The 55,140-nt window shown below is 62.6% G+C and carries 56 protein-coding genes (2 of these 56 cut by a window edge); 30 read left to right on the top strand and 26 right to left on the bottom strand.

From position 1 onward, the window contains the following. On the bottom strand, positions 1-101 hold the 5' portion of the coding sequence (locus AAEU42_RS09470) for a hypothetical protein (protein WP_342233294.1). The gene continues 229 nt to the left of window position 1, outside the view; 101 of the gene's 330 nt are visible here — the first part of the coding sequence; its start codon is at positions 99-101; its stop codon lies off the left edge, out of view. A 200-nt stretch (positions 102-301) separates the two neighbouring features. On the opposite strand from AAEU42_RS09470, the gene AAEU42_RS09465 reads away from it, so the two are divergent. After that, positions 302-751: a helix-turn-helix domain-containing protein gene (locus tag AAEU42_RS09465; protein ID WP_483145453.1), complete on the top strand. Its 450-nt coding sequence runs from the start codon at positions 302-304 to the stop codon at positions 749-751. A gap of 69 nt (positions 752-820) precedes the next feature. After that, positions 821-1,441, top strand: coding sequence for a YesL family protein (locus AAEU42_RS09460; RefSeq protein ID WP_342233292.1), 621 nt, complete (start codon positions 821-823; stop codon positions 1,439-1,441). A gap of 131 nt (positions 1,442-1,572) precedes the next feature. On the opposite strand, the gene AAEU42_RS09455 is transcribed toward AAEU42_RS09460, so the two are convergent. Beyond that, positions 1,573-2,244, bottom strand: coding sequence for a GDSL-type esterase/lipase family protein (locus tag AAEU42_RS09455; protein WP_342233291.1), 672 nt, complete (start codon positions 2,242-2,244; stop codon positions 1,573-1,575). Between the two features lie 10 nt (positions 2,245-2,254). Next, on the bottom strand, positions 2,255-3,637 hold the full coding sequence (locus AAEU42_RS09450; RefSeq protein WP_342233290.1) for an ROK family protein: 1,383 nt from the start codon (positions 3,635-3,637) through the stop codon (positions 2,255-2,257). Positions 3,638-3,879: 242 nt separating this feature from the next. Here AAEU42_RS09450 and AAEU42_RS09445 point away from each other — a divergent pair, with 242 nt between their 5' ends. The 13 genes from AAEU42_RS09445 to AAEU42_RS09385 all read left to right on the top strand — a co-directional run bounded on the left by AAEU42_RS09445 (position 3,880) and on the right by AAEU42_RS09385 (position 17,354). Continuing rightward, a complete protein-coding gene (locus AAEU42_RS09445; RefSeq protein WP_342233289.1) occupies positions 3,880-5,094 on the top strand; it encodes an AGE family epimerase/isomerase in 1,215 nt (404 codons plus the stop codon). Between the two features lie 4 nt (positions 5,095-5,098). Continuing rightward, the gene (locus AAEU42_RS09440) at positions 5,099-5,953 is read left to right on the top strand and encodes a MurR/RpiR family transcriptional regulator (RefSeq protein ID WP_342233288.1); all 855 of its coding nucleotides are present in this window, start codon (positions 5,099-5,101) and stop codon (positions 5,951-5,953) included. Positions 5,954-6,113: 160 nt separating this feature from the next. Next, positions 6,114-7,469 (top strand): ABC transporter substrate-binding protein, encoded by a 1,356-nt coding sequence (locus AAEU42_RS09435; RefSeq protein ID WP_342233287.1) that lies wholly within the window; start codon positions 6,114-6,116, stop codon positions 7,467-7,469. A 131-nt stretch (positions 7,470-7,600) separates the two neighbouring features. Beyond that, a complete protein-coding gene (locus tag AAEU42_RS09430; RefSeq protein ID WP_342233349.1) occupies positions 7,601-8,488 on the top strand; it encodes a carbohydrate ABC transporter permease in 888 nt (295 codons plus the stop codon). Positions 8,489-8,515: 27 nt separating this feature from the next. Beyond that, the gene (locus AAEU42_RS09425; RefSeq protein WP_425288209.1) at positions 8,516-9,430 is read left to right on the top strand and encodes a carbohydrate ABC transporter permease; all 915 of its coding nucleotides are present in this window, start codon (positions 8,516-8,518) and stop codon (positions 9,428-9,430) included. A 31-nt stretch (positions 9,431-9,461) separates the two neighbouring features. Beyond that, positions 9,462-10,373, top strand: coding sequence for a dihydrodipicolinate synthase family protein (locus tag AAEU42_RS09420; RefSeq protein WP_342233285.1), 912 nt, complete (start codon positions 9,462-9,464; stop codon positions 10,371-10,373). A 27-nt stretch (positions 10,374-10,400) separates the two neighbouring features. Beyond that, entirely contained in the window at positions 10,401-11,153 is a 753-nt protein-coding gene (gene nagB, locus AAEU42_RS09415) for a glucosamine-6-phosphate deaminase (protein ID WP_342233284.1), read from the top strand. Further along, positions 11,144-12,265, top strand: a complete 1,122-nt coding sequence (nagA, locus tag AAEU42_RS09410; RefSeq protein WP_342233283.1) for an N-acetylglucosamine-6-phosphate deacetylase — start codon at positions 11,144-11,146, stop codon at positions 12,263-12,265. The genes nagB and nagA overlap by 10 nt, the downstream gene beginning before the upstream one ends. Before the next feature lie 185 nt (positions 12,266-12,450). Then, complete coding sequence (locus AAEU42_RS09405; RefSeq protein WP_342233282.1) at positions 12,451-13,575, top strand: ABC transporter ATP-binding protein; 1,125 nt, start codon at positions 12,451-12,453, stop codon at positions 13,573-13,575. 138 nt (positions 13,576-13,713) lie between these two features. After that, positions 13,714-14,367 carry a response regulator transcription factor gene (locus AAEU42_RS09400; protein WP_342233281.1) on the top strand — a complete coding sequence of 218 codons (654 nt, stop codon included), beginning with the start codon at positions 13,714-13,716 and terminating at the stop codon, positions 14,365-14,367. 1 nt (position 14,368) lies between these two features. Continuing rightward, positions 14,369-15,769 (top strand): sensor histidine kinase, encoded by a 1,401-nt coding sequence (locus AAEU42_RS09395; RefSeq protein ID WP_342233280.1) that lies wholly within the window; start codon positions 14,369-14,371, stop codon positions 15,767-15,769. Next, a complete protein-coding gene (locus AAEU42_RS09390) occupies positions 15,766-16,467 on the top strand; it encodes a hypothetical protein (protein ID WP_342233279.1) in 702 nt (233 codons plus the stop codon). Before AAEU42_RS09395 ends, AAEU42_RS09390 begins: the two co-directional genes overlap by 4 nt. Positions 16,468-16,643: 176 nt before the next feature. Next, on the top strand, positions 16,644-17,354 hold the full coding sequence (locus tag AAEU42_RS09385) for a M15 family metallopeptidase (protein WP_342233278.1): 711 nt from the start codon (positions 16,644-16,646) through the stop codon (positions 17,352-17,354). An 8-nt stretch (positions 17,355-17,362) separates the two neighbouring features. Here AAEU42_RS09385 and pepT read toward each other — a convergent pair whose 3' ends face one another. Further along, a complete protein-coding gene (pepT, locus tag AAEU42_RS09380; protein ID WP_342233277.1) occupies positions 17,363-18,583 on the bottom strand; it encodes a peptidase T in 1,221 nt (406 codons plus the stop codon). A 116-nt stretch (positions 18,584-18,699) separates the two neighbouring features. Here pepT and AAEU42_RS09375 point away from each other — a divergent pair, with 116 nt between their 5' ends. After that, positions 18,700-19,635 carry an alpha/beta hydrolase gene (locus AAEU42_RS09375; RefSeq protein ID WP_342233276.1) on the top strand — a complete coding sequence of 312 codons (936 nt, stop codon included), beginning with the start codon at positions 18,700-18,702 and terminating at the stop codon, positions 19,633-19,635. Between the two features lie 54 nt (positions 19,636-19,689). Here AAEU42_RS09375 and AAEU42_RS09370 read toward each other — a convergent pair whose 3' ends face one another. From AAEU42_RS09370 to pheS, 5 genes are all read right to left on the bottom strand, one after another. Continuing rightward, complete coding sequence (locus AAEU42_RS09370) at positions 19,690-19,842, bottom strand: hypothetical protein (protein ID WP_342233275.1); 153 nt, start codon at positions 19,840-19,842, stop codon at positions 19,690-19,692. Between the two features lie 56 nt (positions 19,843-19,898). Continuing rightward, a complete protein-coding gene (locus AAEU42_RS09365) occupies positions 19,899-20,654 on the bottom strand; it encodes a TraX family protein (protein WP_342233274.1) in 756 nt (251 codons plus the stop codon). Between the two features lie 64 nt (positions 20,655-20,718). After that, on the bottom strand, positions 20,719-20,970 hold the full coding sequence (locus AAEU42_RS09360) for an IreB family regulatory phosphoprotein (protein ID WP_342233273.1): 252 nt from the start codon (positions 20,968-20,970) through the stop codon (positions 20,719-20,721). Positions 20,971-21,077: 107 nt separating this feature from the next. After that, positions 21,078-23,480 (bottom strand): phenylalanine--tRNA ligase subunit beta, encoded by a 2,403-nt coding sequence (gene pheT / locus AAEU42_RS09355; RefSeq protein ID WP_342233272.1) that lies wholly within the window; start codon positions 23,478-23,480, stop codon positions 21,078-21,080. Between the two features lie 18 nt (positions 23,481-23,498). Beyond that, complete coding sequence (gene pheS, locus AAEU42_RS09350) at positions 23,499-24,524, bottom strand: phenylalanine--tRNA ligase subunit alpha (RefSeq protein ID WP_342233271.1); 1,026 nt, start codon at positions 24,522-24,524, stop codon at positions 23,499-23,501. Between the two features lie 503 nt (positions 24,525-25,027). Here pheS and AAEU42_RS09345 point away from each other — a divergent pair. From AAEU42_RS09345 to AAEU42_RS09320, 6 genes are all read left to right on the top strand, one after another. Further along, positions 25,028-25,225, top strand: a complete 198-nt coding sequence (locus AAEU42_RS09345) for a hypothetical protein (RefSeq protein ID WP_342233270.1) — start codon at positions 25,028-25,030, stop codon at positions 25,223-25,225. A gap of 106 nt (positions 25,226-25,331) precedes the next feature. Further along, positions 25,332-26,858: an NAD(P)H-hydrate dehydratase gene (locus AAEU42_RS09340; protein ID WP_342233269.1), complete on the top strand. Its 1,527-nt coding sequence runs from the start codon at positions 25,332-25,334 to the stop codon at positions 26,856-26,858. 12 nt (positions 26,859-26,870) lie between these two features. Then, positions 26,871-27,479: a hypothetical protein gene (locus AAEU42_RS09335; RefSeq protein ID WP_342233268.1), complete on the top strand. Its 609-nt coding sequence runs from the start codon at positions 26,871-26,873 to the stop codon at positions 27,477-27,479. 26 nt (positions 27,480-27,505) lie between these two features. Then, entirely contained in the window at positions 27,506-28,654 is a 1,149-nt protein-coding gene (gene alr, locus AAEU42_RS09330; protein WP_342233267.1) for an alanine racemase, read from the top strand. Positions 28,655-28,849: 195 nt separating this feature from the next. Then, a complete protein-coding gene (locus tag AAEU42_RS09325) occupies positions 28,850-29,215 on the top strand; it encodes a type II toxin-antitoxin system PemK/MazF family toxin (RefSeq protein WP_342233266.1) in 366 nt (121 codons plus the stop codon). Positions 29,216-29,295: 80 nt separating this feature from the next. Further along, entirely contained in the window at positions 29,296-29,778 is a 483-nt protein-coding gene (locus AAEU42_RS09320; protein WP_342233265.1) for a hypothetical protein, read from the top strand. Between the two features lie 57 nt (positions 29,779-29,835). Here AAEU42_RS09320 and trhA read toward each other — a convergent pair whose 3' ends face one another. Beyond that, positions 29,836-30,564 carry a PAQR family membrane homeostasis protein TrhA gene (gene trhA / locus AAEU42_RS09315; protein ID WP_342233264.1) on the bottom strand — a complete coding sequence of 243 codons (729 nt, stop codon included), beginning with the start codon at positions 30,562-30,564 and terminating at the stop codon, positions 29,836-29,838. A 167-nt stretch (positions 30,565-30,731) separates the two neighbouring features. Between trhA and AAEU42_RS09310 the strand changes: the two genes are divergently transcribed. Further along, positions 30,732-31,280 carry a ferritin-like domain-containing protein gene (locus tag AAEU42_RS09310; protein WP_342233263.1) on the top strand — a complete coding sequence of 183 codons (549 nt, stop codon included), beginning with the start codon at positions 30,732-30,734 and terminating at the stop codon, positions 31,278-31,280. Here the strand turns inward: AAEU42_RS09310 and spoVAE are convergent. Together spoVAE and spoVAD are read right to left on the bottom strand one after the other, a co-directional pair. Further along, complete coding sequence (gene spoVAE / locus AAEU42_RS09305) at positions 31,277-31,645, bottom strand: stage V sporulation protein AE (RefSeq protein WP_342233262.1); 369 nt, start codon at positions 31,643-31,645, stop codon at positions 31,277-31,279. The genes AAEU42_RS09310 and spoVAE overlap by 4 nt on opposite strands. A gap of 15 nt (positions 31,646-31,660) precedes the next feature. Next, a complete protein-coding gene (gene spoVAD, locus AAEU42_RS09300) occupies positions 31,661-32,674 on the bottom strand; it encodes a stage V sporulation protein AD (protein WP_342233261.1) in 1,014 nt (337 codons plus the stop codon). 173 nt (positions 32,675-32,847) lie between these two features. On the opposite strand from spoVAD, the gene AAEU42_RS09295 reads away from it, so the two are divergent. From AAEU42_RS09295 to AAEU42_RS09270, 6 genes are all read left to right on the top strand, one after another. Next, a complete protein-coding gene (locus tag AAEU42_RS09295; RefSeq protein ID WP_342233260.1) occupies positions 32,848-33,339 on the top strand; it encodes a GNAT family N-acetyltransferase in 492 nt (163 codons plus the stop codon). Continuing rightward, entirely contained in the window at positions 33,336-33,953 is a 618-nt protein-coding gene (locus AAEU42_RS09290) for a hypothetical protein (protein WP_342233259.1), read from the top strand. Before AAEU42_RS09295 ends, AAEU42_RS09290 begins: the two co-directional genes overlap by 4 nt. After that, entirely contained in the window at positions 33,953-34,702 is a 750-nt protein-coding gene (locus AAEU42_RS09285) for an acyl-[acyl-carrier-protein] thioesterase (RefSeq protein WP_342233258.1), read from the top strand. The genes AAEU42_RS09290 and AAEU42_RS09285 overlap by 1 nt, the downstream gene beginning before the upstream one ends. A gap of 39 nt (positions 34,703-34,741) precedes the next feature. Next, positions 34,742-36,217 (top strand): IMP dehydrogenase, encoded by a 1,476-nt coding sequence (gene guaB, locus AAEU42_RS09280; RefSeq protein ID WP_342233257.1) that lies wholly within the window; start codon positions 34,742-34,744, stop codon positions 36,215-36,217. Positions 36,218-36,579: 362 nt separating this feature from the next. Then, a complete protein-coding gene (locus AAEU42_RS09275) occupies positions 36,580-37,374 on the top strand; it encodes a cell wall hydrolase (RefSeq protein ID WP_342233256.1) in 795 nt (264 codons plus the stop codon). A gap of 154 nt (positions 37,375-37,528) precedes the next feature. After that, positions 37,529-38,347 (top strand): methyltransferase domain-containing protein, encoded by an 819-nt coding sequence (locus AAEU42_RS09270; RefSeq protein ID WP_342233255.1) that lies wholly within the window; start codon positions 37,529-37,531, stop codon positions 38,345-38,347. A gap of 48 nt (positions 38,348-38,395) precedes the next feature. Here AAEU42_RS09270 and AAEU42_RS09265 read toward each other — a convergent pair whose 3' ends face one another. From AAEU42_RS09265 to aspS, 14 genes are all read right to left on the bottom strand, one after another. Then, entirely contained in the window at positions 38,396-39,850 is a 1,455-nt protein-coding gene (locus AAEU42_RS09265) for a stalk domain-containing protein (RefSeq protein ID WP_342233254.1), read from the bottom strand. 77 nt (positions 39,851-39,927) lie between these two features. Next, positions 39,928-41,397, bottom strand: a complete 1,470-nt coding sequence (locus AAEU42_RS09260; protein WP_342233253.1) for a stalk domain-containing protein — start codon at positions 41,395-41,397, stop codon at positions 39,928-39,930. Between the two features lie 70 nt (positions 41,398-41,467). Then, complete coding sequence (locus AAEU42_RS09255) at positions 41,468-42,436, bottom strand: ABC transporter permease (protein WP_342233252.1); 969 nt, start codon at positions 42,434-42,436, stop codon at positions 41,468-41,470. Then, a complete protein-coding gene (locus AAEU42_RS09250; RefSeq protein WP_342233251.1) occupies positions 42,433-43,581 on the bottom strand; it encodes an ABC transporter permease in 1,149 nt (382 codons plus the stop codon). The genes AAEU42_RS09255 and AAEU42_RS09250 overlap by 4 nt, the downstream gene beginning before the upstream one ends. Continuing rightward, complete coding sequence (locus tag AAEU42_RS09245; RefSeq protein ID WP_342233250.1) at positions 43,578-45,113, bottom strand: ABC transporter ATP-binding protein; 1,536 nt, start codon at positions 45,111-45,113, stop codon at positions 43,578-43,580. Before AAEU42_RS09245 ends, AAEU42_RS09250 begins: the two co-directional genes overlap by 4 nt. Positions 45,114-45,276: 163 nt before the next feature. Continuing rightward, the gene (locus tag AAEU42_RS09240; RefSeq protein WP_342233249.1) at positions 45,277-46,458 is read right to left on the bottom strand and encodes a BMP family lipoprotein; all 1,182 of its coding nucleotides are present in this window, start codon (positions 46,456-46,458) and stop codon (positions 45,277-45,279) included. Between the two features lie 136 nt (positions 46,459-46,594). Beyond that, the gene (gene mtnA, locus AAEU42_RS09235; RefSeq protein WP_342233248.1) at positions 46,595-47,677 is read right to left on the bottom strand and encodes an S-methyl-5-thioribose-1-phosphate isomerase; all 1,083 of its coding nucleotides are present in this window, start codon (positions 47,675-47,677) and stop codon (positions 46,595-46,597) included. A gap of 29 nt (positions 47,678-47,706) precedes the next feature. Next, on the bottom strand, positions 47,707-48,456 hold the full coding sequence (locus AAEU42_RS09230) for an SDR family oxidoreductase (protein ID WP_342233247.1): 750 nt from the start codon (positions 48,454-48,456) through the stop codon (positions 47,707-47,709). A 17-nt stretch (positions 48,457-48,473) separates the two neighbouring features. Then, positions 48,474-48,908: a cupin domain-containing protein gene (locus AAEU42_RS09225; protein WP_342233246.1), complete on the bottom strand. Its 435-nt coding sequence runs from the start codon at positions 48,906-48,908 to the stop codon at positions 48,474-48,476. 1 nt (position 48,909) lies between these two features. Beyond that, positions 48,910-49,566 (bottom strand): class II aldolase/adducin family protein, encoded by a 657-nt coding sequence (locus AAEU42_RS09220; protein WP_342233245.1) that lies wholly within the window; start codon positions 49,564-49,566, stop codon positions 48,910-48,912. A gap of 151 nt (positions 49,567-49,717) precedes the next feature. Beyond that, the gene (gatB, locus tag AAEU42_RS09215; protein WP_342233244.1) at positions 49,718-51,154 is read right to left on the bottom strand and encodes an Asp-tRNA(Asn)/Glu-tRNA(Gln) amidotransferase subunit GatB; all 1,437 of its coding nucleotides are present in this window, start codon (positions 51,152-51,154) and stop codon (positions 49,718-49,720) included. Beyond that, on the bottom strand, positions 51,155-52,648 hold the full coding sequence (gene gatA, locus AAEU42_RS09210) for an Asp-tRNA(Asn)/Glu-tRNA(Gln) amidotransferase subunit GatA (RefSeq protein WP_342233243.1): 1,494 nt from the start codon (positions 52,646-52,648) through the stop codon (positions 51,155-51,157). It abuts the gene before it with no gap. 1 nt (position 52,649) lies between these two features. Further along, positions 52,650-52,937: an Asp-tRNA(Asn)/Glu-tRNA(Gln) amidotransferase subunit GatC gene (gatC, locus tag AAEU42_RS09205; RefSeq protein ID WP_342233242.1), complete on the bottom strand. Its 288-nt coding sequence runs from the start codon at positions 52,935-52,937 to the stop codon at positions 52,650-52,652. 12 nt (positions 52,938-52,949) lie between these two features. Next, entirely contained in the window at positions 52,950-54,266 is a 1,317-nt protein-coding gene (gene aspS / locus AAEU42_RS09200) for an aspartate--tRNA(Asn) ligase (protein WP_425288205.1), read from the bottom strand. Between the two features lie 448 nt (positions 54,267-54,714). Between aspS and AAEU42_RS09195 the strand changes: the two genes are divergently transcribed. After that, positions 54,715-55,140 carry the 5' portion of a uracil-DNA glycosylase gene (locus tag AAEU42_RS09195; protein ID WP_342233241.1) on the top strand. The gene runs 144 nt beyond the window's last position, so the window shows 426 of its 570 coding nt (coding positions 1-426); the start codon lies at positions 54,715-54,717; its stop codon lies beyond the right edge, outside the window.

Raw genomic sequence — 55,140 nt, 5'->3', positions numbered from 1 at the left:
AACACTCTGCCGGCAGCCAGATCCATACAGCCTGCTCCACTCGAACGGTCCCTCCATGTCGGAAAGATTTCCTGGAGATCAGATCTCTGCTCTTTCAACATAAAATTTCCTCCTGTGGTAACATTGTGCCAAATTTGACTTCCTAATTCCTAAAAAATGTGATATAGTATTTTGTCAGTGGGACTAACACATTTTTTGGAACTTCTTCATTTTATCCATAAGTTGACATTTGTTCAATACCCAAATATGGCGGTATTGAAGCATGAATGATAACATATGTTGTGTTTTGGAGGCATAGAGGATGATTGCATTGAGGCTGAAACAAGTGAAACAAGAGCGGAGTCTAACCAACGCGGATATTTCTGATTTGACTCAAATCCCTATGTCGACCATCATTCGCTTAGTCTGCGGACAGACAAAGAACCCGACCTGGGATGTGATGCTGGCCATATCCAGGGGATTGGATATCCCGTTGGATGAATTTTCCGGCCAGCAGAACCTTCGAATCATCCGGGAGCCGGAGATGAACCACATGCAGAAGTACCGCGCGCTGAACAGCATGGGGAAGGAAGCGGTGGACGAATATTTGGAAACGGAGTATCAGGAATGGCTGGAGACGCTGGCCCGGAAAGAGCTATTTTCCCATAAAAAGACCGTCGACCAGATCTATTCCATGAGCATGGAGGACATCGAAAAGATGGAGGCCTACATGAAAACACTGGAAAAGGGGAGAGACAGGCCGGGGGTTTGACCTTTTGTTCGGAATGGGCTACAATAAGGCCAATCGGCGCAAAGCCCATGCTGCAAAGGAGCCAAACATATGGCGGGAAGAATCTTCGATCCGGACAATATCGTGTTCCATCCCCTGGGGAAACTGGCGGACGTATTGATGCTCAGCCTCATGTGGCTGGCCACCAGCCTGCCCCTTTTCACGCTGGGCCCTGCCACCGCGGCCCTTTATGACGTCTCGGTGAAATGCCTGCGCCAGGAGGAGACCAGCCCGTACAGCCGGTATCTGTCCTCCTTTCGGCTGAACTTCAAGGTGGGAGCGCTGGCCACTCTGACCGTGTTGGCGGAGGGGGCGCTGCTGTGGTTTCTCCGGGGCAGGCTCCTGGCCTTTGCCTTGGCGGAGCCGGCCGGGGTTGCGGTGTACGGAGCCTTCTGTGTGGCGGCGGTTTTCCTGGTGGGCTCCATGAGCTATTATTTTCCCGTCCTGTCCCGGTTCACTTTTGGCGTGGGTGGGCTGATCTCCGTCTCCCTGCGGCTGGCCGCGGCCCATCTGCCCACCACCATGCTGCTGGGGGTCCTGAGCCTGGGCGCCATCCTGCTGTGCGTGAACTTCGTGTTCCCGGTGCTGGTGGTGCCCGCCGTCGGAGCGCTGTTGTCCTCTTTTCTTTTGGAACGGATCTTCAGGCCCCTCATGGAGGGGCAGGGGGAGTGAGTTGGCAGAGGGGGCTCCCGGCGCTGTTTTCCGCCTTGCCATGGAGAGTCTCTTTTACCGGTGTTGCCATACGAGCCCAGATGATAAAAACCGTGCCTGCGGGATATCCCGCAGGCACGGTTTCTTTTCGATCAGGTAAGCGTCGGGATAAGCCCGGCGAGGCCCTTGGCCAGCGTGGCGTGGCCCCGGCGGGTCAGGTGCATGAAATCGATCTGGTTGAACTCACAGCCCAGCTCGTTGGCGTCCAGGAAATGACAGCCGATCTCGGCGGCCACCCGGCGGAACTCCCCGGGTACCCGGCGGGATTTTTCCACGCAGGTGGTGCCCATGGTCCCCATCTCGTCGGCCACAGGGGAGGTGAGGACCCCCTCGCCGATGATGGGCGGGGCCACGATCAGGATGTTGGGGGTCCCAGCCGGGCCCCAGCAGTCCACCCCCTGGGCTTTCTGGACCAAGCGGCGCATCCCCAGCCCGATGGCGAAGGGGTTGACGTTGAAGCGCTCCTTGGTGTCGTTGGTGCCCAGCATGATGACCAGGAGGGACACCGGCTCATGGCTTTTCAGACAGGGGTAAATATAGTCTAGGGCGGAGAGGTGCTCATAGAGGGGGTCGTCAAAGACGGTGGTGCGGCCGGAGAGGCCCTCCTCCACCACCAGGTAATCCTCACCCAGGGCCTTTTGCAGCAGGCAGGTCCAGCGCTCCTCCTCGTTGAAGCGCAGCAGGGCCCCGTCGGCGCAGTCATTGGGGTCGGCGCAGTAGCCGTGGGTGTTGGAGTCCCCCAGGCAGACGATGTGCTTCCTCATGACGGATTCCTCACTTTTTCAGCTCGGGCAGGGAGGCGGCGGCCACGGACTGGCCCACCCGGCGGGACTTTTCGTCGGGGAGGGTGGGAGAGATGAGCCCGGCCACCTCGGGGTACTCGTCGGCCAGCACTGCCTTGGCGGTGTCCAGAATGATGTCACCGCCCCGGCCGGACATGACCCGGCCCAGCAGCAGCACGTGCTTGAAGCCGTAGTAATGGTGGTAGAGGGCCAGGGAGTGGCCCAGGTAGACGCCGATGGAGCGGTAGATGGCCTCGGCGGGGGAGCCGGGGATGTCCATCAGCTTTTGGACCTCCTTCAGCTTCTCGGCGGGGGAGAGGTCGGGGGAGAGGTTGATGCCGGCGGCGGGGGCCAGCTTGATGACGGAATCCTGGGAGAAGTACTTCACCCCGCAGCCGATGTCCCCCGACCACTCGTCCCGCATGGCGGCGGGGGAGGCGTCCACGGGGACGAAGGCCAGCTCATTGAGCCAGCCGGTGATGCAGCCGTTGGGGTCCACGAAGCCCACGGCCTCGCTGGTGCCCATGGCGATGCCCAGCACGTTGTTCTCCCCCAGGTTCATGGCCCCCGCCAGGGCGGAGACGTCGCCGTCGTTGCACACGGCGTAGGGCACGTCGCCGAAGGTATCCCGGATGGCCCGGATGTAGATGTCCTTTACCTTGGCGTCGAACTGGTCCTTGGGCACCTTGAGGAAGAGGGAGGCGTTCATGGTGCGGTTGTCGATGTATACCCCGGCGGAGGAGACGCCCACCGCGTCCACCCGGGGCATGTGCTCGGCGGCGGACTTGAGGGCGGCCACGATGCCCTCATAGTGGTAGTCGGGGTCGGAGTTGGTCTTGGGGAACCAGACCACCTCCTCAGAGAACACCGGCTCGCCGTCGATGACGGCGGACACCTTCCGGTCCGACCCGCCGGCATCGAAGCCGATGCGGCAGCCCTCCAGGTGGCGGCCGATGGCCTTGGGGTCCCCCTTCTCCTGGGGGACCTGGTCGCAGAACACCACCTGGAAAGGCTGCTCGTAGACGTTGGCCATATAGTCGAAGTCAAAGGCCTGCTGGCCTTTGGCGGAATAGATCTCCTGCATCTTCCGGCAGACGGCCTCGTCACCGCTGATGTAGACCTTGAAGCCGCCGTAAAGCCACAGCATGGTCTTGATGACCCGCTCCACGTAATAGGCGTCGGCCTGGGCCATCTCGGGGGTACCGTGGATCCTCGTGTGATAGACGGCCACCTGCCCGCCGGAACGCTCCACGGCCAGGTCCAGGGGCTTGTTCGCGTCCTTCAGAAAGGCCTGGTTGAACTTGCCCAGGGGGATAAATCCCTTGTCCAGCTCGGGGACGTTCTTTACAGGGACTTCGATGCCAAGATGCTTCATGATAAGCCCTCCCAATCCAAAATGATGACAAGGCTGGAGGCGGACCGCCCCGGCCTTTTTGTGGGTACTTCACAAAGAAAAGGTTTCTTCGCTTATAGGCTATCAGTTTTTTGAAATCTGTCAAGCAGTTTTTCATAATTTTGAAAATAATTTTCTTTCTTTGCTTGACGTGGAACTCCCGTGTGATTATGATGGAGACAGTAGGGGCATATTTCCCCGGAATATGGAAAGGTGGAATCGATATGGATACAGCCCGGCTGCAAAGCCATCAGACGTGGATCCGGGAAGAGCTGGACCGCTGTGTGAACTTCTGGCTGAAAAACGGGATGGACCCGGTGAACGGCGGGGTGTATACCTGCCTGGACCGGGAGGGGAAGATCTTCTCCACGGACAAGAGCGTGTGGATGCAGGGCCGGTGCGCCTGGACCTTCGCCTATCTGTGCCATCTCTACGGCGTGCGGGAGGAGTGGCTCGCCGCCAGCAAAAGCTGCCTGGACTTCATGGAGGCCCACTGCATCAACCGGGAGGCCGGCAACCGGATGTACTTTACGGTTACCGGGGAGGGCAACCCCCTGCGCCAGCGCCGCTACTGCTTCTCCGAGGGCTTCTACGCCATCGCCAACGCCGAGTATTACGGTGTCACCGGGGAAACCGTCTGCCTGGGGCGGGCCCGGGCCGCTTATGATCTCATCTGGGAGCTGAACAACGGCCTCATCAAGGACCCCACCGGCCTGGGGCCCAAGACCATCCCGGAGACCCGGTCGGGCCGGGCGCTGGCCAACCCCATGATCTATCTGAACATCACCTCCGTCCTGCGCCGGGTGGACCCGGAACAGGAAGCCCTTTACACCCAACGGGCCGCCCAGTGTGTGGATGAGATCTTCCGCTACCACTTCAAGCCCGAGATGAAGTGCACCCTGGAGAGCGTAGGCCCCAACGGCGAGTTCCGGGGCGACGTGACCGAGGGCCGGGTGGTGAATCCGGGCCACGACATCGAGTGCAGCTGGTTCCTCATGGAGGACGCCAACCGCCGGGGGGACCGGGAGCTCCACAAAAAGGCCCAACAGGTCTTTGACCAGGCCATCGAGGCGGGTTGGGACCACGAATACGGCGGGCTTTTGTACTTCATCGACTGCCTGGGCCGCCCCCCCGAAGCTTACGAGCACGACATGAAGCTGTGGTGGCCCCACGACGAGATTTTGATTGCCAGCCTGATGCTCTACCGGGACACGGGGGAGGAAAAGTATCTGGACTGGTTTGAAAAGACCCTGGACTACTGCAAGAGCCATTTCTCCGACCCTGAGTTTGGGGAGTGGTATGGCTACCTGCGCCGGGACGGCAAGCCCACGGAGCCTCCCTGCAAGGGCAGCACGTTCAAGGGCCCCTTCCATCTGCCACGCATGCTGAGCATGTGCGACCAGATGTTGGGGGAGCTCCTGGAGAAAGGGAAAGGGTAAGCTTATGCCGATGGGCAACGTATTCACCAAGATCGACTCGGAATACTACCAGCTGACCAGCGCGGAAAAAAAGGTGGCGGACTATGCCTCCCGCCACCAGCAGAAGACCCAGTATATGTCCATCTCGGAGCTGGCTGAGGAGGCGGGGGTGGCGGAGGCCACCATCTCCCGCTTCTGCAAGCGGCTGGGCTTCAAGGGCTATAACGCCTTCAAGCTGGCGGTGGCCAACTCCACCGCGGGACGGGCCACGTCCAACCCCCTGGCGGGGGAGGTGCTACCCGAGGACAGCATCGGGGACGTGTGCCGGAAGGTGTACAGCGCCGACCTGGACGCCATGACCCAGACCTTGGAGCTGATCCGGCCGGAGGCCATCACGGCCGCCGCCGACCTGCTGGCCGCGGCGGGGCGGGTGCTGTGCTTCGGCCAGGGGGGGTCCATGATCCTGGCCCAGTCCTGCGCCCATCTCTTCTCCACCGCCCGGCCCAATTTTACCGCGGTGTGGGATTCCCACCTCCAGGCCATCGCCGCTTCCCAACTGGTGGAGGGAGACGTGGTGATTTATTTCTCCTACTCCGGCTCCACCCAGGAGCTGGTGGACAACCTGAAGATCGTCCGGGACCGGGGGGCCAGCAGCATCCTGATCACCCGGTTCCCCAAATCACCCGGCGCCGCCGCCGCCGACGTGGTGCTTCAGTGCGGCTCCCGGGAGGGCCCCCTTCAGCTGGGGTCCATCGCGGCCCGCATCGCCCAGCTCTTTCTGGTGGACGTGCTCTTCAGCGAGGTCTGCCGCCGGGATATCGAGGGCTGTACGGCCCGCAGGGAGATGGTGGCGGAGGTCCTCTCCGAGCGGCACATCTGATCCTGGATGCGGCTACGGATGAAGGAAATTTGCAGAATTCCAAAAAGAATAAAATTTATTTCAAAATCATATTGACAAATGAAACGCCCGACTGTACAATTTATACAACAGGGCCGGGGAGCCCGGTTCCCGAATTGTCGAATTTGAGGAGGATATTACAATGAACATGCGGAAGACATCTGCGCTCTTGCTCGCCCTCAGCATGACCTTCGGCCTGGCCGCCTGCGGCGGCGGGACCACCACCAGCGAGCCCCCTGCCGAGAGCAAGGCCGCGGAGACCGACAACGGCGGCGCGGCCGCCGGCGCCACCGAAATCACCCTGTGGACCTATCCCATCGGCAACTGGGGCAAGGAGGAGGCCGTCAAGACCCTCACCGACGCCTTCAAAGAGGACACCGGCATCACCGTCAAGGTGGAGTACCTGGCCTACGCCGACGGCGACGACAAGGTGAACTCCGCCATCACCGCCAAGAGCGCCCCCGACCTGGTGATGGAGGGCCCCGAGCGCCTGGTGGCCAACTGGGGTGCCAGCGGCTACATGGTGGACCTCAGCGACATGCTGACCGACACCGACCGCAGCGAGATCCAGGCCTCCGTTCTGGACGCCTGCACCGCCGCCGACGGCTCCGTCTATGAGTATCCTCTGGTCATGACCGCCCACTGCATGGCCGTCAACCTGAACGCCTTTAAGGAGGCCGGTGCCGACCAGTACTTGGATCTGGAGACCCACACCTGGACCACCGAGAACTTCATCAAGGCCGTCCAGGCCTTGTATGACCACTACGGTGAGACCGTCGGCGCCGTATACTGCGCCGGGCAGGGCGGTGACCAGGGCACCCGCGCCCTGGTCAATAACCTCTACGGCGGCACCTTCACCGACGCTGAGCACACCAAGTACACCTGGGACGATCCTCTGAACGTGAAGGCCCTGGAGCAGCTCAAGAGCATGGACGGCATCGCCTTTGACGCCTCCCTGGCCGGCGGCGACGAGATCACCAAGTTCTATCAGGGCGTGCTGAAGATGGCCTTCTGCTGGAACATTGCCCAGCAGCTCAACCCCAACTCCGCCGACACCGGCGCCGAGAAGACCGTCACCGGCGACGACATCGTCTTTATGTCCTTCCCCTCCGAGACCGGCGAGTCCAAGCTGCAGGGCGGCATCTGGGGCTTCGGCATCTTCGATAACGGCGATCCCGCCAAGATCGACGCCGCCAAGACCTTCATCGAGTACATGGCCAACTCCGAGCACACCGTGGACGCGGTCAAGACCGCCAACTACTTCCCCGTCCGCTCCACCGCCGGCGGCGTCGACCTGACCACCATGTGGGCCGACGAGCCCATCATGGACCAGTATCAGGTCTTGATGCCCCAGCTGGGCGACTACTATCAGGTCACCAAGGGCTGGGCCCAGGCCCGTACCTCCTGGTGGAACATGCTCCAGAAGGTAGGCGAGGGCGCCGACATCGCCACGACCGTGGCCAGCTATGCCGAAGAGGCCAACGCTGCCGCGAAATAATTACCCCACAAACATCTGACGTTTCGAGGGGGATCGCGCGCCCCTTCCCCGCGCATGCGCGGGGAAGGGGCTTCCCTTTATCCTAAGAAAAGAGAGGGGTGTTCATTTTGGCAAAACAATCCCAGCCCGCCATGAGCCGGGCACTGCAGCGCCGGGAAAATATCAACGGCTATCTGTTTATGCTGCCCAGTCTCATTTTCTTTGTGGGTTTTGTCATTATCCCCATGTTCATCTGTATCTTCAACAGCCTTACTGACGCCAACATGCGCGAGAGCGCGGTTCACTTTACAGGCCTGACCAATTACATCCGGCTGTGGGGCGACGAGACCTTCCGGGAGGCGCTGCTCAATACCTTCCTCATTGTGGTGGTCAGCGTGCCCACCGTATGCGCCTTTTCCCTGTGGGTCTCCTCGGCCATTTATAAGCTCAAGGGCCCGGTGCTCTCGGCCTTCCGCTGTATCTTCTATCTCCCCGTGGTCACCGGCTCGGTGGCGGTCACGGTGGTCTGGAAATGGATGTACGATAACTATACCGGCATCTTTAACGCCGTCCTCAAGGGGGCGGGGATCATCGACAAGAACATCAACTTCCTGGGTGATTCCCGCTGGGCCATCTGGTGCATCATCCTCATCCTGTTCACCACCTCCGTGGGACAGCCCATCGTCCTCTACGTCTCCGCTCTGGGCAACGTGGACCAATCCCTGGTGGAGGCGGCCAAGGTGGACGGCGCCACCGACTTCCAGGTATTCTGGAAGATCAAGTGGCCCCAGATGATGCCCACCACCCTGTACATTCTGGTCATCACCACCATCAACTCCTTCCAGTGCTTCGCCCTGATCCAGCTGTTGACCCAGGGCGGCTCGGGCACCAATACGGTGATGTACTACATCTACTACACCGCATTCAAGCTCACCGAGACCAACGGCCACTTTGGCTACGCCAACGCCATGGGCGTGGTATTGGCCATCTTTATCGCCATCCTGTCTGCCGTGCAGTTCCGTCTGGCGAAAGAAAAGTAAGGGGGTGGAGAAATGAGAAGCAGTAATATGTCGGGCAAGGTCTACAAGGTGGCCTCCGTGATCCTCTTGATCCTCTTGGCGTTCTTGTTCCTCTTTCCCCTCTATTGGATCATCACCGGCGCCTTCAAGCCGGGGGCCGATATCTATAACCCCAAGCCGGTGATGTTCCCCACGGAGTGGGTGACCACCAACTTCCAAAACCTGTTTAAAAAGCGCACGGCGCCCCTGTGGGAGCTGGCCATTCCCTTCAGCCAGTATTTTTCCAAGGATGGGCTCCCCGTCATTTTCTCCACCGGCCCCGTGGTGCCCGCGGCGTTCCGGTGGCTGCTCAACACCGTGTTCATGGCCGTGGTGGCCATGATCCTCACCTGCGTCACCGCCGCCATGGCGGGTTACGCCCTGGCCAAAAAGCGGTTCCGCGGCCGGGCCATCCTCTTCGGTCTCATCGTCTGTGCCATGGCCCTGCCCAAGCAGGTCATCCTCATCCCCCTGCTGCGGGAGATGGCCGACCTGCGCCTGTACAACACCCTTTGGGCGGTCATTTTCCCCACGGTGGGCTGGCCCTTCGGCGTGTTCCTGATGAAGCAGTTCGCCGAGAGCATCCCCGGCGAGATCCTGGAAGCGGCCCGGGTGGACGGCTCCAGCGAGATCAGGACCTTCACCACCATCGTCCTGCCTATCATCAAACCGGGCATCGGCGCCCTGGCCATCTTTACCTTTATCAATTCCTGGAACGACTACTTCATGCAGTTGATCATGCTCAGTACCAACAACAACGCCACCATCTCCCTGGGCATCGCCACCCTCCAGGCCGAAACCACCATCGATACCGGCCTTCTCATGGCGGGCGCCACCCTGGCCGCTGTGCCGATTATCATCGTGTTCCTCGTTTTCCAGAAATATTTCACACAAGGGATCACTATGGGAGCCGTGAAGGGCTGATCTCGGTGACCTGGATAGGAGTTTGAGAGAAATGGATATCAAAAAGTTTCAGGGCGTGATCCCCGCGTTTTACGCCTGCTACGACGAGAAAGGGGAGATCTCCCCGGAGCGGGTGCGCAAGCTGGCCCGCTATCTGCTGGAGAAAGGCGTCCAGGGCCTCTATGTGGGGGGCTCCTCCGGCGAGTGCATCTATCAGAGCGTGGCTGAGCGCAAGGTGGTGCTGGAGAACGTCATGGCCGAGGTGGGCGGAAAAATGACCATCATCGCCCACGTGGCCTGCAACAACACCGCCGACTCCCAGGACTTGGCCCGCCACGCGGAATCCCTGGGGGTGGACGCCATCGCCGCCATCCCGCCCATCTACTTCCACCTGCCGCCCTACGGCATCGCGGAGTACTGGAACGACATCTCCGCCGCCGCCCCCAACACCGGCTTCATCATCTACAACATCCCCCAGTTGGCGGGGGTGGCTCTCACCCCGGCGCTGCTGGACGAGATGCGGAAGAATCCCCGGGTCATCGGCGTGAAGAACTCCTCCATGCCCACCCAGGACATCCAGATGTGGAAAGACCAGGGCGGGGCGGATTTCGTGGTGATGAACGGCCCCGACGAGCAGTTCGTCTCCGGCCTGGCCATGGGGGCCACCGGCGGCATCGGCGGCACCTACGCCGTCATGCCCGAGCTGTTCCTCAAGGCCAAGGACCTCCTGTATGCAGGCCAGGTGGCCCAGGCCGCCGCCGTGCAGAACGAGATCTGCCGCATCATTTACAAGATGTGCGATGGCCACGGCAACCTGTACGCCATTATGAAGGCCATCCTGAAAAAGCGGGGTGTGGAGTGCGGTACGGTCCGCAAGCCCCTGCCCGGCCTCATCGACAGCGACAATGCTGTGGTCGAGGAGAGCGCGGCCATGATCGACGCCGCCATTGCCAAATACTGCTGACCGACTCGAAGGCGAGGATTGAGAAAAATGCAGATCTATCTGACGGAAAACTATGACCACATGAGCCGCCGGGCGGCGGACATCCTGGCCGCCCAGGTCTTTCTGAAGCCGGAGTGCGTGCTGGGTCTGGCCACCGGCTCCACCCCCGTGGGGCTCTATCAGGAGCTCATCGCCAAGTACCAGCGGGGGGAGCTGAGCTTTGCCCGGGTCCATACCGTGAACCTGGACGAGTATAAGGGCCTGGCTCCCACCCACGATCAAAGCTACCGCTGGTTCATGCGCCACAACCTCTTCGACCACATCGACGTCCTGCCGGAGAACACCAATGTGCCCGACGGCCTGGCCGCCGATCCCAAGGCCGAGTGCGTCCGCTACGACGCTCTCCGGGACACGGTGGGCAGGACCGACATCCAGCTTCTCGGCTTGGGCCGCAACGGCCACATTGGCTTCAACGAGCCCGGCCCCTCCTTCGTGAAGGAGACCCACGTAGTGGACCTGACCCAGAGCACCATCGAGGCCAACGCCCGGTTCTTCGCCTCCATTGACGAGGTGCCCCGCCAGGCCATCACCATGGGCATCGGCTACATCATGGACGCCCGGCGCATTCTGGTGGTGGCCAGCGGGGAGGACAAGGCCGAAGCCGTCTACAACACGGTTTGCGGTCCCATCACGCCCGAGGTGCCCGCCTCCATCCTCCAGCTTCACCGCAGCGTGACCCTGGTGGCGGACCGGGCGGCCCTGGGCAAAGTGATCGCCGCGGGGGTGGAAGTATGCGGCTGACCGGTGCCCGGGTCTTTGACCCGCTGAAAGGTTTTAACAACCGTGAGCTGTCCATTTGGGAGGGGAAGATCGTTTCCCGCTGCGACGGGGAAGGGGTGGACCTGTCCGGCTGCTGGGTCATTCCCGGTCTTACCGACCTCCACTTCCACGGCTGCCGGGGCGCCGACTTTTCCGACGCCGACGCCGCCGGACTCCAGACCATGGCGGACTATGAGCTCAGCCGGGGCGTCACCCAGATCTGCCCCGCGGGCATGACGCTGGACGAGCCCCAGCTGGTGGCCATCTGCCGCACCGCGGCCGCCCACAAGAAGAACGCCGGGGGCGGCGCCGACCTGGTGGGCGTGAATCTGGAGGGCCCCTTCCTCTCCGAGAAGAAGAAGGGGGCCCAGAACGGGGCCTGGCTTCGAAACCCGGACGCGGAGCTGCTGCTGCGCTTGAAAAAGGAGTCCGGCGATCTTGTGAAGCTGGTCTCGGTGGCCCCCGAACTGCCCGGCGCCCTCGAGTTCATCCAAAGGGTGAAGGACGAGGTGGTGGTCAGCGTGGCCCACACAGCCTGCGATTACGACCAAGCCCTGGCGGCCTTTGACGCGGGGGCCAGAGAGGCCACCCATCTCTTTAACGCCATGAACCCCTTCGCCCACCGGGACCCCGGCCCCGTGGGGGCGGCCGCCGACTCTGACTGCATGGTGGAGCTGATCTGCGACGGGGTCCACATCCATCCCTCCATGGTGCGCGCCGTCTTTAAACTCTTTGGGGCGGACCGGGTCATCCTCATCAGCGACACCATGCGGGCCGCCGGGATGTCCGACGGGGCCTATACCCTGGGAGGTCAGGACGTGACGGTCCGGGGGAGCCTGGCCACCCTGGCCGACGGCACCATCGCCGGCTCCGTCACCGATCTGATGAAATGCATGACCACCGCCGTCTCCTTCGGCATCCCCCTGAAGGACGCCGTGACCGCGGCGGCGGTGAACCCGGCCAAGGCCTTGGGCATCTATGACCGGGTGGGCAGCCTGGACGTGGGCAAGGAGGCCAACGCCGCCGTCCTGAACCCCGATTTGACCCTGCGGGCCGTCCTTTTCCACGGTGAGGTGGCCTTCGGACAGCTCTGAGCGACAATTAGGCCCCGGCGGGCTACTCCTACCACATAGTCCGCCGGGCGCCGTAAAAAAGGAGGAGACCAAACCCGCCGGGCCGGCGGCGCGGCAGTGTGGAGACCTGCCGTGACGTCCGTGAAGGTTCGCTCTTCACGGGCAAGGGGGTATTTGCGGAGGCATTGCCCCTACGGCTCAAGTACATGGCAACTGTGACTTTGAAAAACGTGAAGAAGATCTACGACAACAAGGTGACTGCCGTCCACGACTTCAATCTGGAGATTGCCGACAAGGAGTTCATCGTCCTGGTGGGTCCCTCCGGCTGCGGAAAGTCCACCACCCTGCGGATGGTGGCCGGGCTGGAGGAGATCAGCGAGGGCGAGCTGCTCATCGACGGCAAGCGGATGAACGACGTGGAGCCCAAGGACCGGGACATCGCCATGGTCTTCCAGAGCTACGCTTTGTATCCCCACATGACCGTGTATGAGAACATGGCCTTCGCCCTGAAGCTGCGTAAAATGCCCAAGGAGGAGATCGATCAGAAGGTGCGGGAGGCCGCCGAGATCCTGGACATCACCCAGTATTTGGACCGCAAGCCCAAGGCCCTGTCCGGCGGCCAGCGTCAGCGGGTTGCCATTGGCCGGGCCATCGTCCGCAACCCCAAGGTATTCCTGATGGACGAACCCCTCTCCAACCTGGACGCCAAGCTGCGCAACCAGATGCGGGCCGAGATCATCAAGCTTAGGCAGCGCATCGACACCACCTTCGTCTATGTCACCCACGACCAGACCGAGGCCATGACCCTGGGCGACCGCATCGTCATTATGAAGGACGGCTTTATCATGCAGATCGGCACGCCCCAGGAGGTCTTTGACCGGCCCGTGAACATCTTCGTGGCGGGCTTCATCGGCACCCCGCAGATGAACTTCTTTGACGGGAAGCTGACCAAGCGGGGGGACGTATATGAGATCGCCGTGGCCGACGCCGTGATGCCCCTTTCCGCTGAGATCAGCAAGGCGCTGGCGGGGAAGGGCGTGGGCGAGAAGGCCGTGAAGGTGGGCATCCGCCCGGAACATATCTCCTTCGCCAAAGAGTCCTCCCCTAACACGGTGTCCGGCACGGTGGACGTGTCCGAGATGATGGGCAGCGAGGTCTACCTCCACGTGACGGCGGGGGAGAAGGACGTGGTTCTCCGGGTCCCCACCACCGACCTGCCCGCCGAGCACCGGGGCGGTATCCCCTACGGGGTGAAGGTGAATTTCACCTTCCGGCCCGAGCTCATCCACCTCTTCGACCCCGAGACCGAGATGAACCTGCTGGCGGACTGATCTGCTGAAAAAGCGGCCCCATCCATACGGATGGGGCCGCTTGCTATTTCCCGCCGATTCCTCTAAAATAAACCTGTTCCTTTGCCGTTTTGATGCCAAAGGGATGTAATCTGACGGAGAGAAAGGGAGGGCACCGCTTTGATTCGGATTTTGATCGTGGAGGATGAGAGGCCAATCTCCAATTTGCTCCGTCTCAGTCTGACCAAGGAGGGCTATGCCTGTACCTGTGCCTATGACGGCGAGGCGGCCGCCGACGAGCTGGAGAGAGGCCGGTATAACCTGATTTTGCTGGACGTGATGCTGCCGGAGATCGACGGCTTTGAGCTGATGGAATACATCCGCCCCATGGAGATACCTGTCATCTTCATCACGGCGAAAAACGCGGTGGCGGACCGGGTGAAGGGCCTTCGGGCAGGGGCGGAGGATTACATCGTCAAGCCCTTTGAAATCGTGGAGCTCCTGGCCCGGGTGGACGTGGTGCTGCGCCGCTATCACAAAAACGAGGCCATTTTGCGGGTGGGAGAACTGGAAATCGACACCTACGCCATGCGGGTGAGCCGGGGCGGGGAGCCCGTGGAGCTGACTCCCAAGGAATATGACCTCCTGCTCCTCTTTGCCCAAAACCCCCGGCGGGCCCTCTACCGGGAGACCATCTATGAGCGGGTCTGGGGGGAGGAGTACCAGTACGGCAGCAAGACGGTGGACCTCCATGTCCAGCGTTTGAGAAAGAAAGTGGGCTGGGAGGACCGGCTGCGGGCGGTGAACAAGGTGGGATACCGCCTGGAGGTATGAGATGAAATTTCGATGGAAAATCACGCTGTGCATGGTGGGCCTGCTCTCCGTCCTCTTTGGGGCGGGGGGCAGCCTTTTGATTGGCCTATCGTTTCAGGATTCCCTGGAGCGGGAGCGCTCCGCGGCCTATAACGCATACCGGATGGTGCTGGGGACCCTGCAAATCGTGGACCGGGTGAACGGCCGGTCGGAGGACGCGGACCTCGCCCGCACCCTGGAACAGCTCTCCGGGCAGAACGCCGGGGCCTGGACGGCGCTGCGGCTTTACACGGCGTCCCAGCCCATCTATGAATACAATGCCTCCGGCCTTACCGGGACCGGCCAGCCCCCGGCCCCCGGCGGCTGTACCATTCGATACGAGCCCGCGTTCCGGGGCGGGCAGGCCTTGATCTTGTCCGGGGCGCTGGAGGCCGGCAGCGAGACGCTCTATCTGGACATGGCCCGGGATATTTCCTCCCTCTTTGAGGCGCGGAGGGTCCAGCAGAGAACCTATCAGTGGGTTTTCCTGCTGATGGCGGTATCCTGCGCCCTGCTCTCATACAGCGTGGCCCGGGTGCTCACCGCACCGCTGGTTCGGCTGTCGGAGGCGTCCCGCGCCATCGCCGGGGGGGAGCTGTCCAGCCGGGCCCGCATCCTTACCAAGGATGAGGTCGGGCTGGTGGCCCAGGATTTTAACGCGATGGCCCAGGCGTTGGAGGAAAAGATTGGTGAGCTGAAGGATGCGGCGGACCGCCAGGAGCGGTTCATGGGCAGCTTCGCCCACGAGGTCAAGACACCCATGACCTCCATCATCGGCTACGCCGACCTGCTCCGGGGGCAGACCTTGACAGCGGACGAGCAGACCGAGGCCGCCAACTACATCGTGGCCGAGGGGAAACGGCTGGAGACACTTTCAGGAAAGCTGCTGGACCTGCTCGTTGTGAAAAAAGGGAGCGCCGCCCTGGCGCCCATGGAGCCCGCAGCCCTTATCCAAGGGCTGGCGGCCCACCTGGGCCCGATTTATGCCAAGCAGGGGGTCGCCTTGACCTGCGCGTGTGAGGCTGGGGCCTGCCTCCTGGAGCCCGACCTTGTCAAGTCGCTGCTGGTCAACCTCTGGGACAACGCCCGCAAGGCAATGGAGGGGCAGGGGGGCAGGATCCATACCCAGGCGGTGATGCTCCCGGATGGCTGCCGAATCACGATAAGGGACAGCGGCCGGGGCATCCCGCCCCCAGCGCTGGAACACCTGACGGAGGCGTTTTACCGGGTGGATAAAGCCCGGGCCCGGGCGCAGGGGGGCGCCGGGCTGGGCTTGGCGCTGTGCGAGGAGATCGCCGCGGTCCACGGCGGAAGTTTGCGCTTTGAGAGCGTTCTGGGAGAGGGGACCACGGTCATTGTGGAGCTGAGAGGAGGCGCGGTATGAGGCGGTTTGTGAAATGGCTTCCCGTCCTCTGCACGGCCGTCCTTTTGGGAACCGGCTTTTTTATGCCCCGCCTGGCCGCTCTGGCCCTGGACAGGAGGCTGGAGCAGGAGGTCGTCCAACGGGAAAATTCCGCCGTGTCCCTGACGCTGAACCGGGAGGGGGATTTTTTTGAGACCTTAGAGCTGTTCGCCGTCAGTAATACCCAGGTGGAGCTGTCCGAGGGGGAGTACAGGAAGCGGGCGGAGGTGGAGGACACCGCCGTTTGGATCATGTGGGAGCTGACGGCGGGCAGAAAGGTCTATGAAGTCCCGGAAGTGACGCCGGTATTGATGACAAACAAGGACGTCGGCGGGTCCGGCGTTTTTTGGCGCTGTGTGTGGAGCGATTCCAAGGGCATGGACGAGGTGCTGTGGCTGGATGACCAGAGTGGAAAGCTGGTGGCCCTTCAGGGGCGGCTGGGCCCCTCCGTGACGGAGAAAAAAACCTATATGGCCACGGTAGAGCCCGTCTTTCAGGAGGCGGCCGTAAATTTGGCGGACTTTCTTCGTCTGCACTACCCGGCGGAAAACGTAAGGCTGTCGCTGGGGGCGGAGGACGGCGACTACACCGTGGCTTTGCTTCGGGAGACGGACGGCGGGGAGGTGGTCCACAGCCTCCCCCTGCGTCTGCGGGGTGAGTGGCTCTATTTCAACCTTTGAGGGCGTTTTGATGCCGCCCGGTTGCCGGAAAGAGGGAACACCCTCCTATTCTGTTGATAACGACAGAATAGGAGGGTGTTTGCATGTGCAAAAGCGATGGACGAGCCAGGGGGCGAACCCGCCGAAGAAGGCGCGCCCGGCGGCGGAATGGACTTTTTCTGGCGGGAGCGCTGGCGATGGGGCTTCTGCTCATGGGCGCGGGGCGGGCCCTTGAGACGCTTGCCATAGTACCCGATGAGACAATGGCCCAGCCGTCGGCAGTCACGCAGGCCCCATCAGCCGAGTTTCCGCCGCCGGTCGAAAAAAAGGATACTGCCGCCGGGGACTGGCGGCTGACGCTGGTCAATCCCTGGAACCCGCTCCCCGACGGCTATGAAGTGCCGCTGACACAGCTCAAAAACGGGTCCTATGTGGATGAACGCTGCTACCCAGACCTCCAGGCCATGATGGACGCCTGCCGGGCGGAGGGCCTGTCGCCCGTCATCTGCTCCGCTTACCGCTCCCGGGAGAAGCAGGAGGCGCTGTACGCCAACCAGCTGGACAAGCAGCTGGCTCTGGGGCTGTCGGAGGCCGACGCCAGAGCGGAGGCCGGAAAGGTGGTGGCCGTGCCCGGCACCAGCGAGCATCAGCTGGGGCTGGCGGTGGACCTGGTGGACCTGGACAACCAAAACTTGAACGAGAGCCAGGAGAAAACCGCCGTTCAAAAATGGCTCCTGGAGAACAGTTGGAAATACGGCTTCATCCTCCGCTACCCCAACGACAAGCGGAAACTCACCGGCATCATCTACGAGCCGTGGCACTACCGCTACGTGGGAAAGGACGCGGCCCGGGAAATCTATGAGACGGGGGTCTGCCTGGAGGAGTATTTGAAGGGGAGGGATGGCTGACGCTTTTGTTACCGCTCCTCGGCCTGGACCAGGTGGAGGAGCACCTCCACCATCTTCTCCAGGGATTCCACGGGGATATACTCCTGCCGGCCGTGGAAGTTGAGCCCGCCGGTGGACAGGTTGGGGCAGGGGAGCCCCTCATAGGACAGCCGCGCGCCGTCGGTGCCCCCCCGGATGGCCACCTCCCGGGGTTCCACCCCCGCCTTGCGGAAGGCGGCCTTGGCCCGGTGGATGAGGTACATATGGGGCTCGATCTGGGCCTTCATGTTGTAGTACTGGTCCCGGAGGGCCAGCTCCACCGTGCCCGCGCCGTATTTGTCGTTGAGATAGGCGGCGATGCGCTCCACGGCGGCCTTCCGGGCCTCAAATTTCTCCCTGCTGTGGTCCCGGATGATGTACTCCAGCACGGCGGTGGTCTCGTCCCCCGCCATATGCTCCAGGTGGTAGAAGCCCTCGTAGCCCTCGGTGTGGGCGGGGATCTCCGCCGGGGGGAGCATGGCGTTGAACTCCATGGCTATGAGAAGGGCGTTTTTCATCCGGTTTTTGGCGGAGCCGGGGTGGATGTTGAGGCCGTGGACGGTGACGGTGGCCGCCGCGGCGTTGAAGTTCTCGTACTCGATTTCCCCCAGCTCGCCGCCGTCCACCGTGTAGGCCACGGCGGCGCCGAAGCCGGCGATGTCGAACTTGTCGGCTCCCCGGCCCACCTCCTCGTCGGGGGTGATGCCCACGGCGATGCGTCCGTGCTTGAGCTCGGGGTGGGCGGCCAGATATTCCATGGCGGAGAAGATCTCGGCCACCCCCGCCTTGTCGTCGGCCCCCAAGAGGGTGGAGCCGTCGGTGACGATAAGCTGCTTGCCCACATAGTGGGACAAGGCCTCGTCCTCCTCGGGGCGGATGCGGATGTCCTTTTCGGCATCCAGCACCACGTCGCCGCCCTGGTAGTCCACGATCCGGGGCTTCACGTTGGTGCCGGAGAAGGCAGGGGCGGTGTCCATGTGGGCGATAAGGCCCAGGCAGGGGACCCCCTCACAGCCCGGCGTGGCGGGGAGCCAGCCGTAGACATAGCCGTCCGGGTCCATGTGGGCGTTCTGAAGGCCCATTTGGGCCAGCTCGGAGGCCAGCTCGGCCCCCAGGATCATCTGCTTGGCGGTGGAGGGGCAGGTGTCGGAGGTCTCGCTGGATTGGGTGTCGAAGGAGACATACTTCAAAAAGCGCTCGACGACGTTCATAGGATCCATCCCTTCTCAGGGCCGGGGCGACACCCGGCCCGCTTTGTCTATTGACGGCAAAGCCCTTTGCCGCTAAACTGATGGTAAGATTATAGCATAGATGGAGGAAGAATTCCATGGGAAAACAAAGGGACTTCACCTTCCCCTCCGCCGACGGGGTCCACGCTGTCCATGCCGTGGTCTGGCCCGCCGACGGGGAGGCCCGGGCGGTGGTGCAGATCGTCCACGGCATCTCCGAGTACGTGGAGCGCTACGCCCCCTTTGCCGCCTATCTGAACGCCCACGGCTATACCGTGGTGGGCCACGACCACCTGGGCCATGGCCGGACCGCCGCCGGGGCCGGGGAATACGGCCGGTTCCCGGACAAGGACGGCTGGCGCACCGTGAACCGGGACGTCCGGGCCCTGCGGGTGTGGGCGGGGGAGGAGTGGCCCGGCCTGCCCTACTTCCTCCTGGGCCACTCCATGGGCTCTTTCCAGGCCCGGACCTACCTCATCGACTACCCCGGCACGGTGGACGGCTGCATCCTCTCGGGCACCGGGCAGGAGACTCCCGGCCTGGTGGCCTTTGGGAAGGGCATCTCCGGCCTTCTCTGCTCCCTTCAGGGGCCGGGCCACGTGAGCAAATTGATCACCGCCCTCTCCCTGGGGGCCTATAATGGGAAATTCAAGCCCAACCGCACCTCGGCGGACTGGATCAGCCGGGACACCGCCGTGGTGGACGCCTATGTGGCCGACCCGCTGTGCCGCTTTGTCCCCACCGCGGGGATGTTCCACGCCATGATGGAGGGGCTTCAATACATCGGGGACCCGAAAAACCTGGCCCGGATGGACAAGACCACCCCTGTGGCCCTCTTCTCCGGAGACGACGATCCGGTGGGCGGACAGGGGAAGGGCGTGGAGAAGGTATACCGCCTCTTCCAGGCGGCGGGCTGTACCGATGTGTCCATGAAGCTCTACCCCGGCGCCCGGCATGAGATCTTGAACGAGGTGAACCGGCAGGAGGTCTACGCCGACATGCTCACCTGGCTGGAAGCCCGGCTGGTGGGATGAACCAAAAGAGAGGCGGCACAGCCCTGGGCTGTGCCGCCTCTCTTCAAATGGCGCTTACTGCTTCTCGCCCTCGGCGATGATCCGTTCCAGGCAGGACATCAGATCGTTCATCGTCTCCAGTTGAACATCCATGCTGAGGACGGCCTGCTGGAGTTCCGGGGGCATGGAGTCAAATTTCGCGCGGATGGAAGGAGCTACGGATGACATATCGACTTCACCTCACAGCGGAGTATACCCGCCGGAAGGTGGAAATATACGCCAGGTCACCGCAGGGGAAGGGACAGCAGATAGAGGGCCAGGATGTGGAGGGGATAGAACCAATAGAAAAACCACTTGTGACCGCTGCCCCGGGTCCCGTTGTACCGCCGTAGCAGCAACATGGAGAGACAGGCGGCTAGGGCGTAGAGGGCCATAATGGGAAGGTCCGCCCGCAGAGACCGGGACACCACATCCCAGAAGTGGGGGGTATAGACCCCGGCGGGGAGCCGGGCCAGCAGGCTGGGAAGCGGAGTCCAAATCAGATAATTGACGGCGCTCCAAAGCCCCAGGAGGATGAATTTATGCTTCCGGTCCTCATCCAGAAGGTAGAGCCCGGCCACCAGCAGGACCCCTAAAAAGCCGTAGTCGGCCCCCAAAAGCTCCCCCAGGATCATGGCGCCCAGCAGGGGGAGCAGGGCGGTGGGGAGGGGCAGGCTCTCCCGGAGCTTCTCAAAAAGAGCCATGGCCCCCAGAGCCAGGAAAAAGGTGAACAGGACCGGGCAGATCACTCCGCCGTTCCAGAAGGCCAGCAGATAAGGCCCCTCGCTGATGAGGGCGAAGAGCCCCAGGCGGGCGAGATATTTTTTCCGGTCCCTGGTCTTGCGGAACCCCTCGGCGGCCAGCCAGGCGAAGATGGGAAAGGCCAGCCGCCCCGCCAGACGAAAGAGGACATAGAGCGTACCGTATGGGAGGAGCAGAACAGCGGCATGGTCCAGCAGCATGAAAAAAGCCGCCCAGTATTTCAGCTTTGTCCCATCCATTTTCACACCTGCCTTCAAAAAAGGCGCGCTCCCATGGAGCGCGCCTTTTTCACCAGAATCACTCTCACTCGGAGAGATATTGCTTCACCAGCTCTTGGAGCAGCTCGTCCCGGTCCAGCTTGCGGATCAGGGCGCGGGCGTTGTTGTAGTTGGTGATATAGGTCGGATCCTCCGAGAGGATGTATCCCACGATCTGGTTGATGGGGTCATAGCCCTTTTGCTTGAGGGAGTCGTAGACAGAGGTCAGAATGGCCTTGATCTCCTGATCCTTCTCATAGCAAATATTAAATTTCCTGGTAAAGTCCAAATCGTCCATATGGGTCACACCTCCCGTTGATTACTGTTCAAATTGTACTCGAAAAACACGCCGCTGTAAAGGGAAAACGGGGAAAATTTATGAAAGCTTCATTTTATCGAAACATCTTACCGAAGGGTGGCGCCCAGTTCCGTTTCCAAAGCGGTCAAAATGCTCTTTACATCCTCGTCCGCCTCTTCCGCCGTCAGGCTGCGTTCGTCGGAGCGGAGGATGAGATTGAAGGCGACGCTCTTCTTGCCCTCGGGCACGCCCTTGCCCCGGTAGATGTCGAAGAAGGCGGCCTCCTTGAGAAGGCCCTTGGCCCCCCTGCGGATGCAGGCTTCCAGATCGCCCACAGTCACCGCCTCGCCGCACACCACGGCGATGTCCCGGGTAACGGCAGGGAACTTGGGCAGGGGGGTGTAGGTGGGATCGGGGCCCTGGACAGCCTCCAAAGCCTCCATGGACAGCTCAGCGCAGTAGAGCTCGGTGTCCACGCCGTAGTTTTGGGCCACCAGGGGATGGATCTGGCCGAATACACCCACGGCGGTGTCCCCCGCCATGACCCTGGCGCAGCGGCCGGGGTGGTAGGAGGGGGTGTCGTTGACAGCTTCAAAGCGCACGCCCGAAGCCCGGACGCTGGAGAGCAGGGTTTCCACCATGCCCTTGAGGGCGAAAAAGTCCATGTCTCCGCCCAGGGCGCCCAGAGCCAGCATCTTTTTCTCCCGGGCCAGGCCCTCCTCGCCGCCGGGCAGATAGATCCGGCCCAGTTCGTAGAGCTTCACATCCTTGTTGCGGAAGTTGTAGTTCCGGGCCAGGATCTCCAGCATGGAGGGGAGGATGGTGGTGCGCATGATGGAGGTGTCCTCCCCCAGGGGATTCATGATCTTCATGGAGTCCCGGCGGGGGTCGTCGGCCTTCCAGTTGATCTTGTCATAGTAAGCGGGGGAGATGAAGGAGTAGGTGATGATCTCGTCGTATCCGGCGCCCCGGCACACCTGGCCCAGCTTCCGCTCCAGCTTTTGCTCGGGGGAGTAGCCGCCCTTGGTGGTGGTGCCCCGCATGAGGGTGACGGGGATCTTGTTGTACCCGTGGAACCGGGCCACCTCCTCGGCCAGGTCGGCCATGGCCTCCACGTCGCCCCGCCAGGAGGGGACGGTGACCTGATCTCCCTCCACCTGGAAGTCCAGCTTGGTTAGGATGGCTTTCATCTCGTCTTCGGATACATCGGTGCCCAGCAGGGCGTTGATCTTTTCAGGCTCCAGCTTCAAAACGGTGGGCTGGGGCACGTGGTTGAGGATGTCGATGACTCCGTCCACCACCTCGCCGGCGCCCAGCAGCTCCACTAGCTCGCAGGCCCGGCCCACGGCGGGGAGGGTGTTCATGGGGTCCAGACCCTTTTCAAATTTGGCGCTGGCCTCGGTCCGCATGCCCAGGGCCAGGGCGCCTTTGCGGATGCAGGTGCCGTCAAAGTTGGCCGACTCGAACACCACGTCCACCGTGTCGTCCACGATCTCGCTGTTCTCTCCGCCCATGATGCCCGCCAGGCCAACGGCCCTGTGCTCGTCGGCGATGACCAGCATGTTGGAGTTGAGCTTGCGGAGGCTGCCGTCCAGGGTGGTCAGCTCCTCGCCGTCCCTGGCCCGGCGGACGATGATCCTGCCGCCCTTCACATAGCGGTAATCAAAGGCGTGCATGGGCTGGCCGTACTCCAGCATGACGTAGTTGGTGATGTCAACGATATTGTTGATGGGCCGGACCCCCATGGCCCGCAGCCGTCTGCGCATCCAGAGGGGGGAGGGGGCGATCTTCACGTTGCGGACCATCCGGGCGGTGTAGCGGGGGCACAGCTCGGGATCGGGGGTCTCCACGTCCAGCAGCTCGGCCAGCTCACCGGGGCCGCCGCCCTTCACTACGGGGGCGTGGAGCTTCAGCTCCCCGCCGAAGGTGGCCGCGGCCTCCCGGGCCAGGCCGATGGCGGACAGGCAGTCGGGACGGTTGGGGGTGATCTCGAACTCCACCACGTGGTCGTCCAGGCCCAGGGGGGCGTGGATGTCGTCCCCCGGCTTCAGGCCCATGGCTTTCAGGTCGGGGTCGCTGTCCAGGATGAAAATGCCGTCCACCACGGACCAGGGCCAGTCGTGGTCGGTCATGTTCAGCTCCTTGTAGGAGCAGAGCATGCCGTTGGAGGGCTCCCCCCGGAGTTTGCCCTTGGTGATGTGGACGCCGCCGGGCAGGTAGGAGTTGTGCTTGGCCACGGGGACCAGGTCCCCCTCGTGGAGGTTTTGGGCGCCGGTGACGATCTGGATGGGCTCGGCCTCCCCCACGTCGATCTGGCAGATCCACATGTGGTCGGAATCGGGGTGGCGCACCAGGGACAGGACCCTGCCCACCACCACGTTCCGGATCTCCTCACCGGGGACCTGGGTGAGCTCCACCTTGGAGCCGGACAGGGTCATCGCCTCGGCAAATTCCTTGTCGGAGGCGTCCACTTTTACAAATTCGTTGAGCCATTCACGGGAAAGATTCATTTCGTGTGGCCTCCTTTCTTAAAACTGTTCCAGGAACCGGACGTCATTTTCAAAAATGAGCCGCAGGTCGTCGATCTTGAACCGGCGCATGGCGGTGCGCTCCAGGCCGATGCCAAAGGCCCAGCCGGAGTATACCTCGGGGTCGATGCCGGCCATCTTCAGCACCTTGGGATGGACCATGCCCGCACCCAGCAGCTCGATCCAGCCCTCGCCCTTGCAGGTGGGGCAGCCCACGCCGCCGCACTTGTGGCACTGCACGTCCATCTCGCAGGAGGGCTCGGTGAAGGGGAAGTGGTGGGGGCGGAACCGGGTGACAGTCTGCTCGCCGTAGAGTTGCTTGACCACGGTATTCAAGGTGCCCTTCAAATCGGCCATGGTGACCCCCTTGTCGATGACCATGCCCTCCACCTGGTGGAACATGGGGGAGTGGGTGGCATCCACCTCGTCCTTGCGGTACACCCGGCCGGGGGCGATGATGCGGATGGGAAGGGGCATGGTCTCCATGGCCCGCACCTGCATGGGAGAGGTCTGGGAGCGGAGCATCACCCGGCTGTCGGCGTCGAAATAGAAGGTGTCCGACCAGTCCCGGGAGGGGTGGCCCTCCTCGGCATTGAGCTTGTCGAAGTTGTAGACCGCCAGCTCCACCTCGGGCCCGTCCAGCACGGTAAAGCCCATGCCCACGAAGATGTCCTTGATCTCGTCCAGAGCCACGTTCATGGGATGCTGATGTCCCTGGGGCACGGCCTTGCCGGGGATGGTGACGTCTACCGCCTCCAGCTTCAGCCGGGCCTCCAGCGCGGCCCCCTCCAGCTTCCGGGCCTGGGTCTCCAAAGCCTGCTCCAGGGCGGCGCGGACGTCGTTTGCCAGCTGGCCGATGACGGGCCGCTCCTCCGCGGACAACCCGCCCATCTGCTTGAGGACGGCGGTGAGCTCTCCCTTTTTGCCCAGGTACTTGATCCGCAGGGCGTCAAGCTCCTGGGCGGCGCCGGTCTGTTCCAGCGCTTCCAGGGCCTCCCGGCGGATGCGTTCCAGTGTTTCCTTCATGGCTATGATTCTCCTTTGCGGCATTTTTGATAAAAAGCAAGTGGGGCGGGGCGGAGGCTGCTTTTTGGCTGCGGGGATCCCGTTTCTATCGCGGAGCAATAAAAAAGCCCTTCCTCCCGAAAGATCGGGACGAAAGGCAAACCTTCCGCGGTACCACCCGCGTTCGCACGGCCAGCGTGCGCGCTTATACAGGACTAACGGCCTGCCGCCGTCCGCGTCTCCGCGGCCGCTCCCGGGCGAACCAAGCGCTTCCTTGCCATAGGCCCCTCTCAGCCGGTGGGCGGCCCTCTCTGACTGGCGGTACGGCGCTATTTTCCCGTTCACAGCGTTTACACAAGGACTTTTATATCACAAACAGAAGAAAAAAGCAAGTGTTGATTCCCGCTCCCTTTTTTCGGTGACGTCTGTGGTCAGGCTCCCGGCATTCCCAACTGGATCTGTTGCGGAGCGGCCTCCCACCGTGATACAATTACCCCGGCAAAACAGAGCCGGGGGAGGAAAAGATGGAACTATCGAAGGAAGAGCTGATGGAAGCCAAAAGACAGATCGATTCCACGCTGCACAAATTGAGGGAGACCGTCAAAACCCTGGAATCGAAGGGGGACCCGGCGCGGTACAGGTCCCAGATCACGTTGGCCCAAAGAAGGATCAAAGCCTTTGAGATCGCCAATCATCTGATTGAAAAAGAACTGGCGCGCTGAGGGGGCTGGACCGGCAACTTCAAATTGACGCGGGAGGGCAAAGGGCCTATAATGTAGGCCGTGAGCGTTCGTGAACGCTGTCGAATGGAAAGGGGACGTCTGGATCATGCGTATCGCCACTGCCGAGCGGATGAGAGAACTGGACCGTGAGGCCATAGAGGGGGAGGGCATCGCGTCCCTGACTCTGATGGAGAATGCCGCCGCCGCCCTGGCTGACCGGGCCATGGTGTATTTACATAAGCAGAACGTCCCCCGGGCCGTGGTATTCTGCGGCACGGGGAACAACGGCGGGGACGGCGCGGCCGCAGCCCGGCTTCTGAAAGAGGCGGGTGTGGAGGTCCGGGCCGTACTGGTGGGGGACCGGGACAATATGACCGGGGACTGCCGGGCCATGGAGGCCAGGCTGGCCCAGGCCGGAGTCCGGCTGGAGCCCTTTTCCGACGCCGACCCCGACTTCGCCGCCTGGGCCCTCCGGGCGGGGGTCTTTCTCGACGCCCTCTTCGGCATCGGTCTGAGACGGGCGGTGGAGGGGGACTGCGCCACCGCCGTCCACATGATGAATTCCTCCGGCATCCCGGTGATCTCCGCCGATATCCCCAGCGGGGTGGAAGCTGACACCGGCCGGATCCTTGGAGTGGCCGTGGAGGCCGCCGAGACCGTCACCTTTACCTATCCCAAAGTGGGCCACTTCGTGGGCCAGGGGCAGATCTGCACCGGGGAACTCACCGTGGCCGACATCGGCATCCCGGAAAAGCTGACCCAGGTCTTGGAGTGGGATCTCTGGTCGGTATCGCCGGAGGAGCTGGAGCTGCCCCACCGGGCCAGAGACGCCCACAAGGGGAGCTTCGGCCGGGTCTGCATCCTGGGGGGCAGCGTGGGCTACACCGGGGCCCCTGTCCTCTCCGCCATGGCGGCGGTCCGCTCCGGGGCGGGCCTGGTCTCTTTGGAGGTGCCGGCCCCCATCTGGCCGGTGGTGGCGGGAAAGCTGGAGGTGGCCATGCCCCGGCCCCTCCCGGCGGGAAAGGACGGGGCCCTCTCCTTGGACTCCTGTGAGGCGGCCCTCAACCGTGTCAATTCCAGTGACGTGGCTCTCATCGGCCCCGGCCTGGGCCGGAACAACTCCACCGCCGCCGTGGTCCGGCACATCCTGGCCCACACCGAGCGGCCCCTGGTGCTGGACGCCGACGGCATAAACGCCCTGGAGGGGCATATAGATGTGTTGGACGCCCGCCGGGGATTCGCCACCGTGCTCACCCCCCACGATGGGGAGTTTGCCCGGCTGGGCGGGGACCTGTCCTCCGGGGACCGGCTGGGGGTGGCCCGGGCCTTTGCCGCGGAGCACGGCTGTGTTCTGGTCCTCAAGGGCCACCGGACCATCACCGCCTTCCCCGACGGCAACGCCTATGTCAACACCACGGGCAACCCGGGCATGGCCAAGGGGGGGAGCGGGGACATCCTGGCCGGGATGATCGTCTCCCTCATGGCCCAGGGCCTCACCATCCGCCAGGCGGTGCCCGCGGCGGTGTGCCTTCACGGCCAGGCGGGGGACCTGGCGGCGGAGGAGTTCGGCGAGTACAGTATGAGCCCCACCGACCTGATCCATAAGATCCCCCTGACGACAAAACATTTTTAAGGAGTGGTCAGCGTGCGCAAACGCCTTTGCGCACTGATGATGACCCTCGTCCTCCCCCTATCCGCCTGCGGCGGAGCCACCGGGGAGAGCGGGGCGGAGACAATGGCCCTGGACGTGCGGGCCAAATATTTGGAGATGACGGCCTGCGCCGGGCATATGGAGCTCACCGCGGACTACGGCCAGCGGGTCTACACCTACGGGGTGGACGTGACCTGGGCCCGGGAGGGGGAGACGTTGCTCACCCTTACGTCGCCGGAGAGCGTGGCGGGCCTCACCGCCCATATTTCCCAGGGGGAGACCGCCCTGGAATATGACGGGGTGATGGTGGAGACCGGGGAGCTGAACGCCGACGGCCTCACCCCCGTGGACGCGGTGCCCGCTCTGCTGGCCTATGCCCAGGAGGGTTTTATGGCCGAGTGCGTGCTGGAGGACTGGGACGGGGAGGAGCGGCTCCACGTCACCTGCCGAGACCCGGAGAAGGACCCCGGCCAGGGCACGGAGGCCCAGCTCTGGTTCCAGCCGGACACCGCCGCCCTGGTCCGGGGGGAGATCAGCTCGGACGGCTTCACCGTCATCGCCTGCGAGGTGTCCGGCTTCACCATGTCGGGACCGGCGGCGTAAGGCCGTTTCCCGGCGGGAGAAATCAAATGGAAAGCGTGATGGGGATGAATACGGAAGAGCGCCGCGTCTGGGCGGAGATCGACCTGAAAAATCTGGAGCACAACTATTTCACCCTGCGGGCCATGCTGCCCGCGGGGTGCAGGTTCGTGGGCGTGGTGAAGGCCGACGCCTACGGGCATGGTGCCGCCCCCGTGGCACTGCGCCTGGAGAAGCTGGGGGCGGAGTACCTGGCGGTGGCCAGCCTGGATGAGGCCATCGAACTGCGTGAGGCCGGGGTCAAGGCCCCCATCCTCATCCTGGGCTATACCGACCCGGCCTGGGCGGGAGAGCTGATGGGCTACCATCTGACCCAGACCGTGTTCGATGTGGAGACGGCCCAAGCCCTCTCCCACGCGGCGGGGAAGCTGGGCAAGACCATCACTGTCCACATGAAGGCGGACACCGGCATGTCCCGGCTGGGCTTCCTCTGCGATGAGGGACACATGGAAGAGACCTTCGATACCATGGCGGCCCTTCACGCCCTGCCCGGCCTTGTTTGGGAGGGGATTTTCACCCACTTTGCCGACGCCGACCGGAACGAGGAGTACACCATGCTCCAGTTTACACGGTTTCTGGACCTGCTGGACAAGCTGAAGGCCCGGGGCGTGGAATTTCCCATCCGCCATTGCGCCGCCAGCGCCGCCGTGTTAAACTATCCCTGTACCTATCTGGACATGGTCCGGCCCGGCGTGGCCCTGTACGGGCATTACCCCGACCCCGCCTGCGAGGGCCTGGACGGTCCGGGCCTGCTGCCGGTGATGACCTTGAAGGCCCGGGTGGTCTCCGTAAAGACGGTGCCCGCCGGGACGCCGGTGAGCTACGGATGCACCCATGTGCTGGAGCGGGAGACCCGCCTGGCCGCCCTGGCTATCGGCTACGGCGACGGCCTGCCCCGCCGCTGTTCCGACGCGCTGGAGGTCTTTCTCCAGGGGGAGAAGGCACCGGTGGTGGGCCGGATCTGCATGGACATGTGCATGGTGGACGCCACCCATCTGCCCCAGGTCCGCCCAGGGGACGAGGCCGAGATCTATGGCCCCCACGTCCCTGTGGAGGATGCCGCCCGGCTGGCCGGGACCATCCAGTACGAACTGCTGTGCGACGTGAACAAACGGGTCCCCAGGATCTATCTGTATTGACACCAAAGGAAGGCTCTCTGCGTAAAATGGGCCGGGGAGGATAGCGCCGGACAGACGGCGGGCTTTTCCGTCTTTGTGAGAATCATCCAGACGGAAGTATAAATCCCGCCGTCCCGTGGGAAAATCATAGTGACCGCCGGATCGGGCACCTCGCCCCGTTCCCCGGAAACTTTGAACCGCGGAGAGTGAGCCTTTGTGGACAGCATCGTCAGACGTGGAGACATTTATTACGCCGATCTGAGCCCGGTGGTGGGCAGTGAACAGGGGGGCGTGAGGCCGGTCCTCATTATCCAGAACGACACCGGCAACCGCCACAGCCCCACCGTCATCGCCGCCGCCATCACCTCCCAGACCGGGAAAGCCCGTCTGCCGACCCACATCGAACTCTCGGCCAACACCTATGGCCTGCCCAAAGATTCCGTGGTGCTGCTAGAGCAGATCAGGACCTTGGACAAAAAGCGGCTGAGAGAGTATATGGGCCGGCTGGATGAGGAGCAGATGCAAAAGGTAGACGGGGCCATCGCAGTCAGCTTCGGCCTGCGTCCCAGACAGTTGGTTTGAACGTGGCTTGGGGAAGGGCCGTGGGAGCCCGCGCGCCCCGACCCCAGCCGCCTGAAACAGTGATACATAGGAGGAAAACAATGAAGCGGAACAAATGGACGAGCCGTCTGGCCTGTGTCCTTCTGGTGACCGGCACCATCGCCGGGGTGGCCCTGGCCGCCGGGACCCAGGGCAGCCAATCCGATCCCCTGGTGACCCTGAGCTATCTCAACGACACCGCCGTGCCCGAAATTATGAAGCAGGTGGACAAAAAACTGGACACCCGGGAGGCGGAGCTGACCAAAAAGCTCCAGGAGGCCGCAGGGGGCGGGCAGACCTCCTTTGCCGCGGTGGATGTCTCCGAGGGGAAGACGCTGACCCTCTCCGCCGGGACCCAGTTTCTGCTCCGCTCCGGCACCGCCTCCAGTACCGCCGCTCTGGTGGATCTGACCGGGGGGGAGACTTTGGCCGGAACCGGCGCCCTCACCGTTAATCATCTCTACATGGCCACCGCCGACGCGCAGGCCGTCACGGTATCCTCCTCCGCCACCTTCCTCATCCAGGGCAGCTATACCCAGGGCTGAGGGTGATCCAAAGCAAAAAAGGGACAGCCTTTTCGGCTGTCCCTTTCTGTTTGCCCGTTACACGAAGGCGATCACTTGGTACATCAGGAGGAAGTGGCAGATGCTCCCCGCCAGGATGAACAGATGGAAGATCTCGTGGCAGCCGAACCTGGGATTGTCCCGGCCGGGCCATTTGACGGCGTAAAGGACGCCTCCCACGGTGTACACCACGCCGCCCAGCACCAGCCAGAACATCCCCGCCGCCGGCATGGTGCGGGACAGGGGATAGAGGGCAAAGACGGCCAGCCAGCCCATGATAAGATAGACCCCGGAGGTGAGCCAGCGGGGGGAGTTGATCCACAGCAGGGACAGAGAGCAGGCCGCCACGGCCATGGCCCAGATGACGCCGAAGATGGCCCAGCCCCAGGCCCCCTCGGTCCGCAGCACGGTGAGGCAGATGGGGGTGTAGCTCCCGGCGATGAGAAGGCTGATGGAGCAGTGGTCGTATTTTCGAAGGGCGATGCGCCCGGCCACTTTGGTATTTAAGCAGTGGTAGAGGGTGCTGGCGGTATAGAGGCCGATCATGGAAAGTCCATAGATGGCGAAGGAGACCACGTGCCACATGTCCAGCTCCAGGCGCACCGCCCGTACCAGCAGCAGAACGGTGCCGATGACCGCCAGCACGGCGCCCACGCCGTGGGTGATGGCCGACCAGGGCCGCAGGCCGTCATAGGGGTTGCGGCCCTGCTCTCCCTTAGGCTTAGCCTTCCGGCCGGGCCGGTCAAATCCTTCGTAACTGTACGCCATTGATTCCATATACCGCTCACCTGATCTTTCCTTTGATGGGCTTAGTATAACTGAAATGGAAAAAATAATCAATAGAAACTCGTAATATAATTTTTAAAATTATATTAACATGGGACAAAGGGCACCGGGCATAGCTTAGAAAAGAATCGGAAGCGAGGAGGGTGAACATGGAAGAGGTGCCCTGTGAAGTCCGTTATACAGCCCAGGCCCCTTACCCCGAGGTACGCGCGGAGGGAAGGAACCGGCGCTATGGCCTGGCGATCTTGTCCAACGTGGGGGGCGGTGTGTCGGAAATGAGCGCGGTGGGGCTCTATCTCTACGGTCAGTTTACCACAGCGGGACGGCAGGAGGTGGCCGAGTGCTTTCATCACATCTCCGTTGTGGAGATGCGCCACCTGGCCATCTTTTCCGAACTGGCCCGTCAGCTGGGGGAGGACCCCCGGCTGTGGAGCCCCTTTCAGGGACGGCTGCGGTACTGGACGCCGGAATATCTGCGCTACCCCAGGCGTCTGGACCAGTCCCTCCAGTACGCCATCGAGGAGGAGCGGACCAGCATTCGAAAATATGAGCAGCAGGCCCGCTGGATTTCGGACGGGAACGTGGCGGCCAACCTGCTTCGGATCGCGGAGGACGAGCGGGTCCACCTCCAGCTCCTCACCAGCCTCTACGAAAGCTATTGCGGCGGACAGGAGGCGTCAGGCGGTCCCCGGCGTTAAGACTTGGACTTGGGCTTGAAGATGAGGGCCACCAGATAGCCGAAGAAGATGGCCGCCGTGATGCCGGCTGCCGCCGCCGTGACCCCGCCGGAGAGGGCGCCCAGAAGCCCGTGCTCCGCCACGGCCTTCCGCACCCCCTTGGCCAGCAGGTAGCCGAAGCCGGTGAGGGGCACGGTGGCCCCGGCGCCGCCGAATTCCACCACGTATTTGTAGAGGCCCAGCCCGCCCAGCACCACGCCGGAGACAACGTAGGTCACCAGGATGCGGGCGGGGGTGAGGGTGGTCTTGTCGATGAGGATCTGTCCGACCAGGCACAGCACCCCGCCGCACAGAAACGCTCTGGCGTATTCCCAAAAGATGTCCATATCCGACCGTCCTTTCTATTTGCTGGTAGAGATGGCCACGGCGTGGCAGATGGAGGGGATGCTCTCGCCCTGCTGGGTGGAGGTGGGGGAGAGGAGGGCTCCGGTGGGGCAGAAGAGGATGTTCTTCCACCGCCCGGCCCGCATGCCGTTGAGCAGGTAGCCCGTCAGCACACTGGCGGAACAGCCGCAGCCGGAGCCGCCGCAGTGGACGTCCTGCTTTTTGAGGTCGAAGATCATGGTGCCGCAGTCGTCATAGTTGGCCAGTTCCATGCCGTCCTTGTGGAAGAAATCGCGGATGATATCCTTTCCCAGCGCGCCCAGGTCGCCTGTGACGATGAGGTCGTAGAAGGAGGGCTTGCGGCCCGTGTCCTGGAGGTGGGCGGTGAGGGTGGCATAGGCCGCGGGAGCCATGGCCGCCCCCATGTTGTTGGCGTCCTTGATGCCCTTGTCCACCACTTTTCCCGTGGTCACGTGGGTGATATAGGGCCCGGGGCCGTCTTTGGCCAGGATAACGGCGCCAGCGCCGGTCACCGTCCATTGGGCGGTGGGTGTCCGCTGTCCGCCGTACTCCAGGGGGGTGCGGTACTGCCGTTCGGCGGTACAGAAATGGGAGGAGGTCACCACCCCGGTGAACTGGGCGAAGCCTCCGTCGATGAGCATGGCGGCCAGGGACAACCCCTCCCCCATGGTAGAGCAGGCCCCGTAGAGGCCGAAGAAGGGCACATCCTGGCCCCGTACGGCGAAGGAGGAGCCGATGCACTGGTTCAGAAGGTCCCCCGCGAAGAGGTAATCCAGGTTGGAGGCCGCCTGCCCCGCCTTGTCCAGGGCGGAGGCCAGGGCCATCTTCTGCATGGCGGTCTCGGATTTCTCCCAGCTCTTTTCCCCGAAGGTGTCGTCCTGCTCGATATGGTCGAAGCTGTCGGCCAGGGGGCCCTCCCCCTCTTTCTTGCCCACCACGTTGGCATGGCCGATGATGGACGGGGGAGAAGCCAGGGCCACGGTTTGACTGCCCAATTTTTTTGTCGGCATGGTATCACCTGTGCTTTCTGCAAAGTAGTGGGGTTAGTTTGAGCGAAAAGAGCGGAAAATAACCGCGGGGCCTCTGATTTTTCGTCGCCGCCGCCGTTTACACTTTGGGCGGGGTGTGTTAAACTAAATACAATGAAAATCCTGGTACAAAAGAGGGGATCCCTGTGATCAGAATGGCTGCGGCAGAAGACCTGGACAAGATTCTGGACGTGTACGCCGCCGCCCGGCGGTATATGGTCCAAAGCGGAAATCCGACCCAATGGGTGGACGGATATCCCCAGCGGGAACTCCTGGAAGAGGATATCCAGGCGGACCGGCTCTACGTCTTTGAGGAGGAAGGGGACATCCACGGGGTATTTGCCTTCATGATTGGGGACGATCCTACCTACACTGTCATCGAAGAAGGGGACTGGAAGAGCGGCGAGCCCTATGGGACCATCCACCGCCTGGCGGGGGACGGAAGCAGAAAGGGCCTTTTCCCCCGATGTCTGGACTTCTGCCGGGGACTCATCCCCAACATCCGGGCGGACACCCACAGCGACAACCACACCATGCAGCATCTTTTGGAGAAATACGGTTTTCAAAAGTGCGGCATCGTCCACGTCTGGGATGGAACCCCTCGCATCGCCTATCAGTATGCCGGAGAAAATGGTGAGACAAGATGACAGAAGAGCCAAAACGCACGATAGCATATCTCTGCCCCAAGTGCAGGCAGAGCGTAGTGGTGGACCGCACGGTTTTTCAACTGGCCGCCGCACCCAACCGGCTGCCCTGTCCCTGCGGGGGCTCCGCCCTTTTGGTGGAGATGGAGGCCAACCACGCCGATCTGACCGTCCCCTGTCTGTATTGCGGGCATGACCACCATATCCGCTGTTCCGCCGACGCCCTTCTCCACGAGAAGGCCCTGGCCTTTTCCTGTAAGGCGACTGGCCTTGACTGCTGTTACGTGGGAGAGGAAGGACCGGTCTTTCAGGCCCTCCGCCGCCTGGAGGAGGCCGCCGCCCAGCTGGGGGAAAAGCCGGAGGAGGGAGAGGGGACCTTCCTCAACGAGGCGGTGATGACGGAGATCCTGGGAGAGCTCAAGGACATCGCCCAGCGGGAGGGGATCTCCTGCGGCTGTGGCTCTCATAGGTATAAAGTGAAAGTACATTACAGTGCTGTGGAGCTCACCTGCGCCGACTGCGGCGCCAAGCTCCGTATCCCCGCCGCCACCGACGACGATCTGGAGGACTTGTGCTGTAAGTACACCCTTCTCATCGGCGGAAAGGAGGAGGCGTGATGGACGTTTTCTGCGAGGAGACCTACCGGGTGGACTCCCGGGATTTGGACCTGTTCGGACACTGCCGCCCCTCCGCCCTTCTGGGCTATCTTCAGGAGGCGGCCACTCAGGCGGCCTGCCGGCTTCACGTTTCCCGGGAGGAGACTATCGAGCGCTACCACGCCTTCTGGATGCTGGCCCGCATCCGCTATGACCTGCTCCGTCCCCTCCGCTGGGACGAGCCGGTGACGGTAAAGACCTGGCACCGGGGCGGCCGGGCGGCCATGATGTACCGGGAGTTCGACCTCACCGTGGGGGAGGAAAAGGTGGGCCAGGCATTGTCCGCCTGGGTGCTGGCCGACCTGGATACCCACAAGCTCTTCCATCTCTCCGAGGTCAGCGAGTTTGAGGGCACCACCGGCGGCTCCCTCTGCCGGAGCGATACCCTCCACAAGCTGAAAGTGCCGGCGGGGCTGGAGCTTATGGAGGAGCGGATCATGCGCTACTCCGACACCGATGTGAACGGCCATGTGAACAACGTGAAATACGCCGATTTTGCCTGTGACGCCCTGAAGCTGGAGCAGGCCGGAAAGGGCAGGTTCGTCTCCTCCCTCCAGCTGTGCTATCTGGCCGAATGTCTGGCCGGGGAGAGCATCGAGCTACGGGGCGGCCGGGAGGGCGACACCTGGTATGTGGCCGGGCGGGGGAGCGAGGGAAAAGAGCGCTTCGATGCCGCTTTGACTCTTGACAACCTACCCCAGGAAGGATAAAATAGATAAAATTTTCGGATAGAGAAAAGGAGATGCATTATGGTCAACACGGACGCCGCCCAGAAGTTCCTCAAACAGGGCTTGACCTTTGACGATGTGCTGCTGATCCCCGCTGAGAGCGATGTGCTCCCGGCCGACATCGACCTGCACACCCACCTGACGAAGAAGATCGTCCTCAACATCCCCCTTATGAGTTCCGCCATGGATACCGTCACGGAGTCCCGCATGGCCATCGCCATCGCCCGGGAGGGCGGTATCGGCATTATCCACAAGAATATGTCCATCGGGGCCCAGGCCGAGCAGGTGGATATGGTCAAGCGCAGTGAGAACGGGGTCATCACCAACCCCTTCTGGCTGGCTCCGGGCCACACCCTGGCCGAGGCCGACGAGCTGATGGCCAAATACCGTATCTCCGGCGTGCCCATCTGCGACAACGGGAAGCTCATCGGCATCATCACCAACCGGGACATGAAGTTTGAGGTGGACATGACCCAACTCATCGACAACGTCATGACCAAGGACAAGCTGGTGACGGCCAAAGAGGGCATCACCCTGGAGGAGGCCAAAGAGATCCTCCGCAAGCACAAGATCGAGAAGCTGCCCCTGGTGGATGACGATTTCCGGCTCAAGGGCCTCATCACCATCAAGGACATCGAAAAGGCCCAGGTCTATCCCAACTCCGCCCGTGACGAGAAGGGCCGGCTCCTGGTGGGCGCCGCCATCGGCGTCACCGGCGACGTGATGGACCGGGTGAGCGCCCTGGTGGACGCCGGTGCTGACGTGCTGGTGCTGGATTCCGCCCATGGACACAGCCATAACATCATCGAGTGTGTCAAGCGCATCAAGGCCCTCTATCCCGACACCCAGCTTATCGCCGGCAACGTGGCCACCGCGGAGGGCACCCGCGCCCTCATCGAGGCGGGGGCCGACTGCGTGAAGGTGGGCATCGGACCCGGCTCCATCTGTACCACCCGTGTGGTGGCCGGTATCGGCGTGCCCCAGATCACCGCCGTCTACGACGCGGCCCGGGTAGCCAAGGAGTACGGCGTGCCCATCATCGCCGACGGCGGCATCAAGTATTCGGGCGACATCGCCAAGGCCATTGCCGCGGGCGGCGACGTGGTCATGCTGGGCTCCCTGCTGGCCGGCTGTGAGGAGTCCCCTGGGGATACCGAGGTGTACCAGGGCCGCCAGTTCAAGGTCTACCGCGGCATGGGCTCTCTGGGCGCCATGGCCAAGGGTTCCAGGGACCGCTACTTCCAGGAGAACAACAAGAAGCTGGTTCCCGAGGGCGTGGAGGGCCGTGTCCCCTACAAGGGAACCGCCTCCGACACCATCTATCAGATGATGGGCGGTCTGCGGGCCGGTATGGGCTACTGCGGCTGCGCCACCATTCAGGACCTTCAGGAGAAGGCCCAGTTCATGCAGATCACCTCCGCGGGCCTCAAGGAGTCCCATCCCCACGATATCTATATCACCAAGGAAGCCCCCAACTACACCCTTAATCCCCAGTAAGGAGCCGATTTCAAATAGAGGGACCGCCCGGCCGTAGCCGGGCGGTCCCTTTTTAGCGTTCCGGGTTCGGAAGGGCGGAACCTGCTGTCCGCAGTGCTGGAAAAGCTGTCCCAGCGGGGATGGAAGGGGGCCGGTCTGCGGGATATCCTCCAGGCCGTGGGTATTCCCAAGCCGATTTTCTGCGGGATCATTACGCCTCATTGTCGGAGCACAGGGGCTCCCGTTTACCGCCCCGCTCTCATAGCGTTTCTGAATAAGGGTACTGGCTCCCTCGACGAAAAAGGGTTGCAATCGGCAGGGAAATAGGTTACAATATGGTAACAAAAGGTTTCCAAACGGAAACAGTGAGGAGCGAATCGACCTTGAACAAGCGGATCACTCACGCACTGCTCTGCCTGACCCTTCTGCTGGGGCTCAGCACCCCGGCTTTCGCGGAAGAGACCCCGGCGACCGTGGAGGTGACGCTGAATGGAGAGGTGGCCGAGGGGCTTTCGGCCACGATCTATGACGGGACTTCCTACCTTCCGTTTTACGCGGGCACCCTGGCCATCCGGCCCGACGCCCAGATTAACTGGGAAGATGGCCAGTTCGTGGCCACGGCGGCTGACTTCACTATGACCGCCCGGGCTTACGACCATTACCTGGTGGTCAACGACCGTTACCTCTACATCCCGGACGGCATCAAGGCGGACCCGGATGGGACCATCTATGTGCCCGCCAGGACCCTGGCTGTTGCCCTGGGGGCCTGGATCGGCTGGAACGACCGGGTGGAGCTCTGCTCCGGCGGTGTCCCCCTGACCGCCGAGGCCAGGCCCTATGACGACGCCACCCTGGACCTGATGGCCCGTGTCATCACCCATGAGAGCGGCTATCAGCCATTGGCGGGCAAAATCGCCGTGGGAAATGTGATTATGAACCGGGTGAACAGTCCCTCGTTTCCCAATACGGTCTATGAGGTGGTCTACCAGCCCGGCCAGTTCCCCGGCGCCGCCAGCTATGAGCCCAACGCCGAATCCATCCTGGCGGCCCGGCTGTGCCTGGAGGGAGCCAACGTGGTCCCCGGCGCCTACTGGTTCAACGGGGCGGGGAAGTCCTGCTGGGCCTCCCGGAATAAAGCAACCATCGCTGTTATAGGCGGCCACGCCTTTTACGGATAAACCAGATCAGCGCCTCATCCGTCCGAACGGGTGGGGCGCTTTTTTATGCGGGACAGATACAACCGCCGGTGGAGTTTCGCCCCATGGTCCCCGGGAAGGTTGATTGACTTTCAGAAAGCGGGATGGTAGGCTGAAAGAAAAGGAGGGAGGCCCTTTGGAAGCCTTCGCGAAGAATGTTGCCCGTCTGCGGCGGGCCCTGGGTCTGACCCAGGAAGAGCTGGCCGAGCGGCTCAGCGTCTCGCCTCAAGCGGTGTCGAAATGGGAAAACAACCAATCTCTGCCCGACCTGTCTCTGATCGCCGCCTTAGCCGGCCAGCTTGGCGTGAGCGTGGATGGTCTGCTGGGGCATGTGCCGTCTCCCCGGCGCAGTACGGCCTATGAGGGCCGGTACGGGGGAGAGGACTACTACTGGGGCTCGGCCCCCAATGAGCTGTGTTACGATGTCCTGCGCCTTCGGCCTCCGGTTCGGCCGCTGCGGCTGCTGGATCTGGGATGTGGGGAGGGGAAGGACGCGGTTTTCTTTGCCCGCTGCGGTTATTCCGTCACAGCATTCGATCTGTCAGAGCGCGGGCTCGACAAGGCCCGCCGCCGGGCGCTGGCGGCGGGGGTGGAAGTGGACTTCTTCCAGGCCGACCTGCTGGACGTACAGCCGGAAGGAGTCTTTGATGTAATCTTCGCCTCAGGGACGCTCCATTACCTGGGCCCGGAGCGGCGTCGTGAAATGATGGAGCATTACCAGGATCACACGGCGCCCGGCGGGCTCCACGCACTCAACGTTTTTGTCTCCAAGCCCTTTCTCCCGGCGGCCCCGGATGAGGAGTCTCCCGCCACATTATGGCGTTCGGGGGAGCTGGCGGAGCTGTACGCCGACTGGCGCTTTCAGCGGATGGAGGAGGTCATATTCGACTGTGACAGCAGCGGGGTGCCTCATCAGCACTGCATGGATATCCTGGTGGCGGAGAAGTGGGTATAAAAAAGGTCCCGGACACCTAAGGTGTCCGGGACCTTTTAGTTTTCGATCTTACTGATGGTCGGTATCAGTGAGGTAGTTGTAAAAGGCTTTGTTGACGTAGAGGTCCACCAGTTCCACGCTCAGGTCGGGAGCCTCCTCCTTGACCACCTTGGCGATGGCGCCGGTGTTGTCCACAGTGGAGAAGGGGTGGATGGTATAGGGGCCGTTGTGGACCACGTTGTCCTTGATGAGGGTATAGTTCTCAGTGTCCTTCATGGGGACGGTGGAGGTGTACAAAGGCTGCCACCAGGCGCCGGCCAGCAGGGGCTCGGTGGGATTGCCGTCACCATCAGTGTTGCTGTCCCACTTCTTGGCATACTTGCCGATGAGACCGTCAAAGGCCTCCTTGTCGGCCACGGTATCGAACTCCAGCTTCATATCATACTCGGTGGCGTAGCAGAGATAGCGGCCGCCCTCGATAGCCTTGACCTCATAGGTGGGGGTGGGATCGCTGGGAGTGCCCCACTCGGTCAGGTACTCATAGATGGAGGTCTTAGGCTCCATAGCCACCTTGGCGTCGATGCCCTCGCTGTTGAGCAGGGCGATGAGCTGGATCGCGTGGGTGATATCGCTGTGGCCGTACTGAAGGGTGTACTCGGGCAGGAAGTTGGCATTGTAGCCGTCGTACTTCAGGTTGTAGCCGGTGGAGGCCCCGGCAATAACCAGATCAGCGCCCAGCTTGGACAGCTTCTCGTCGTCAAAGTTGCCGAAGGTGGCCCAGGCGGACTGGAGCTTCTGATAAATGTCGGGGTCGCTGGCGTTGCCCAGATAGTTGCGGCCCTTGCCGGCAATGTTCACGGCATTCATGAGGAGCTGGGTGGCGGTCTCACCGTCCAGCAGGGCGGTGAAGTCCCAGATGCCGGAGGCCAGGGAGGTGTCCAGGGCGGCGGCGACACAGCGCCACTCGTCGTCGTCCGCGGGGACCTTGGCGATACCGGCGGTGGAGGCCTGCATCTTCTCGGCGGAATAGACCGCGGCCAGTTCCTTCAGCCCACAGTTTTCCACGGCGGCCTGGACGGCGGCGCTCAGGCGGTCGCCATTCATCTTTACGGCGTCCTCACCGAACACCTTAACCAGGGCGGCATTGAAGACGGCGGCGGAGACGGTACCGGTCATGGGCTCGATGCCGAAGTACTCCTTGAGGTAATCGGCGGCCTTCTCGTCTACGGGGGCGGTGTCCACGTACACCCGGTAATTCTCGGCGTCGTATCCCACCTGGGCGCCCAGGGCGTTGGACATGGCACGGACGGGAAGGTAAGTGGTGCCGTCGGCAGCAAAGATATCCACGGTTTTTCCGGCGGCATCGGTGGGGGTGACAGCCTTGCCGTCCACGTAAAGGCCAAGTCCGCTGTCCACCTCGAGATTCTTACGAACCAGATTGTCGGCGAGGGCGGGGACGACCAGGGTGGCCGTCAGAGCGGTAGCCAGGGAGACGCTGAGGATACGGGAAGTTTTCTTGTTCATGCGTTTAGCTCCTTTCCTTTTCAAAACAATGAGAAGCCGGCCGCGCCGGCGGGGAATATGGTCTTATAGGTTAAAGGTCAGTCCTCACGGCTGGCGGTGAGATAGCGGTAGAAGGCGGCGCAGCAGTAGAGGTCATTGACCTGAGTCTCCAGCTCGGGGGCCGCTTTTTTGACCGCCGCCGTGATAGAGGCGGTCTGGTCAGCGAGGGAGTTGGAGTGGAGGGTGTAAGAACCGCTGTGAATCACGTTGTCCCTGATGTGCTGGAAATCTCCGGTGGACACCGGGACGTCGGAGGTGTAGACCGGGTGCCACTCACTGTTGCGGATGAGAGAGGGGGTAAAGGTCCCGTCCTCGTTTTGGTTGACCTTATACTTTTTGGCGTACTGCTCCACGATGGCGTCAAAGGCCTCTTTGTCGGCTATGGTGTCGAACTCCAGCTGCATGTCATATTCCAGAGCGGAGACCACAAGACCGTAAAAATCCTTTTTGTCATTGGCGCTTCCTACGACTGCCACTCCGCCATCCTGGGCCTCGGGATCAGTCTTATCCTCGTAGTCGGTGTTGAGCCACATGGAGGACTTGGGCTCCAGCTGGACCTTGGCGTCCAGTCCGGCGGCGTTGAGCAGGGCGATAAGCTGGATCCCGTGCAGGATGTCGCTGTTCACATAGGTCATGGTATATTCAGGCAGGAATTTGGCGTCGTATCCGTCATATTTCAGATTGTAACCGGTGATGGCCCCGTCAAACAGAAGGGTGTCTCCCAAGTCCTTGAGGGTCCCGTCGTCGAAAAGGGTGAAGGAGGAATAGGCGGATTGGAGCTTCTGATAAATGTCGGGATCGCTGACGTTGCCCAGATAGTTGCGGCCCTTGCCGGCGATATTCACGGCGTTCATGAGGAGCTGAGCGGCGACCTCGCCGGTGAGGCCGGAGTCGAAGGACCAGGTACCGGAGGCCAGGGAGGTGTCCAGGGCGGCGGCCACATAGGGGAGGCAGCCGGCCTCGATTTTTCCGGCGCCGGCGGTGGAGGCAGCGGATTTTTCCGCGGAATAAGTGAGGGCCAGCTCCCTGAGCCCGCAACTTTCCACCGCGGCCTTTACAGCCTGCGCCACGGTCAGGCCGGCGCCCACGGCGGTCTTGGCGTCCTCGCCGAAGATTTTGACCAGAGCGGCGTTGAAAACATCGGCGGAGACGGTGCCGGTCATGGGCTCGACGCCGAAGTACGCCTTGAGATAGTCGGCGGCCTTCTCGTCCACAGGTGCAGTGTCCACGTAGACCCGGTAATTTTCCGCGTCGTAGCTCACCTGGGCGCCCAAGGCGTTGGACATGGCCCGGACGGGGAGGTAAGTGGTGCCGTCGGCGGCGAAAACGTCCACGGCGGCTCCGCCCGCGTCCCTGAGTTCCTGCTTCTTGCCGTCCACGTAGACGGAGAGACCGGCGTCCACCGACAGATCTTTTTTAATCAGGTCGGCTGCGGCGGGAATGACCAGGGTGGCAGTCAGGGCGGTGGCCAGGGAGACGCTGAGGACACGGGAAGCTTTTTTGTTCATGCGGTTCACTCCTTAAATCATTACGGCTGACTGGAAAATCAGCTCCTATATTGGTAAAGAAAAAACGTGATCACCGCTTGCCCTTATCGTAGATCTCGCCCAGGGCCCGGGGGGCACGGTTGCTCTTGGAGAAGAAGATGAGCAGCAGGAGGGTGATGATGTAGGGCAGGGTCATAAAGAGGTCGGAGAAGGCGGCGGCCAGGCCAAGGGCCTGAGTCAGGGCAAAGCCGGCGGACCGGGCAAAGCCGAAGATGAGGCAGGCCCACAGGGTGGGCATGATCTGCCAGTTGCCGAAGATGAGGGCGGCGATGGCCAGATAGCCGTAACCCATATAGATGGAGGGGGAGAACTGGGCGGAGATGGAGTAGGCGAAGCAGATGCCGCCCAGGCCGGAGAGGGCGCCCGACACCATGACGGCGGCGAAGCGGACCCGGCCCACCTCCACGCCCGCGGCGTCCACGGCGTGGGGATTGTCGCCGCAGGCCCGCAGGTGCATCCCGAAGGGGGTCTTGTAGAGGAAGTACCAGGCCAGGAGGGCCACCACAATGATGACGATCTCAAAGGGGTAGAGGTTGGTGAAAAAAGCCCCCAGCACCGGGATGGAGGACAGCCCGGGGATGGAAAAGCGCACCGAGGTGCCCAGCACGAATTTGTTGGAGGGGGCGCCGAAAACCGAGGCGTTCAGCTGGCTGGTGAGGAAGGTGGTGAGAGCCATGGCCAAGATGTTGATGACCACGCCGCTGATGACCTGGTCGGCCTTGAACCGCACACACAGCACGGCGTGGATCATGGAGTAGACCATGCCGCCCAGCATGGCGAAGAGCATGGCCAGGAACATAGGCATCTGGCTGCTGGCGGCGAAAAAGCCGGAGAGGAGGGTGGCGGCCAGAGCGCCCGTAAAGGCGCCGAAGCCCTGAAGGCCCTCGATGGCCAGGTTGGTCACGCCGCTGCGCTCGGAGTAGATGCCTCCGATGGCCATGATAAAGAGGGGGAGGGCGAAGGAGAGACCGTCGATGATGAGGGTATTGATGGTGTTCATACGCGCTCCTCCTTTCCGTCGGCCTTGGTCTGGGCGTCTGCCGCCTTTTGACGGCCCCGGTCGATGAGATAGCTGAAGAAGGCGCCGCAGGCGGCAAAGAGCAGGATCAGCCCGGTGATGAGGGAGCCGATCTCCTGCCGCACCCCCACGGTGGAACTCATGTAGGTGCTCCCCTTGTCGATGACCGTGATGAGGAAGGAGGACAGGAGAATGCCGATGGGGCTGGAGTTGCCCAGGATGGACACGGCGATGGCGTCGAAGCCGGTGGAGATGAGGGTGTCGGGCTGGATGGAGCCGTAGTAGCCCAGGAAGTAGGTGGCGCCCGCCAGTCCGGCTAGGGCCCCGGAGAGAGCCATGGTGATGATGAGGTTCCGGCCCACGTTGATGCCGGCGTATTTGGCGGCCCTGGGGTTGGCCCCGATGGTGCGGAACTCAAAGCCGAGCTTCATTTTGTTGAAGAGGAAACGGACCAGGAATACGGCGATGATGGCCAGGATGATGCCCAGGGGGATGTCCATTTTCAGCCCGCCGATCTCGGTATCCATCAGGGACAGACGGGCGGAGGCGTTGATGGCCCTGGACTGCCGGGAGACAGGGTCGGCCATGAATTTCTTGATACAAAAGCTGACGGAATAGCGTACGATATAGTTGATCATGATGGCCGAGACCACCTCATTGATATTCCACTTGTATTTGAGGAAGCCAATGAGGGAGGCCACCAGGGCGCCCACCAGGGCACTGATGAGGACTACCAGGGGCTTGGCCACTCCGGCGGGGAAGGAGGAGTAGCCCACCGTGACGGTAGCGATCAGCCCGGCGGCCATCATCTGGCCGGAGACACCGATATTGAAGAGCCCCGAGCGCATGGCCACGGCCACGGACAGGGAGGCGAAAAGCATGGGCGTCCAGGCGTTCAGGAGGCTCATCAGGTCGGTGAGCATGCTCTTTTTCGCGGCGTAATTGGCCTTGGGGATCAGCCCTGAGCCCTGGAGGTAACTGAGATAGGCGGTGATGGGGTTCTTGCCCAGCACCAGGTAGACCACGGCCCCGGCCAGCAGGCTCAGAAGGATGGCCAAGATGGGGATGGTGAATTTCTGCCGTTTGCTGTCCCCCATGAGGGTGAGGAACCAGTTTTGTTTCTTCATGCCTGCTTCACCCCCATCATGTACTGGCCAACCTCGTTGGTGGTCATGGTGTCGGCGGGCGCGATCTTCAGCATCTCACCGGAGAAGATAACGCCGATGGTGTCGGCCAGGCCCATGATCTCGTCCAGCTCCAGGGAGATGAGGAGGATGGCCCGTCCCTTGTCCCGCTCCGCCAGAATTTGGCGGTGGATGTTCTCAATGGCGCCGATGTCCAGGCCCCGGGTGGGCTGGACAAAGATCATCAGCTTGGAGTCCAGCTCGATCTCCCGGGCAATGATGGCTTTCTGTTGGTTGCCGCCGGACATGGAGCGGGTGACGGTGTGGATGCCCTGGCCGGAGCGCACGTCGTAGTCGCCGATGAGCTTTTCGCCATACTCGTCAAAGGCGGCGGGGTTCAAAATGCCCTTCTCGCAGAAGGGGGGCTTATAGTAGTTTTTCAGCGCCAGGTTGTCGGAGAGGGGAAAGTCCAGCACCAGACCCACCGACTGCCGGTCCTCGGGGATGTAGGAGATGCCCAGGTCGGTACGCTCCCGCACCGTGGCGTGGGTGATGTCCTGCCCGTCCAGGGTAATGGTCCCCTCGGCGGCCTCCAGCATCCCGGTGACGGCGTCGGCGATCTCGGTCTGGCCGTTTCCGGAGACGCCGGCAATGGCAAAGACCTCCCCCGCCCGTATGGTAAAGGATACATCCTTTACGACAGGGAAGCCGTTGGCATTGTGCACGGTCAGATGCTCCACTTTCAGCACTTCGGCCCCCGGGTTGGCGGGGATCTTGTCCACGACGAAATCCACCTCCCGGCCCACCATCAGGTTGGCCATGGTCTGGGTGGAGGTGGCCGCTACGTCCAGCACGTCGATGAGCTTGCCCCGGTTCAGGATGGCGCACCGGTCGGCCACCTGCTTGATCTCCTCCAGCTTGTGGGTGATGAGAATGATGGTCTTGCCCTGATCCCGGAGTCCCCGGATGATTTGGAGGAGGAAGTCGATCTCCTGGGGCGTCAGGACGGCGGTGGGCTCATCGAAAATGAGGATCTCCGCCTCCCGGTAGAGCATCTTCAGGATCTCCACCCGCTGCTGGGTGGAGACATTCACGTCCTCGATCTTGGCGGTGGGGTCCACCTCCAGACCGTACTGCTTGGACAGGGCGGCGACCTTCTCGTTGGTCCCCTTGATGTCCACCACAGGGACGATACCCATGAGCCGCTTGGGCTCGATCCCCAGGATGATGTTCTCGGCGATGGTGTAGTTGCTCACCAGCTTGAAGTGCTGATGGACCATGCCAATGTTCAGCTTGGTGGCGTGGTTGGGGGAGGAGATGTGCTCCCGCTTGCCCCGGATCCAAATCTCACCCTCGTCGGGCTCGTACATGCCGAAGAGCATGCTCATGAGGGTGGACTTTCCTGCGCCGTTCTCGCCCAGCAGGGCAAAGATCTCACCCTTTTTGATGCCCAAGGAAATGTCGTCGTTGGCGACGATGCCGGGGAAACGTTTGGTGATGTGGCGCATTTCCACGATGTATTCGTCGTTTGCCATTTCGTTGCCTCCTTCTCGCGGACCTTTGAGGAAGACGCCGGACCCGGTGTCCTCCTCAAGGGCTCGTGACCCTTGAAAAAGAGCGGGGCGCTCCGTCAGTAGTTTTAAGATACAAACGGAGCGCCCCGTCCTCATAAAAGCGGAAAACGCTGAAACGTGCGGCTTACAGCCCGGGGAACTCCTCGGGAGTGTTGCCGTTGAAGTTGGAGGCGGGCACGATAGTGCCGTCCTTCACCAGGGGATAGACGTCGGCCAAGGCCTTCAGAGTGTCCTCGGAGAGCTGCTGGCGGCCGGCCTCGGAGACGTAGCCGGTGGAGTCAGTGTCGGCATGCAGGGTGTAGTTGCCGCCCTTGAAGGTGCCGTCCACGATGGCGTTGAGCTGGCGCTCCACGTTGACGGCCATGTTCTTCAGCGCGGAGGTGAGAATGATGTTGTCGGAGCCGTTGGCGCCGTCGTCGTACTGGTCCACGTCGCAGCCGATGACCTTCACGTTGCCGGCCTCCTTGGCGGCGGTGAACACGCCGTTGCCGGAAGCGCCGGCGGCTACGAAGATGATGTCGCAGCCCTGCTGGATGAGGGCCTGGCCCACGACCTTGCCCATGGCCTCGTCGCCGAAGTTGCCGGTGTAGTTGCCGCCCACGTTGGCGTTGGTGACGTCGGTGCCGGCGTAGGAGGCGATCTCCACGATCTCAGCCTTGGTGCCCAGGTTCTTATTGGCGTAATTCACGCCGGACTCGAAGCCGAACTGATAGTTGACGTTGGAGGGGTAAGCCACGCCGTTGACCACGGCCACCTTGCCGGTCTGGGTTTCCATGGCGGCGGAGATGCCGGCGAAGAAGCCGCCCTCCTGCTCGGCGAACTGCATGGCGTAGACATTCTCAACCTCTACGTCGGCGCCGTCGGCGGAGGGGAAGGAGTCCACCAGGATGAAGGACTTGTCGGGGTTGTCCTGGGCGATGGTAGCGATGCCGGCGAACTGGAAGCCGGTGCAGACCAGGATGTCGTAGTCAGCCACGATATCGCTGACGGTCTGGGCGGCGGCGGCGGGGTCGCCGGTGGGCTCCTGGACGGGGGTCACGGTGTCGATGTTGTCCCGGCTGGCGATGAAGGCCAGGATGCCGTCGTAGTTATCCTCGTTGAAGGAGCCGTCATCCACGGTGTTGGGGCTGGTGCAGATGGCGATCTTCAGACCCTCGGCCTTGGGGGCCTCGGAGACGGCGGTGCTCTCGGCGGCCTTGCTCTCCTCGGGCGCTTTGGACTCGGTGGCGTTGCCGCCGCAGGCGGCCAGGGAGAGGGCCATGGCAAGGGTCAGGCCCAGCGCGGGGATTTTCTTGCTCAATTTCATTCTAGTTCCTCCTTAAATTTGGCAATCCATACATGGACCAGAAAGACGGTCCAAGTATATCCTTAATCATACTAAGTTTCGGCAAAAATAACAAGCCCGTATTTTACAAAAATGTGTCAGTTTCTCCAACCGGTTTTTACTTGTCCCCGGCAAAGAGGGCCGCCAGACTGTCGCTGAAGGGGGGGTAGCAGATGCCCTTTTCCGTGACGATGGCGGTGATGAGGCTGTGGTCGGTGACGTCGAAGGCGGGATTGTAGCACTTGACCTCCGCCAAAGCCTGGGGCTCGGCGTAGAACTTGTTCTTGATCTCCTCCGGGTCCCTGAGCTCGATCTCGATATCGTCACCGGTGGCGCAGGACATGTCGATGGTGGAGGTGGGGCCCAGCACATAGAAGGGGATGCCGTAGTGCTTGGCCAGGATGGCCACGCCGGAGGTGCCGATCTTGTTGGCGGCGTCCCCGTTGGCGGCGATGCGGTCACAGCCCACCAGGCAGGCGTTGATCCAGCCGTTCTTCATGACGATGGAGGCCATGTTGTCGCAGATAAGGGTCACGTCGATGCCCGCCTTCTGAAGCTCGTAGGAGGTGAGCCGGGCCCCCTGGAGGAGGGGGCGGGTCTCGTCGGAAAAGACGTGGAACTCCATGCCCTTTTCCTTGCCCAGGAACATGGGGCCCAGGGCGGTACCGTAGCGGGAGGTGGCCAGAGGCCCGGCGTTGCAGTGGGTGAGCAGGCCGTCGCCGTCCTTCAGGAGGGAGAGGCCGTATTCGGAGATGGCCCGGCACATTTCGATGTCCTCCCGGTGGATGGCCCGGCACTCGTCGCCCAGGGCGTCCAGCACGTCCCCCAGGTCCTCGTCCCCCTGGCCCCGGTCCAGCACCCGGTCCATCCGGTTCAGGGCCCAGCTCAGGTTGACGGCGGTGGGCCGGGAGGAATTTAAGTAGTCCTTGTAGCGGCAGAAGGTGGTGACGAAATAGTCGAAGTCATCGGTGTCGATCTGCCGGGCCAGGGCGTACATACAATATCCGGCGCAGATGCCGATGGCAGGGGCCCCCCGCACCTTCAGTAGCTTGATGGCGTCATACATCTCCTGGACGGTGCGCAGGGTCAGGTACTCGGTGCGGTTGGGCAGCTGGGTCTGGTCGATGATGACCACGCTGCGCTCGTCGTCTCCCAGCCGCACGTTGTCAATGTGGGTCACTTTGGTCAGTTCTTCGGACATGGGGCTCACTCCTTATCATTCCATTTCGTTCAGCAGTTCAGGTATCCTCCGTCCACCACAAGCAGGTGGCCGTTGACGTAGTCGGAGGCGGAAGAGGCCAGGAAAACCACCGGGCCCATCAGATCCTCCGGCACGCCCCACCGGCCCATGGGGATCTGGGCGTCGATCTGGGCCACGGCCTCCGGTTTGGTGCGAAGCTTGGCGGTATTGTCGGTGACCATGTAGCCCGGAGCGATGGCGTTGACGTTGATGTGGTACTTGCCCCACTCGTTGGCCCAGGCCCGGGTCAAGCCGTGGACGGCGTGCTTGCTGGCCACATAGGCCGCGTCCCCGGAGCCGCCCCGGCAGGACTGGACGGAGCAGGTGTTGATGATCTTGCCGCCCCCCAGGGCAATCATCTGCCTGGCGATGTCCCGGGTGAGGAGGAAGAGGGAGCGGAGGTTGACCTCCATCACGGCATCGAAGTCCTCCGCGGTGTGATCCTCGGCGTTGGAGAGGCGGATGATACCGGCGTTGTTGACCAGGATATCCACCCTGCCGAAGGCGGCGATGCACATTTGGGCCAGTTCGGGGGCGGCGGCGCTGTTCCCCAGGTCGTGGGTGATCTCCACGGCCCGGCGGCCCAGCGCCTCCACTTCCGCCTTGGTGGAGCCCATGCCGTGAAAGCCCACGCCAACGATGTCGGCGCCGGCTTCGGCCAGAGCGAGGGCCATAGCCCGGCCCAGGCCCCGGCTGACGCCGGTGACCACGGCCACCTTGCCGCTGAGAGAAAAGTCCATAAAAACCCCTCCTTATTTTATCTGAGATCCTCTTCGATGGGCGGATGGGGAAGATAGCAGTCCTCCGGCCGGAAGGCGGGGGAGACCACGCAGGAAACCAGGGCGAAATCGCCGTCCACCACGTGGGTGGTCTGCCACTGATGGGCGGGAGCCACGGCGAGGAAGCCCTGGTCCACCCCGATCCGGGGGCCGAAAACCTGCTTTGTCCCCTCCACGGGGACCGGGCCGTCCCCGCCTAAGGTCATTTCCAGGCTGCCGCCGGCGTGCCAGGTCCAGATCTCGTTGGACTTGAGCTGATGCCAGCGGGACCGCTCCCCCTTTTTTAAAAGGTAGTAGATGGCGCTGACGGTGACGTCGTCCTCCGCCCGCCACAGGCACCTGTGCCAGCCCCCCTCGTCCTCCAGAGGCACCAGCCCCAGGGCGGTGATGAGCTCATCCGCTGTCTGCGCCATGTCAATCCTCCCGCTTCTGGGCCAGCTTTTGGTAAAAGCCGGTCATGGATTTCAAGGTGTCGGCCTGTTCTTCGGTCATCTCCACGCCGCCGCCCATCTGGCCCACGTAGTAGTAGACCTTGGCGGTCTGCTCCACCGTCTCCATCCGGTCGAAGGCGGAGAGAAGGGAGGGCCCCCAGGCCAGGGCGCCGTGATTGGCCAGCAGCACGGCGGAGTGGTCCCGGACGAAGGGTTTCACTGAATTGGGCACCTCATCGGTGGAGAGCATGGCGAATTCGGTCACCGGCACCTCACCCAGCCCCACCACCAGCTCCGCCAGATACTTTTCCTTCAAGGGGCGGCGGCAGACGGCAAAGGCGGTGGACATGGGGGGATGGGCGTGGACCACGGCGTTCACGTCGCTCCGCTCCCGGTAAACCATCCAGTGCATCTTGCTCTCGGAGGAGGGATGCCGGTCCCCGGAGAGGATGTGTCCGTCCAGGTCGGTCTCCACCAGCATATCGGGGGTCATCCGGCCCTTGCCCACGCCGGAGGGGGTGATGAGGATGGTGCCCCCCTCCGTCCGGGCGGAGACGTTGCCGTCGTTGGACACCACGTAGCCCCGGTCGTAGAGGAGATGGCAAATGTCGCAGATTTCCTGCCGCAATTTCTCGTACATAGACAGCCTCCATCATTTTTTGTACTCACAGTCTATCATGAAGCGACATTGAAAGCAAGACGGTTTTCGGGCGTCGGGGGGCTGGGCGGCGCTGTACGGGCCATGCCGGTAAAAAGGGGGAGACGCAAAGCGTCTCCCCCTTAAAAACAACCTAACTTTTCTCCAGCTTTTCCAGCACGGCCTCGTTGACGGCCCTGGGGTCCGCCTTGCCCTTCATCTCCCGCATGACCTGCCCCACCAGGAAGCCGAGGGCCTTCTTTTTCCCGGCCTTGAAGTCGAGGATGGATTGGGGATTGGCGGCAAAAGCGGTCTCCACCGCCGCCACCAGCAGACCGGGGTCGCTGATCTGCTCCAGAGCGTGGGCCTTCACATACGCGTCCACATCCCCGTCGCTGTCGAAAACGGCCTCAAATACCTTCACGGCGGTGTTCCGGTTGAGCCTGCCCTCCTTCACGAGCTGGATAAGCCGGGAGAGGGTGGGGGGCGTCAGGTGCATCTCCCTGGCCTCGATCCCCTTGGCGGAGAGCTGGCCAAGCACCTGGCCCATGATCCAGTTGGCGGTCTGCTTGGGATCGGAGCCCAGGGCCACGCAGGCCTCAAAAAAGTCCGCCAGGGCCTTTTGGGAGGTGATCATCTGGGTGTCGTATTCCGGCAGGCCATAGTCGGTTTGATAGCGGGCCATCTTTTCTTCGGCCAGCTCAGGCAGCTGGCCCCGGAGCCCCTCCAAATAAGCCTCGCTGAGTTCCAGCGGCGGGATGTCCGGCTCGGGGAAGTAGCGGTAGTCCTGGGCGTTTTCCTTGGAGCGCATGGCGAAGGTGGCGTCCTTGTTCTCGTCCCACCGGCGGGTCTCCTGGGTCACCCGCCCGCCCTCCTCGATCAGCTCCACCTGCCGTCTGGCCTCATAGGCGATGGCCCGGGCGATGGCCTTGAAGGAGGCCAGGTTCTTCATCTCGGTCCGGGTGCCCAGCTCCCGGCTCCCGGCGGGACGGACCGAGAGGTTCACGTCGCAGCGGAGGGAGCCCTCCTGCATCTTGCAGTCGGATACCCCCAGGTATTGCAGGGTGGACCTGAGTTTCTCCAGATAGGCGATGACCTCCTCGGCGCAGCGGAAATCCGGCTCGGTGACGATCTCAATGAGGGGGACCCCGCAGCGGTTGTAGTCGCACCGGGTCTCGTCCAGCCAGGGGTCGTGGACCAGTTTGCCCGCGTCCTCCTCCATGTGGAGTTCGTGGATGCGGATGACCTTTTCAATCCCGGAGGGTGTGCGGATGGGCATTTTCCCGCGGCGGACGATGGGGAGGTAGAGCTGGCTGATCTGGTAGGCCTTGGGCAGGTCGGGATAAAAATAGTTCTTCCGGTCGAACTTGCAGGAGCGGGTGATCTCTCCCTCCAGGGACAGGCCTGTTTTGACGGCGAATTCCAGCACCTTCTCGTTGAGGACGGGCAGGGTGCCCGGCATCCCGGTGCACACGGGGCAGCAGTGGGTGTTGGACTCCCCGCCGAAGGCGGTGGTGCAGCCGCAGAAGATTTTCGTTTTCGTAGCCAGTTCCACGTGGGTTTCCAGACCAATCACAGTTTCCCAGGTCATTCAAATCACCCCTTCCGTGCCGGTTCCCTCTTGGGGAGAGATGTCAGCCCCAGGCTGACGGAGCGGGTATTCCCTCGGATGCCGCTTATGATAGTCCGTCTCCAGCTGAAATCCGTGGGCGGCGTTGAGGACGGCCCGGTCTCCCAGGGGAGGGCCGATGAGCTGGGCCCCGATTGGAAGCCCCCGGCTGTCGAAGCCGCAGGGCACAGAGATCCCCGGCAGGCCCGCCAAGTTGAGGGGGACGGTGTAGATGTCGGAGAGGTACATCTTCAGCGGATCGCGGAGGCTTTCCCCCAGCTTGGGGGCGGTGGTGGGGGCTATCGGCGTCAGCAGAAGGTCGTAGCGCTGGAAGGCCTCGTCATAGGCCTGCTTGATGAGGGCCTTCACCTGAAGGGCCTTTTTATAGTAGGCGTCATAGTACCCGGTGGAGAGGACAAAGGTGCCCAGCAGGATGCGCCGCTTCACCTCACTGCCGAAGCCCTCCGTGCGGGTCTTGCGGTAGAGGTCTGTCAGGTCCTCGTAGCCCTCGGCCCGCCAGCCGTATTTCACCCCGTCGAACCGGGACAGGTTGGAGGAGGCCTCGGCGCAGGCGATGATATAGTAGGCGGGCACCACGTAGTCCATCACCGGCAGGGAGCACTCCTCCACCACGGCCCCCCGGCTTTTCAGCACCCCGGCCACGGCCAGCACGGCGTCCTTGACCTCGGGGTCCAGCCCGTCTCCGAAGCACTCCGCCGGAAGGCCCACCCTCAGCCCCCGCACGTCGCCGGTGAGGCCCTCCAGCAGGCGGCCGTAATCACCGGCCAGGCTGGTGCCGTCCCGTTTGTCCTGTCCCTGGATGATGTCCAGCACGGCGGCGCAGTCGGTGGCGGAGCGGGCGATGGGGCCCATCTGGTCCAAGGAGGAGGCGTAGGCGATCAGGCCGTACCGGCTGACGGTGCCGTAGGTGGGCTTCATGCCGGTGACGCCGCAGTAGGCCGCCGGCTGGCGGATGGAGCCGCCGGTGTCTGAGCCAATGGCGTACCACACCTCGCCCGCGGCCACGGCAGCCGCCGCCCCGCCGGAGGAGCCGCCGGGGGCCCGGGACAGGTCCCAGGGGTTGCGCACCGGGCCGTAGAAGGAGGTCTCCGAGGTGCTCCCCATGGCGAACTCGTCCATGTTCAGCTTGCCCAGGCACACCGCCCCGGCCTGGCGGAGCCTTTCCGCCACCGTGGCGTCGTAGGGCGGCTGGAAGCCCCCCAGGATCTTGGAGGCGCATGAGGTCATGACCCCCTTGGTGCAGATGTTGTCCTTCAGGGCCATGGGCACCCCGGACAGGGGAGAGGAGGCGGACGCGGGGGCGGCCTGATCCGCCGTCACCGTGATAAAGGCGTTGTTTTCACTCTGGCAGGAGCGGATGCGGGCTTTGGCGGCCTCCAAAACCTCGGCGGGGGAGACCTGGCCCTGTCTCAAGGCCGCGCCCAGCTCCAGGGCGGTGAGCTCACAAAGTCCCATCTCAGTCCACCGCCTTTGGGACCAGGAAGGTCTCCTCATCCCGGCCCGGCGCGTTCCAGAGCAGGTCGGCCCTGGGGAAGGAGGGCTGGACCTCATCGGGGCGGGTCACGTTCTTCACCGGAAACATGTGGCTCAGGGGCTCCACCTCCGCCGTGTCCAGGCGGTTGAGGATGTCCATATAGGAGACGATGGTCTCCAGCTCCCCGGCCATTTTGGCCTGCTCCAGGGCCTCCAGCTTGAGCCGGGAGAGGGTGGAGATATATTCCACCATTTCTTCTGTGATTTTCATGATTTGACCTCCTTAAGGCTCCAGCCGGCTCAGGTCCCGGGGGAAGAGGCAGGCGTGCCGCACATTGTCCAGTCCGCACAGCCGGGCGGTGAGCCGTTCCAGCCCGATGCCTAGCCCCCCGTGGGGCGGCATCCCGGCCCTGTGGATCATGAGGTAGCTCTCGAACTCCTCGGGGTGCATCCCCCGGGCCAGCATCTTGTCAATCTGCTCCTGGTAGCCGTGGATGCGCTGGCCCCCGGTGGTGACCTCCATTCCCCGGAAGAGAAGGTCGAAGGAGAGGGTGTACTTGGGGTCCGACGGGTCGTCCATGGCGTAGAAGGGCCGCTTTTTGCTGGGGTAGTGGGTGACGAAGAGGAAGTCGGAGCCCAGCACCTCTTTGGCGTACCGGCCGATGGACTGTTCCTCCTCCGGCTCCAGGTCGTAGGGGTCCCGGATCCGGTAGCCGTACCGTTCCGCCGCCAGCCCCTTGGCCTCGTCGAAGCGCAGGGTGGGGATGGCGGCCGCATCGGGCAGCTCCAGCTCCAGGCGGGCAACGTCCCCGGCGTATTCCTCGGCCAGCAGGGCCATGGCCTTTTGCAGAAAAAGGGTCTCCACCTCCATGAGGTCGTAAAAGGAGTCGAGGAAGCCCATCTCCAGGTCCATGGAGGTATACTCGTTGAGATGCCGGGCGGTGGAGTGCTTCTCGGCTCGAAAGACCGGCGCTATCTCAAAGACCCGCTCGTAGGCCCCCACCATCATCTGCTTGTAGAACTGGGGGGACTGGGCCAGAAAAGCCTTGCGGCCGAAGTAGTCCAGCCGGAAGATGTTGGAGCCTCCCTCCGCCCCGGCGTGGACGATCTTGGGGGTGTGGATCTCGGTGAAGCCCAGCTGGTGAAGGGTCTCCCGAAAGGCCCTGGCCAGGGCCTCCTGAACCCGGAACACCGATCTCTGGCGCAGGTTCCGAAGGCCCACGGGCCGGAGGGCCAGCTCCGTGTCCAGATTCAGGTTCAGCTTCCGCTTGGACACGGCCACCGGCAGGGGGGCGGCGGGACGGGAGAGGATCTTCAACTCCTCCGCCGCCAGTTCCACGCCGCCTGGGGCCCTCGCCTCCTGGCGGAGCAGTCCGGACAGCTCCACGGCACACTCCTCGGTGACGCCCTGGAGGTCGAACCCCTCTCCGCACACGCATTGAAGCACCGTCTCGGACCCTCGCAGGGTGAGAAAGGTGATGCCTCCCATATCCCGCAGGGCGTGGACCATGCCCCGCACCGTGACCTGCCTGCCGGTCCTTCTCCCGGCCTCCTTGAGGGCCATGACCCTCGCTGACAACGTACCATCCATGTTTTTCATTTTGCGACACCTCAGGGCTCGGTCCCGCCCTCCCAGACGGGGCCGAAAGAATGGAGCCCGGGACGAAAAAAGTCCCGAAACCGCGTGCAAAGCACACAGTTCCGGGACGGAAAATTCCGCGGTACCACCCGAGCTTGCCGCCTCGCCCTTGAGACGGCCACTCTTCTCCCGTAACGTGGGAAGACGTGGAGCCCTGACGCCCTGCGGCCTCGAACCCCCGGCTCCGGAGTGTTGCGCGTCCTCTCTTTGCCGAAGCGGGCTCTCAGCCGGTGACCCGCGTTTTCTGTCGGCACGCCCGAGGGGCGGGCTCCTTCATCGCTTTTATTAGGAGCTATTATACGCAGAACTTTTTTGAATTACAATGGTGAATTTACACAGAATCCCAACTTTTCAATGGGGGGCGTGTGTGTTACAATGGTCATAAAACAGGAAAAGGGGAGAAAAAGATATGAACGAATGGGATACTCTGCGGGAGGAATGTCTGGCCTGCCGCCGCTGCGGCCTGGCGGACACCCGCACCAACGTGGTCTTTGGAGAGGGGAACCCGGAGGCTGAGGTTATGTGCATCGGCGAGGGCCCCGGGGAACAGGAGGACCTGACCGGCCGCCCCTTCGTGGGCCGGGGCGGCATGCTCCTGGACGATATGCTGGAGATCATCGACCTGAGCCGGAAAAAGAATATCTACATCGGCAATATGGTGAAGTGCCGCCCGCCCCAGAACCGGGACCCCCTGAACATCGAGCAGGAGGCCTGCGCCCAATGGTTGGAGCGGCAGATCCAGCTGATCCGCCCCAAGATCATCATCTGCCTGGGCCGCATCGCCGCCATGAAGTTCATCAAGGAGGACTTCAAGATCACCCGGGAGCACGGCCAG

The organism is Pseudoflavonifractor phocaeensis, assembly GCF_038439875.1.
Taxonomy (GTDB): domain Bacteria; phylum Bacillota; class Clostridia; order Oscillospirales; family Oscillospiraceae; genus Vermiculatibacterium.
This window is presented reverse-complemented; position numbering and strand designations above follow the sequence as displayed.

What these genes read in the sequence shown, in the direction of transcription:
- mtnA (WP_342233248.1), bottom strand. Translation starts at nt 47,677, where the DNA reads ATGTCCGAAGAACTGACCAAAGTGACCCACATTGACAACGTGCGGCTG.
- AAEU42_RS09340 (WP_342233269.1), top strand. Translation starts at nt 25,332, where the DNA reads ATGCGTATCGCCACTGCCGAGCGGATGAGAGAACTGGACCGTGAGGCC.
- AAEU42_RS09360 (WP_342233273.1), bottom strand. Translation starts at nt 20,970, where the DNA reads ATGGACGATTTGGACTTTACCAGGAAATTTAATATTTGCTATGAGAAG.
- AAEU42_RS09230 (WP_342233247.1), bottom strand. Translation starts at nt 48,456, where the DNA reads ATGGACTTTTCTCTCAGCGGCAAGGTGGCCGTGGTCACCGGCGTCAGC.
- AAEU42_RS09310 (WP_342233263.1), top strand. Translation starts at nt 30,732, where the DNA reads ATGGAAGAGGTGCCCTGTGAAGTCCGTTATACAGCCCAGGCCCCTTAC.
- AAEU42_RS09255 (WP_342233252.1), bottom strand. Translation starts at nt 42,436, where the DNA reads ATGAACACCATCAATACCCTCATCATCGACGGTCTCTCCTTCGCCCTC.
- AAEU42_RS09320 (WP_342233265.1), top strand. Translation starts at nt 29,296, where the DNA reads ATGAAGCGGAACAAATGGACGAGCCGTCTGGCCTGTGTCCTTCTGGTG.
- AAEU42_RS09245 (WP_342233250.1), bottom strand. Translation starts at nt 45,113, where the DNA reads ATGGCAAACGACGAATACATCGTGGAAATGCGCCACATCACCAAACGT.
- aspS (WP_425288205.1), bottom strand. Translation starts at nt 54,266, where the DNA reads ATGAAAAACATGGATGGTACGTTGTCAGCGAGGGTCATGGCCCTCAAG.
- AAEU42_RS09430 (WP_342233349.1), top strand. Translation starts at nt 7,601, where the DNA reads ATGAGCCGGGCACTGCAGCGCCGGGAAAATATCAACGGCTATCTGTTT.
- AAEU42_RS09405 (WP_342233282.1), top strand. Translation starts at nt 12,451, where the DNA reads ATGGCAACTGTGACTTTGAAAAACGTGAAGAAGATCTACGACAACAAG.
- pepT (WP_342233277.1), bottom strand. Translation starts at nt 18,583, where the DNA reads ATGAACGTCGTCGAGCGCTTTTTGAAGTATGTCTCCTTCGACACCCAA.
- AAEU42_RS09395 (WP_342233280.1), top strand. Translation starts at nt 14,369, where the DNA reads ATGAAATTTCGATGGAAAATCACGCTGTGCATGGTGGGCCTGCTCTCC.
- AAEU42_RS09425 (WP_425288209.1), top strand. Translation starts at nt 8,516, where the DNA reads ATGTCGGGCAAGGTCTACAAGGTGGCCTCCGTGATCCTCTTGATCCTC.
- AAEU42_RS09420 (WP_342233285.1), top strand. Translation starts at nt 9,462, where the DNA reads ATGGATATCAAAAAGTTTCAGGGCGTGATCCCCGCGTTTTACGCCTGC.
- guaB (WP_342233257.1), top strand. Translation starts at nt 34,742, where the DNA reads ATGGTCAACACGGACGCCGCCCAGAAGTTCCTCAAACAGGGCTTGACC.
- gatA (WP_342233243.1), bottom strand. Translation starts at nt 52,648, where the DNA reads ATGGGACTTTGTGAGCTCACCGCCCTGGAGCTGGGCGCGGCCTTGAGA.
- AAEU42_RS09440 (WP_342233288.1), top strand. Translation starts at nt 5,099, where the DNA reads ATGCCGATGGGCAACGTATTCACCAAGATCGACTCGGAATACTACCAG.
- AAEU42_RS09385 (WP_342233278.1), top strand. Translation starts at nt 16,644, where the DNA reads ATGGGGCTTCTGCTCATGGGCGCGGGGCGGGCCCTTGAGACGCTTGCC.
- AAEU42_RS09390 (WP_342233279.1), top strand. Translation starts at nt 15,766, where the DNA reads ATGAGGCGGTTTGTGAAATGGCTTCCCGTCCTCTGCACGGCCGTCCTT.
- gatC (WP_342233242.1), bottom strand. Translation starts at nt 52,937, where the DNA reads ATGAAAATCACAGAAGAAATGGTGGAATATATCTCCACCCTCTCCCGG.
- AAEU42_RS09265 (WP_342233254.1), bottom strand. Translation starts at nt 39,850, where the DNA reads ATGAACAAGAAAACTTCCCGTATCCTCAGCGTCTCCCTGGCTACCGCT.
- nagB (WP_342233284.1), top strand. Translation starts at nt 10,401, where the DNA reads ATGCAGATCTATCTGACGGAAAACTATGACCACATGAGCCGCCGGGCG.
- AAEU42_RS09460 (WP_342233292.1), top strand. Translation starts at nt 821, where the DNA reads ATGGCGGGAAGAATCTTCGATCCGGACAATATCGTGTTCCATCCCCTG.
- pheT (WP_342233272.1), bottom strand. Translation starts at nt 23,480, where the DNA reads ATGAATCTTTCCCGTGAATGGCTCAACGAATTTGTAAAAGTGGACGCC.
- trhA (WP_342233264.1), bottom strand. Translation starts at nt 30,564, where the DNA reads ATGGCGTACAGTTACGAAGGATTTGACCGGCCCGGCCGGAAGGCTAAG.
- AAEU42_RS09455 (WP_342233291.1), bottom strand. Translation starts at nt 2,244, where the DNA reads ATGAGGAAGCACATCGTCTGCCTGGGGGACTCCAACACCCACGGCTAC.
- AAEU42_RS09220 (WP_342233245.1), bottom strand. Translation starts at nt 49,566, where the DNA reads ATGTACGAGAAATTGCGGCAGGAAATCTGCGACATTTGCCATCTCCTC.
- AAEU42_RS09345 (WP_342233270.1), top strand. Translation starts at nt 25,028, where the DNA reads ATGGAACTATCGAAGGAAGAGCTGATGGAAGCCAAAAGACAGATCGAT.
- AAEU42_RS09260 (WP_342233253.1), bottom strand. Translation starts at nt 41,397, where the DNA reads ATGAACAAAAAAGCTTCCCGTGTCCTCAGCGTCTCCCTGGCCACCGCC.
- nagA (WP_342233283.1), top strand. Translation starts at nt 11,144, where the DNA reads ATGCGGCTGACCGGTGCCCGGGTCTTTGACCCGCTGAAAGGTTTTAAC.
- AAEU42_RS09250 (WP_342233251.1), bottom strand. Translation starts at nt 43,581, where the DNA reads ATGAAGAAACAAAACTGGTTCCTCACCCTCATGGGGGACAGCAAACGG.
- AAEU42_RS09450 (WP_342233290.1), bottom strand. Translation starts at nt 3,637, where the DNA reads ATGAAGCATCTTGGCATCGAAGTCCCTGTAAAGAACGTCCCCGAGCTG.
- AAEU42_RS09435 (WP_342233287.1), top strand. Translation starts at nt 6,114, where the DNA reads ATGAACATGCGGAAGACATCTGCGCTCTTGCTCGCCCTCAGCATGACC.
- spoVAD (WP_342233261.1), bottom strand. Translation starts at nt 32,674, where the DNA reads ATGCCGACAAAAAAATTGGGCAGTCAAACCGTGGCCCTGGCTTCTCCC.
- pheS (WP_342233271.1), bottom strand. Translation starts at nt 24,524, where the DNA reads ATGAAGGAAACACTGGAACGCATCCGCCGGGAGGCCCTGGAAGCGCTG.
- AAEU42_RS09445 (WP_342233289.1), top strand. Translation starts at nt 3,880, where the DNA reads ATGGATACAGCCCGGCTGCAAAGCCATCAGACGTGGATCCGGGAAGAG.
- AAEU42_RS09290 (WP_342233259.1), top strand. Translation starts at nt 33,336, where the DNA reads ATGACAGAAGAGCCAAAACGCACGATAGCATATCTCTGCCCCAAGTGC.
- gatB (WP_342233244.1), bottom strand. Translation starts at nt 51,154, where the DNA reads ATGACCTGGGAAACTGTGATTGGTCTGGAAACCCACGTGGAACTGGCT.
- AAEU42_RS09225 (WP_342233246.1), bottom strand. Translation starts at nt 48,908, where the DNA reads ATGGCGCAGACAGCGGATGAGCTCATCACCGCCCTGGGGCTGGTGCCT.
- AAEU42_RS09370 (WP_342233275.1), bottom strand. Translation starts at nt 19,842, where the DNA reads ATGTCATCCGTAGCTCCTTCCATCCGCGCGAAATTTGACTCCATGCCC.
- alr (WP_342233267.1), top strand. Translation starts at nt 27,506, where the DNA reads ATGGAAAGCGTGATGGGGATGAATACGGAAGAGCGCCGCGTCTGGGCG.
- spoVAE (WP_342233262.1), bottom strand. Translation starts at nt 31,645, where the DNA reads ATGGACATCTTTTGGGAATACGCCAGAGCGTTTCTGTGCGGCGGGGTG.
- AAEU42_RS09375 (WP_342233276.1), top strand. Translation starts at nt 18,700, where the DNA reads ATGGGAAAACAAAGGGACTTCACCTTCCCCTCCGCCGACGGGGTCCAC.
- AAEU42_RS09295 (WP_342233260.1), top strand. Translation starts at nt 32,848, where the DNA reads ATGGCTGCGGCAGAAGACCTGGACAAGATTCTGGACGTGTACGCCGCC.
- AAEU42_RS09465 (WP_483145453.1), top strand. Translation starts at nt 302, where the DNA reads ATGATTGCATTGAGGCTGAAACAAGTGAAACAAGAGCGGAGTCTAACC.
- AAEU42_RS09285 (WP_342233258.1), top strand. Translation starts at nt 33,953, where the DNA reads ATGGACGTTTTCTGCGAGGAGACCTACCGGGTGGACTCCCGGGATTTG.
- AAEU42_RS09240 (WP_342233249.1), bottom strand. Translation starts at nt 46,458, where the DNA reads ATGAAATTGAGCAAGAAAATCCCCGCGCTGGGCCTGACCCTTGCCATG.
- AAEU42_RS09365 (WP_342233274.1), bottom strand. Translation starts at nt 20,654, where the DNA reads ATGGATGGGACAAAGCTGAAATACTGGGCGGCTTTTTTCATGCTGCTG.